Genomic DNA, 53,620 nt, shown 5'->3' with positions numbered 1-53,620 from the left:
GGCGCCGACCTGCACTTCGGCGCCGGCGGGCGCCGGCTGTGGTGCTCGGAGCGGACGGAGAGCACGCTCGGTGCGGTGTCGGTCGCGGACGATGGCTCGGTGTCGGCGCCCGAGCGCTTCGTGGAGACCGAGCCGCAGCCGCGCGGCTTCGCCCTCAGTCCGGACGGCGGACACCTGATCGCTGCGGGCGAGGGGTCGACGACGATCTCCCTCTACGCCGTAGACGGTGGCCGCCTCGAGCTGCTCCGGCGAGCCGAGACCGGTCGCGGTGCGAACTGGGTGCGCTTCGTGTGACGTTGACCGCCGAAGAGCGGGTGGGAAGTCGACCCGCCTCGGGCGGCCCGCGGCTGAGACGCCGCCGGCCGTGCGCGACGGCCGGCCTGCGACGTGAGGCGCCGCCGGCCGTGCGCGACGGCCGGCCTGCGACGTGAGGCGCCGCCGGCCGTGCGCGACGGCCGGCCTGCGCGGGATCACACCGTCAGGAGCACCTTCGTCGCGCGCCGTTCGTCCATCGCCCGATAGCCCTCGACCGCGTCCTCGAGGGGCAGGGTGAGATCGAAGACCTTGCCCGGGTCGATCCGGCGGTCCCAGATCAGCTGGATGAGCTCGGGAAGGAAGCGGCGCACCGGCGCCGGCCCGCCGTGCAGGTGCACGCCCGAGAAGAACAGCTCGAGTCCGTCGAGCGACACGTCGTGCGAGACCCCGACGTAGCCGATGTGACCGCCGGGCCGCGTCGCGCGGATCGCCTGCATCATGGACTCCTGCGTGCCGACGGCCTCGATCACGCTGTGCGCGCCGTAGCCGCCGGTGCGCTCCTTGATCCTCGCGACGCCGGCGTCGCCGCGCTCCTCGACGATATCGGTGGCGCCGAACTCACGGGCGATGGCCTGGCGGTCGGCGTGACGGCTCATCGCGATGATCCGCTCGGCTCCGAGCTGCCGGGCGGCGAGGATGCCGAGCAGTCCGACGACGAAGTCGCCCACCCGGAGCGTCTTCACCTCGTCGCCGATCTCGGTGACCGCGCCGACGTACTCGTGCCCCATCGGGGTGTGATCGACGTCGTCGTCACCCCGGTAGGGCCACAGGTCCGACCCGCAGATGCAGCTGGCCGCGAGGCGGATGATCGCGTCGGTGGGCTCGACGATGGCCCGGTCCTCCCGCTACTCGACGCGGATGTCACCGGGTGCGTACATGACGACGGCGCGCATGTGGTTCTCCTTCGTGTGGGTCGCACCCAGTGAACCCCGTCGGCAGCGCCTCAGCCAGGTGCGGCTCTGACCGGTACCGGCAGAACCCCCTTCCCGCCGCCGCAGGCCGTTCTTCTCCTCACGAACAAGGCTTGCTTTGTTCGAAACTATATTCTAAACTCGACTCATGCTTGAACCGCCCCCTCCCCCCGACATCGAGGGTGGGGCGTGGCCGATCGGGAGCGGCGATGAGTTCATCCCGCCGGTTCCGGATGCCGTGGACCTGGTCGTCGAGACCGCGGTGATGATGTCGGTGTTCGCGGCAGAGCGGCTGACTCGTATCGACTCCATGCGTCGCGAGCTGCTGCAGGAGGCGATCGGTCGCGGCGAGGGCGTGCGCGACATCGTCGAACGGTCCATCCGGCTCGAGCTGGCGGCGGCGATGCGGGTCACCGAGTATGCCGCCGGCCGCCTGCTCGCACGTGCCGAAGCGCTCGCGCGACGCTACCCTTCCGCTCTCGATGCCCTGAGTGCGGCCCGCATCACCGAGACGCACGCCGAGATCATCGCGGATCTGCTCGACGAGGCGCCGGCCGAGCTGCGGGAACAGCTCCTGCGGCGCGCGGTGCCGCTGGCCGAGTCCGAGCCGGTGGGCACATTCCGGCGAGCGCTGCGCACCCTGATCGAGGCCGCACAGGCGACGACCCTGGAAGAGCGACACCATCGAGCGGTCGCGCAGCGCCGGATCATGGTCGAGCGCGCGCCGGACGCCATGGCGGGCCTCTGGATCTTCGGCCCCGAAGTCGAGATCCATGCGATCCATAACCGCATGACCCAGATCGCGAAGGCGATCGGACGAGTCGACGGCGAGACCCGCACTCTCGATCAGCTGCGCGCCGACGTCGCCGCCGACCTTCTGATCGACGGCACCACCGACCACCTCCCGTCCGAGGCGTCGGGCATTCGCGCACAGGTCGTCGTCACCGTGCCGGTGCTCGCCCTTCTCGACGACGAGTACGCAGATGCCGGCGAATCGCCGGTCGTCGAGGGCATCGGCCCGATCCCGCTGTCGAAGGCACGCGAACTGTGCGGCGGCGACGCTCGGTGGATGCGGGTGCTCACTCACCCCGAGACCGGAATGGTGCTCTCCGTCGGTCGCGACAGCTATCGCCCTCCCGCCGCCCTGCAGCGGCTCGTCAGATGGCGCGCCGACCGGTGCATGGGCCCCGGCTGTGCGATGCCGGCATCTCGCTGCGAGATAGATCATCAGATCCGGTGGGCCGACGACGGCGAGACAGGCCTCGACAACAATCTGCCGTTCTGCAAGGGCCATCACCTCGTGAAGGACAACACCGACTGGAGCGTCCGCCAACTCGAAGGCTCGGGGGGAGCTGTGGCGTGGACCTCCCCCACCGGACGCCGGTATGTCGTGCGTCCGGAACGCAAGGTCCCCGTGTTCACCGCTTCGGGCTCCGCCTCCTCCCGCCTCGCCAGCGGTGGCGCGGACGCGCCCTTCTGAGGGCGAGCGACCCACGCCCGGAAGGTCACCGGTCGCTGAGCTCACCGGTCGCTGAGGTCGACGGCCCGCATCGCCTCCGCGAGTGCGGTGTTATGCGCGTCGAGGTGGGCGGCGATGCCGTCGCGCACTTCGGCGGGCTTGTTCTGGCTCAACTTCGCCCGGGCATCGAACCGCGTGACGCGCAGGCGCAGGCCGACGGTCCCCTTCGCGATGCGGCGGGTGCCGGCCTCGTCCTCGGCGAGGCTGCGACCGTGCGGATGCCCCTGCTCGAAGCTCCTTCACCTGCTCGGGGTCGGTCATGAGGTAGCGCGGCGTGTGACGCATCAGGGGGTGCCCTTTCGGGTGAGTCGGGTGCGGACGGCGAGGCCCGATCGCCAGACGCGCCCACTGCCTCGGGGACGGCACGGGTACGGAGCCCGGCCGCCGTCGGCGGGCGATCGAGAGGGCGATCACGGCGAGCGCCGCGGCGACCACGGCGCGACCGGATCCGATGAACAGCGGTGACAGCCCGCCCACCGCGACGCGCGTGAACGGAAGTGTGAACGAGAAGGCGACGATGCCGAGCAGTCCCCACCCCAGGCCAGCAAGTCGGGGTAGCACTGTCGCTTCGCGGAGAGTAGCGCTACTCTGTTCTGTCATGGGTCAGGATAGCACCGCACGGATGATCGCGGAACTGCGCGCCTGGATCGCAGCGGCGCCGGCGGGAGCCCAGCTGCCCTCGAACCGTGCGCTGGTCGCCCGGTACGGCGCGAGCCCCGTCACCGTGCAGAAGGCGATGCGGCACCTCATCGGCGCCGGTCTCGTCGAGAGCCGCCCCGGGGTCGGGACGTTCGTGCGCGCGGCGCGGACCGCACGTCCGGCGGAGTACGGGTGGCAGACCGCAGCCCTCGGCTCTCCCCCGGCGCGCGTGTCGATGCTGTCGTCGACGCAGCGATCGGTGGCACCCGACGCCATCGGGCTGCACTCCGGGTATCCGGCATCCGATCTGCTTCCGGAGCGCGCGGTACGGGCTGCGATCGCCCGCGCGGCACGCACCCACGCCGCCATCGCCCGCTCGCCGGTCGCCGGGATGCCGGAACTTCAGGAGTGGTTCGCCCACGAGCTCGCCGGGGCCGCCCCGGCGGGCGTCACGCCGCCCACCGCCCGGGACGTGCTCATCATCTCGGGCAGTCAGAGCGGACTGTCGTCGATCTTCCGCGCCGTGGTGGGTCCCGGGCAGCCGCTCGTCATCGAGTCGCCCACGTACTGGGGCGCGATGCTCGCCGCCGAGCAGGCCGGCGTCACCCTGGTGCCCGTCCCATCCGGCGCCTTCGGCCCCGACCCCGACGAGGTCGATCGCGCTCTGGAGCGCAGCGGTGCGCGCGCGTTCTACGCCCAGCCCACGTTCGCCAACCCGACGGGCGGGCAGTGGCCGGCCTCGACCTCCGACGCCGTGCTCGAGATCTGCCGCCGGCGCGGCGCGTTCCTCATCGAGGACGACTGGGCGCACGATCTCGCGATCGACGCAGACCCGCGTCCGATCGCGGCGCACGACGACGACGGGCACGTGATCTACGTGCGCTCCCTCACCAAGAGCGTCTCTCCCGCACTGCGCGTGGCAGCCGTGATCGCCCGCGGACCGGCACGCGAGCGCGTCCTCACCGACCGCGCCGCAGAGTCCATGTACGTCAGCGGGCTGCTGCAGGCGGCAGCGCTCGACGTAGTGACCCAGCCGTCGTGGCGCAGTCACCTGCGCACCCTGCGCCCGCAGCTGCGCAGCCGCCGCGACCTTCTGCTCGACGGCCTTCGCGAGCACGCGCCGACGGCTCACATCGACACCGTCCCCGCCGGCGGCCTCAACCTATGGGCGCGCCTGCCTGACGGCACGGATGCCGCAGTCGTCGTGCGCGAGGCCGAGGCGCGGGGGCTCATCATCGCGGCGGGCGACGAGTGGTTCCCCGCGGAGCCGTCAGGACCCTACGTGCGCCTGAACTACTCGAGCGAAGCCCCGGCCCGCTTCGGAGAGGCCGCGCAGATCCTCGGCGAGGTGCTCGACATCATCACCGGCTGACGCTGTCCCCGGGTCGTCGCGCGCGTTTCGTCTCGCTTGGCTCGCTCAACGACTAGTAGTCGCGCGCTCAGGCCCCGAAGCGGCGCTGCATCTCGGCATAGCCGAGCGCGCCGTCGAGGAAGCCCAGCGTGCCGGACTCCTTGAGCTCCCGTCCGGCGCGCTCGACGAGACTGAGCGCGGCACGGGCGAGGCTGCCGCCCACGCTCACCCGTGACACGCCGAGCCCGAACAGGGTGTCTGCCGGGATGACGTTCGCGGCGAGCCCGGCGACGATGTTGATGGGTGCGGGGATGGCGTCCGCGAGGCGCCGGATGGTCTCCTCATCGTTGACTCCCGGCACGAAGATGCAATCGGCACCAGCACTGACGTAGCGGCGGGCGCGCTCGACGGTCTCGTCGAACGGGTCGCCGGCGACACCGCCGAGGTAGGTGTCGGTGCGGGCGTTCAGCACGAAGGTGCCGGACGGCGCCGCGGCCCGAGCCGCGACCAGCCGTTCCACCGCCTCCTCGATGCCGAAGAGCCGGCCTTCCTGAGCATCCTCGATGTTCGCCCCCGCGATGCCCAGCGCCACGGCCCGCGCCACGGTGCGGCCGACCTCGGCCGGCGAGTCGCCGTATCCCGCTTCGAGATCGGCGCTGACCGGCACACCCACCGCCGCCACGATCTCGGCCAGGCGCTGGAACATCGTGTCGGGATCCAGCGCGTTCCCGTCGGGCACGCCGCACGCCCACGCGATCCCCGCGCTCGTGGTCGCGACCGCGGGGAACCCCACCTGCTCGAGGATGCGGGCGGATCCGGCGTCCCACGCGTTCGGGATGATGAACCCGGGGCCGGCGTGCAGCACGAGCAGCGCCCTCGCCCGGCTCGTGAACCTGAGGTCGTCGGCCATGGCATCCCCTGTCCTCGGGTCTGCGCCTCAGCCGGCGGCGGCCCGTCCGTGTCTACGCAACGTATCAGCGGGCCGGTGCGGCGGCGGGCCGGTGCGCGTCGAGGTGGCGGCGCGCGGCGGCGATCGCGAGGCGGGTGTGCTCCTTCCCGCCGACCTGCGCGACGAGCGTCGCTCGCGGAATCTCGAGCGCGAACGGGAGACCCGCAGGGAGGGCGTCGAGGATGCCGAGCATGTCGATGCCCCCTTCGCCCGGGAAGAGCCGCTCGAAGCGTGCGGTGTGGATCAGGCCGGCGGTGGTCGCCGGGATCTCGGCGGGGGCGTCGCACACGTGCGCGAAGTGGAACCACTCGGGCGGAAGCTCTCGCAGATCCCCCACACTCGACCGTGAGCGGGCGAAGTGCAGCAGGTCGATGAGTAGACCCGCATTCGGCTGATCCGCCGCTCGCAGGACCCGCGTCGCTTCCCGGAGGTCGGGCGTCTCCGTCCATGACGGGAACTCGAGGTCGATCGTGAGGCCGAGGAGAAGCGCCAGCTCGCAGAACTCCGAGAAGCGGTCCGTCTTGCGGGCGAAGTCCGAGTCGGGCAGCTGCGCGATGACGTGGAGCGCTCCGAGTTCAACACCCGCCTCCAGGAAGCGCAGGTTGTCGCCGGGGCTGTCGCCCGAGGTGAGGCGCGCCAGTTCGATGTCGAGCACCTCGACCCCGGTCGCCGCGAGATGCGTCTTCGTCCTGCGCATCAGCGCCGGGTCGTACGCCAGCGGGTAGTGGGGTTCCTGCGGGGTGACCTTGGTCATGCGCAGGCCGACGTAGCGGTACCCGGTGGCGGCCGCGGCATCCACCAGTTCCGGCGGCGACAGACTCAGCGCCGTGAGATGGGCCCCCACCGCGGGTGTACTGCATCAGCGTGGTCTGCGCGGTGTCATCGAGGGTGTCGCGGTTCGAGCCGAGGAACACGACGGCCTGGTAGTTGTCCAGTCGGCTGAAGCTCGCCAGGTCCCTCGGTGTAGTCCACCGTGATCCCCCGTTCGGCCGCCCACGCGATCATCGCCTTCTGGGCGACGTTGTTGTCGTTCAGCGGTGGGTTGAGCCCAGGACCGAGCGCCGTGCCGAGATGGGCGTGACGCGGACCGGCGGTGCGGCTCCACACGAAGATGCGCTTCTCCTCGCCCTCCGTCCAGCCGTTGCCCCACTCGTGGTAGCACTCCGGATCGGTTCCGCGGCACACGCCGTAGTCCTTGATCTCGTCGAGGTAGATCTGACTGGCGGTGGCCGGCTGGCCGCCGAGGCCGTTGCCGTTGCCCTTGTCGGCTCCGGCCGCCGTCCCGGCGAGGACGATGCCGGCGCCCAGCGCCGCCGCAGCGACGAGCACGACGCCGGAGCGTAGCAGCGATCTCATGTGATCTCCTTCGATCATTCGAGGTGGTCCTCGGGGAGTCGAAGCGCGATCGCCGCACTCGGCCGATGACGGCCTTCAGGTCCCGCCTGGGGAGCGGGGAACCCCCGGATCGACCCTCGGGTTGCTGCGAATGTAGGCGGCGCGCCACGGCGTCGGCAACGCGCGTTCCACCCAGTAAGCCAGCCGTCGATGACCTGCTGCGCAGGGCGGCGACTGAACAGGCGGTCGATCGCCGCGCCCCCAGGCCGCGGGCGTGGCTCGCGGATGCCGCCCTCGAGGACGTCCCCCCCGATCGTTCGCCGCGTGCGGCGCAAGGACGAGTTCATCTGGCTGCGTCTGCTCGACCCCGAAGAAGACATCGTGCGACGCGCGCGTGACGTGCTCGGCATCCATCCCACCGCCGTCGCCGACGTCGTCTCACGCCGGCAGCAGCCGAAGGTGCAGAAGTTCGACGAGCACCTCTTCGTCATGCTCTGGAACGCGCTCCACATGCCCGACGAAGCGCTCGTGCTGGGTGAGACGTTCCGCTACATCGGCGAAGGCTGGCTGCTCACGGTGCAGCGCGGCAACGGCGGCGAGCCGCCCGATCTGCCGGAGCTGCTTGCAGAGGCGCCCGAGCATGCGCGGGCCGACACGATGCCGGCGGCGTACACGATCATGGCTGAGATCGTCGACGGTTATGCCAGCGCTGCGGCAGCCGTCGAGTCCGCCCTCGAAGAGCTCGAGGAGCAGGTCTTCAGCGAGAGCGAGCGCGAGGACCACCACCGCATCTACCGGATCCGCAAGGACATCGGCCGCTGGACCGGGCGGTGTCGAGCATCGCCGGCGCGCTGCACGAGAGCACCCGGCATCTCGAGACGCTCACCGTCGGCAGCGAGCGCATCCTGCCCTACCTCCATGACATCCTCGACGACACGGCCGGCACGGCCGCCCTGATCAACAACCAGAGCAAGGGCTGGATGCGATCCTCTCCAGTTACGAGAACAACGTGGCGGCACGGCAGAACCAGGACATGCGCACCATCTCGATGCCGTCGCGGTAGTTGAAGTTCGTGAAGGCGATCCAGATGCCGGACAGCGGCGCGCTTGAAGACCAGGAAGAACGCGATCGCAGGAACGCACATCAGCAGGAGCATCCTGCTCCCGGTGAGCTTCCGCCACCGCGAACGCGGTCGCTGCGGCACGACTTCAGAGACATCCGTCCGCGTCTTCGCGTTCGTGTACTCGCCTCGTCGCGACGCGCATGCCAGTTAACCTGAGCATCGACAAAACTCAGCGCGCCTCACGGAACAGCGCGCGTCGGGCCGACGCAAGCACGAGTTCGCGGGCTGTGGAGAACCTCTCGCGGACCCCGCGGAGGCGTCAGACGGTGCGGAGAAGCCCGCTGCTGCCCATCAGCCGCACGGGCATGAGATGAATCGCGACGCGGGACGGATTGACGCGCGGTTGGCGGTAGCGCTGTGCATAGAGCTCGACGGCGAGGGCGACCTCGTCCGGGTCGTCGTGCACGGTCGCGGTGGCGGGGAACGCGAGCCAGCGAGCGCCGTCGACCTGGCTGACAGTGGCGGTGGCGTCGCGCAGGACATTGCGCATCTTCTGGGAGTCGCGCGACGTGATGATGCGCAGCACGCCCTCGTGCAGGGTGAAGCCCACGGGCACCGCATGGATGCCGCCCCACGGCGCCATCGTGGAGAGCGTGGCGATGTGCCTCTCGCGGACGAACGCCTCGCCCGCCTCCGACAGTTCTCGCACGCTCTCACGTTAGCCGCATGCGGCCGGCCCGGCGATCAGTACGGTGCGATCGGCGCCCAGCCTTCGCCGCATGCACCCCCGTCGGTCACCTCTGCGATCACGACCTCGCTGCCGTCAAGGCTGAGCAGGGGGTTGTAGAACCGCGAGATCTCCACGCTGTCGACCGGCACGTAGTGTCCACGCTGTCGACCGGCACGTAGTGGAAGATGAGCGACCATCGGAAGCGGTCGGCCGACCGGTTCGGTCCTGAGCCATGGAGCATGCTGCCGTCGAAGAAGAGCACGTCGCCGGCGGCGAGCTCCGTCTGCACCGCCTCGAAGCCCTCGGGCAGCGTGATCTCGGTGCTTGTGAACGACTCCTCAGGGTCGGCCTCGTCGGGGCAGACGATCTCATATCGGTGCGAACCGGACACCATCTTCAGCCCGCCGTTCTCGCCGTCGCAGTCGTCGATCGCGACCCAGGCTGCGATGCAGGTCTCGGGGTGCGCCTGCAGGAAGATGTTGTCCTGGTGCAGCGCCTGCCCGCGCGCGGTCGGCGGCTAGAAGTAGAACACGGATGGCCGGCGCAGGCGGGAGGCGTCGTCCTCGTGCACACCCAGGGCGAGGTGCGGCCACGGATCCTGGCGTCTCTTCGCGCGTGTGCGCGGTCGTCGGCGCGGTCGCTCCCCGAGTCGGAGCTGTTCGCGATGAACGCCCTCGAGACGGCGCTGCTGTGGCTCGACACGGGCATCGACCGATCGAGCGGTCGGTGAGATCGCGCGGGACGTCGGCTGGGACGATCCGCTGTACTTCTCGCGGCGCTTCTCGGGGCTGCACGGCCTCAGCCCGACGGCCTACCGCCGGGAGCGGTCGGCGTCGACCGGCCGCGCAGATCGGCGTGACGTCTGAGGTGCGGGCGGTGCCCGCGAATGCCGGTCTGACGGGAACGGATGCCGCGGGTCTATCGTTCTCGCATGACGACGACTCCCCCCGGGTGGTACGACGACGGCCACGGTGCGATGCGGTGGTGGGACGGCACCCGGTGGACGGAGCACGTCGCCGCGGAGGATGCTCCCCCGGCGCCTGCGGCTGACCCGGCGCCTGCGGCTGACCCGGCGCCGGCGAAGTCGAAGCTGTGGATCGTGTGGGTGATCCTCGGCGTCGTCGTGCTCGGCATCCTGATCCTCGGGGCCGTTCTCCTCTCCCGGATCCTGAGCGCCGGTGCCGGGCAGGTCGGACTGTCCGGCGACGGCTGGCCGGCCGACGCCGACCAGCAGGCCGCCGTCGCGGCGGTCGAACTGTACGACGACGCGTGGCAGGACGCCGATTGCGAGGCCTACGTGGCGTCGACGACGGAGGGCTTCCGCGCGGAGTCGGGGCTCACGGACTGCTCGGCCTTCGAGAGCGAGGCCGAGGCGTTCGGGTCCGCGGTCGAGGACTACGAGGTCGAGGTCACCGACGTCCGGCAGGAGGAGGACGCGATCGTCGTGACCACCACCGAGACCTATACGGCCCTGGTCGACGACAACGGCGAGCCGCTCGAGGAGCCGGCCGACGACTCGATCGACTGGGTGTACACCGTCGTCGCCGACGGCGACGACTGGGTCATCGACGACATGCAGTAGCTCCGGCGCCCGGGCGACGGTGGGCGGCCCGACCCAGCCGCAGGCATCGGTTCCCTATCCGTTGATGCCCTCGCCGCCGTGAAGGGCTAGGCTCCGGCCATGGGGAGCTCTGGGGGCTCGTCCGGCAGCGGCGGTGGCCGCGCCCGACGGCCAGCCGAAACGGTCGGTGCGGCGGTGCTGACGGTGATCTTCGGCGCAGCCGCCATCACCTCGTTCCCCTCCACAGCGACCGCCGCGCCGTCTCCGTCGCCGTCGCACGCCGGCGGGAACGAGGCCGACGCCATGAGCGTCGTCGCCGCGTACGAAGAGGCCTTCGCCGAAGCGGACTGCGACCTGTTCGTGACGGCGACGACCACCGCGTACCGCGAGCGCATCGGCCTGACGGACTGCGAGGTCTTCGCCCAATCCGCCGCCGGCCGGGCCCAGGTCCTGGACTCGCTCGAGGTGACGCCGATCTCGGCCAGCGGCACCGGCCGGGGAACGATCGCCGCACGGGTGCACACCGAGGCTCGGAGCTACATCGACGAGAACGGTCAGCCGGTCGCCACCCCGGTGTCGCTGGAGGCCGACTATCGGTATCACCTCGTCCGCGCCGACGGCGCGTGGAAGCTCGATGCCGTCCACGACGTCACGGGCGGCCGCACCGAAGGCCAGCTGACCGCCGACGAGAAGCAGGCGGTCGCCCGGACGATGGCCGACTGGAGGGCGGCGTATTCGTCCGGCGACTGCGCTGCTCTCGAGGCGTCGACGACAGCGGGCTATCGCGAGCTCATGGCCTGGACGGACTGCCCCGCGTTCGAGCAGTACATCAGCGACCAGAACGCCTACTGCCCGATGGACGTCCATCCCGAAGACATCCGGTTCCGCACCAACGTCGATCCGCACGTGGGCGAGATCATCGTCGACGTCGTCGAGGTGTGCACGCTCGAGGTCGACGAGTTCGGCGCGCCGCTCGATCCGCCGTACGAGGCGGGTGCGCCCTACCGGTACCACCTCGTCGACGAGGACGGCACGTGGAGGATCGCCGAGGGCGAGAACGGGGCGGCGGCAGAGGACGAGCCGTCGAACGCGAACGAACGAGCGGCGATCGAGACCATACGCGCGTACAACGACGCCTGGCTCGGGGTCGACTGCGACGCGTACCTGGCGGCGACCACCGCTTCGTTCCGCACGGCGCTGAACACCAGCGGCTGTGCGGCCTTCGGCCCCGCGTCGCGCTCGTACAGCGAGTCCGTCGCCAACTTCGCCCTGACCCCCACCGACATCGAGCGGCCGTCCGCGAAGACGTTCGAGATCAAGTCCCACGAGACATACGACTCGCTGACGGATGCCGACGGCCAGGTGATGGACGCACCCATCCCGGTCGACGAGTACTGGGTCTACACCCTCGTGCTGGTGGACGGCACCTGGGTGATCACCGACGTCGTGATGCTGCTGTGATCCCGCGCCGGCGGCGTCACAGCATGTCGTCGTACCCCTGCGTGTGACCGACCTCGTCGCGTGACATGGGCGTGTCGCCGTGAGGGACGAGGCGATGCGCCTGAGCGACGATGGCCTGTACGGCACGGTGATCGACGAGTTCATCGCCCGCGGTCGACTGCGTCTCGGCGTTCACGCGTGTCTGCCAGCCGATCGTGAGCATCGCCTGCTCGACTCCTCCGTGAGGCGCGCGATAGGGGATCTCGACGACGTCGACACACTGCTCGTTCGAGAGTGCGATCCCGAGCCGCACCACCGCGTCGGCGATCCGGTCGCCGGTCAGGTAGGTTCCTGTCCCGTTCGTCAAGAGCTTCATGAGTACACCCGGCCTTCTGTGAGAACGCCGGGGTCCGGGGCGCGCGGTCAGTATACGCTTCGCGCTTCGGAGTGTCAGCGCGGTGTGCCGTCGCCGGTCGCGTCGATGATGTGGAGCTCGCGATTGACCAGGCGGGCCGCGACGCTGCTCAGCGGCAGCTGATTGCGGCGGGCGTAGGAGCGGATGATCTGGAAGGCGTCATCAATCGGCACGCCGTTCGTGAACGACACGACGCCCTTGGCCTGTTCGATGACGATCCGCGACTGCAGCGCCTGCTGCAGCTGCCGTGCGAGCAGCTCCGACTCCCGCAGCGAGCGCTCGTGGAGGATCCCGATCGTCGCGACGTCGGCGAAGGCGCGCGCCGCGACCACGTCGAAGTCGTCGGGCGGCCCCTCCTCCTCACGAAGCAGGTTGAGCGCGCCGATGGTGGTGTCTCGAAGGCGCAGCGGCACGGCATCCGTCGCGCCGAAGCCGTGCGCGGTCGCGCTGTCGCGGAACGCACCCCACTTCTCCGGGACGGACGAGATCGAGGCGACCGACACGGCCGCCCCCGTGCGATAGCACTCGATGCAGGGGCCCGCCTGGGCGCCCAGCTGCATGAGCTCCACCAGGCGGCTCGCCTCGCTCGTCGAGGCGACCACCTGCAGGTCGCCCTCATCGTCGGCCAGCAGGATGCCGGCGGCCGAGATCCCGAGCACGTCATGGCAGGCATCGACCAGAAGCTGAAGCAGATCGACCACGTCGTAGTCGTCGACCATCGTGTCGGCCAGCATGGCGAAGGTCTGGAGAATCCGGCTGTCGCGCGATGTCTTCGTCATGACTCGACCTCGATCCTGTCGTCGCGCCGCGTGAACCGCAGGCGTCCTGCGACGACGTCTTCCGCGACGTCGGCCATCGACCTGCCGGTCGCGAACGCCTGCCCTTGGATCACGAGGCGCGCGTCGTCGGGCGACAGGTCGAGCTGTGCCAGGACGACGCCGGTCGCCTGGTGCACCACGCGGCGCGAGAGCGGCTGCTGCAGGCTCTCCTCGCGGGCCTGCTCGTCGAGCGCGAGCCGCAGCACGTGCCGGCTGATCACGTACGCCAGCGCGGCGGCTCGATGCTCGTGGTCGGGATTGAGGGCCATCGGCTCCCGCGAGTACAAGTCGATCGCACCGATGCGCAGCGCGCCGACGAGCAGCGGGAACGCGAACAGGGAGCTGACCTCCTCCCCCTCGAGAGCGCCGACGAAGGCCGGCCACCGCTTGCGGCCCTCGACACGAAGGAATGTCGTGCCCACAGGACGCGCACTGCGCAGGGCATCCCAGCAGGGGCCTTCGCCGAGATCGAACTGCAGCTCATCGAGGCGGGCGGCACGGTCGTCGGTCGCCGACAGGGTCTCGTTTCCGAAGACGTCCCCGAGCGTCGACACGGCCGCGCCCGTGATGGGGAGGAACTCCACGAAGGGGACGCTGAACTCCTCCGGCCGACCGCCGGACTGCTCGAGGTGCGCCAGCGCTGCGGCGAAGTTGCTGTTCATCATCTGTCCTTCCTTCACGCTACCCGCACGAGGGGAGGCTGCCCAGCGCCCAGCGTCGAGGGGGCGCGAAGAAGCACTGATCGGGTGCATCCTGGCTTCAGGCGCATCGTGGGCCCGGTGGGGACTCGCTTCCGGCCCGTCGCCCTGACCCCAGCACCCGGAGGCGTCATGGGCAAGTTCATCTACGAGGGGACGGTCAAGGCCGACTTCGACGACCGCGTCCTGGCACATCTGATGGTGGTCATCAGCGCGAAGCTGCGCCGCGGCGAGTCCTTCTCGTTCAGCTGGAAGGACGATCCCAGCATCGGCAACGGTCGCATGACCGTCTGGATCCACCCCCACGCCGCGCTCGTCTACAAGTTCTACGGCAGCAGACAGCCGCCGATCAACCGGGCGTGGGTGGAGGCTCTCATCTACACCGCCAACTCGACGACCGGTCTGCACATCGTGCCCGAACCGCCCGACCACCATGAGGACGGGCCCGCCTGGCACCACGAGCACTGAGCAGGAACCGTCGTTAGCACGTGCCCCCACGGGGTGCAACGGCGTGGCCAGGACCGCGTTCCCCCGGCACGCTGGAGAACATGGTGTTCCTCGGATATCACGCCTCCCACGAGCAACTGCCCCCGTCGACCCTGCTCGCCGCCGTCCAGGAGGCGGAGCGGGCCGGCTTCGACGGCGCGATGTGCTCGGACCACCTCGCACCGTGGGGACTCGCGCAGGGCGAGTCCGGCTTCGCCTGGAGCTGGCTCGGCGCGGCTCTCGCCACGACGTCGTTCCCGATGGGCATGGTGTCCGCCCCCGGACAGCGGTACCACCCGGTCATCGCCGCCCAGGCGCTGGCGACGCTCGCGGAGATGTTCGAGGGGCGCTTCTGGTGCGCGCTCGGCTCGGGCGAGGCCCTCAACGAGCACGTCACCGGCGACGCCTGGCCCGCCAAGCCCGAGCGACAGGACCGCCTGATGCAGGCCGCCGACGTCATGCGCCGGCTCATCGCCGGTGAACGGGTGACGCACGACGGGGCGTTCCAGGTGCACGACGCCCGCGTCTGGTCTCGGCCGCAGAACCCGGCGCCGCTGCGCGCCGCCGCCGCCTCGGCGGAGACGGCGGCATGGGCCGCCTCATGGGCCGACGGCGTCGTGACGGTCGGTCACGAGGTCGAGACGGTGGGGAAGATCCTGTCGGCATACCGGGATGCCGGGGGCACAGGTCCCTGCGCCGTGCAGGTGCATGTGAGCCTCGCCGACTCCCGCCCCGAAGCGCTGCGGACGGCGGCCGACCAGTGGCGCCAGGCGACCGTCGACCCCGCCCTGATGTGGGACCTCATGCAGCCGGAGGACTTCGACCGGCTCGCCGACCCCGGCGACACCGCGGCGCTCGAGCGCGGCATCCTCATCTCCGCCGATGAGCGGGATGTCGCCGAACGCCTCGGCGCGCTGGTCGACGCCGGCGCCGACGAGCTCTTCCTCCACCCCGTCGGCAAGGACCAGAGTTCCTTCTTGGAGCGTGCGCGAGAGGGGCTCCTCGACGCGATCAGGGAGCGCGCGTAGAGCGAGCTCCGGCTCGAGCGGAGCATCGGGAATCAGGAAGGAGTGCGCGATGGATGACTTCATCCCGGAGGAGGCCGGCCCCCGCCGCGGCGAAGCCGTGGTGTTCTGGTCGTGGATCACGGTCCTCGCCGTCGGCCTCGCCTACATGATCACGATTCCCCTGGTCGGACGGTGAGCCATGCGACAGCTTCGCGACAACGCCCTCAGCCTCGTGTTCGGCGCCCTGTTCGTGCTCGCGCTCGCGGGGCAATCCATCACCGGCTGGTTCGAGACCAACGAGCGGCTGGCGCAGCACGGGATGCCGCCCGACGCGTTCGGAGCCTTCGTGACCTCGTCGGAGTTCGTCGTCGACGTCGCCGAGAACTGGCAGTCCGAGTTCCTGCAGTTCTTCCTCTTCATCGCGGCGACGATCTGGTTCGTGCAGCGCGGTTCGCCCGAGTCGAAGCAGCCCGGTGATGAGGGCCCCGGCACCGACGAAGAGCAGATGGTCGGTGAGCACGCGCAACCCGACTCCCCCTCGTGGGCCCGCTCTCGCGGCATCCGTCAGACGATCTTCTCCAACTCGCTGCTGCTCGTGATGGGTGCGGTCTTCGTGCTGTCATGGCTGGCGCAGTCCCTGGCAGGCACCGTCGTGCTGAACGCGGAGAACGCCGAGCACGGACAGCCGCCCATACCGTGGGTGGAGTACCTGGGCTCGCCCGATTTCTGGAACCGGACGCTGCAGAACTGGCAGTCCGAGTTCCTGGCCGTCGGCGCCATGATCGCGCTGTCGATCTTCCTGCGCCAGCGCGGCTCGAGCGAGTCCAAGCCGGTCGGCCTTGCGCACCACGCCACCGCGACGGAGAGCGAGTAGACCGGCATGGCGGTGGACGAACTATGGCTCGTGCGGCACGGCGAGAGCGTCGGCAATGTCGCCGCCACGCAGGCCGAGATCGACGGCGTGGACCGGATCCCGCTCGACATCCGCGACGCCGACGTGCCGCTCTCCCCTACCGGTGAAGAGCAGGCGCGGGCGCTCGGCCGATGGCTCGACGGGCATCGCGACGACGTCGACCTCTTCTGGGTCTCGCCGTATGCGCGAGCACGGCAGACCCTCGCGATCGCGCTCGGCGATGCCGAGCCCGCCGTTCCCGTGACGGCCGACGAACGGCTGCGCGACCGCGAGCTCGGAGTGCTCGACCTGCTGACGCGCAGCGGCGTCGCGCGCATGCATCCCGAGGAGACGGAGCGCAGGCTCCACCTCGGCAAGTTCTACCACCGCCCGCCCGGCGGCGAGTCGTGGGCGGACGTGGCACTGCGCCTGCGGTCGTTCCTGCGCGACGGCCTCGAGCAGCCGGGGCGGCGCGCGCTGCTCGTCGCGCACGACGCGGTCGTGATGCTGCTGCTCTATATCCTGCTGCCGGTGCGCGAGGAGGAGCTCCTCGACTTCGCGGCCGGGCACACGGTGCTCAACGCGTCGGTCACGCACCTCGTGCGAACCTCGGACGGATGGCGCCTGGAGACCTTCGCCGATGTGACGCACCTGCAGCGCGAGGGCGCCGAGGTCACCGTCCACCCCGGGAACCCCGATGTCGAACCCGAGTGAGCTCGTCACCGCGGCCGTGCTGCGGGAGTGGGGCCTCCCGGCGCCAGGCGACTCGAAGAAGAGCCGCGGCGAGATCGTGATCGTCGGAGGCGCGCGCAGTTCCCCCGGTGCCGTGATCCTGGCCGGCGAGGCCGCGCTCCGCGTCGGCGCCGGCCGTGTCGCCCTCGCGGTGCCGGGATCGATCGACGCCCACGTGGGCATCGCGCTGCCCGAGGCAGGCATCTACGCGCTCCCCGACGACGCCGACGCACCGCTGGAGGGACGCCTGGGGGAGCACCTCGGCTCGGCGGACGCGGTTCTCATCGGTCCGGGCTTCGACGATCCCGCGGAGACGCGGGCGACGGTGCTTGCCGTCGCCGAAACGGCACCCGCCTGCCTCGTGCTGGACGCGTTCGCGGTGGGAGTGCTGCCCGACATCGACCGAAGTGCACTGCCCGACACGCTGATCCTCACTGCGAACAAGGAGGAGGCGGCGATCCTCCTCGGCCGTCCCCTTGCCGACGCCGACGACCCCGCAGACCTCCTCGAGATCGCACGGCGATTCGACGCCGTCGTCAGCTGCTACGGGCTCACCGCCCACCCCGACGGCCGTTCCTGGCGGATCGATGAGGGTGGTCCCGGGCTCGGAACCTCCGGGAGCGGCGATGTGCGCGCCGGTGCGATCGCCGGCTTCGCCGCTCGCGGCGTCGAGCCCGAACGGGCCGCGGTCTGGGGCGCGTGGTCCCACGCCCGCGCGGGCACGCGGCTCACCGAGCGCATCGGCCTCGGCTTCCTCGCGCGGGAGCTCGCGGCGGAGCTCACGCCGACGATGAAAGACGTCCTGGCCGCGGGCGATTGAGCGGGCCCACAGGCATCAGAGCCCGTCCCGATCGATCATCGCGGAGCCCGTACGCGCAGCGCCCGGAAGTAGCGCCGCCGCGCCACGCGCTGCGCCACCAGCAGCGCTGGGTAGGCCGCCCGCCATCCCCCGCGCGGACTGGCGCGGGTGAGGGAGCGGACCGTCAGGATCACCGCGTCGCCGTTGCGGTGGACGATGAACGCCTCCTCGCCGCTCACGGGATGCCCGGGCAGTGTGCGGTAGGCGAAACCGACCCGATCGCTCTCCTGCACCACCTCGACCACCTCGACGGGTTCACGCACCGCGAAGCCGAAAGGATGCGCAGTGATGACCGGCCGGTCCCCCGCGGTCACCGCGTCGCCCGGCGTCACGGTGAATCCGCTCCGGGTCTTGATCCCCCACCGCAGCACCTCGCGGCTCGCCCAGCGCCAGACCTCGTCGCCGCGGCCCAGCTCGGCCGACCTCTCCCACCGGCGGAACCCACCAGCCGGCCCCCGCCACTGCGGATCCGCGGGCCGGGTCAGCGACATCCCCTCGTCTGGGAGCATTCTCCGATGATCTCACCGTCCGGCGCGTGGTTCCGGCTCTCAGGGCGGCTCCGCGAGGGGTGGAGCCCGCAGCACACCGAGATCGTGTGCGACCTCGGCTTCACGGCCGACCGCCCGGGCTTCCAGGTCGAGGGTCTGGCGTACCGCCCGGACGGCAGCATCCTCAAGGCGGTCTCACCGCGCGGCCACCACCTGCCGCTCGACGCGGACGCCGTCGCCGAGGGGTACCGGCTCAACCGGCCCGCACGGCCCGTGGTCGGAGACCACGCCGCGGCAGCCCTGTTCGCCGTGCGGAGCGAGACCGTCGTCACCGAGACCGTGAAGCTGGCCGACGACGCGTCGGGCGACGTCATCCTCCGGCTGTACGAATCGGCCGGCGGTCGGGGATCCGTCTCGGTGACGGCGCTCTTCGACGCCGCGAGGTGCGGGCGCACCGACCTGCTCGAGCGCGCGACCGGCGCTCCGTGGGTTGGGCCCTCCACGACGCTCGAGCTGCGGCCCTTCGAGATCGTCACCCTCCGCTATCGCCCTGCAGCGGGGAGGGTCTCCACCTCATCCGGCCGATGAGAGCCCGTGCAGCATCTTGGCGAGCTGCTCCTGCACCTGGGCGTCCTCGACCTCGAACATTGCGTAGCTGATCCCCGCGGTTTGGATCAGCCGGTTGGGGTACTTCTGGTAGGTGGGGATCACGCTCAGCAGTCGTGCGGCCATCTGGGGGGCCTGCCAGGTCTTCTCGGCATAGCTCGTCATGAAGATGTCGTAGCGCTCCTGCGGGTCCTGCCAGAGGTCGAACAATTCCGGCACGATCGCGGTGTACGAGGCGGGCCCGCGCCAGCCGTCGCGGATGTTCCACACGGCCTTCCATTTGCCGATCCGGATCGCGCCCGGGATCATCTCCGTCTCGGTCATGTAGAGCCAGTGGTCACGCGTGGAGGGTCCTTCGCCGTTGAGTAGTGCGGTCTGGTCGTAGCTGTCGAAGATGGTGGGCTGACCCTCGCGATCCTCGGTGGGAAGCTCGACCCCGGCGACGCTCGCGAAGGTGGCCATGAGGTCGAGCGCGCCGACGATCTCGGAGTTGCGGCGACCGGCCTCGATCGTCCCGGGCCACCAGGCGATCGCCGGCACCCGGCTGCCGCCTTCGTAGTCTGTGCCCTTCGTGCCGCGGTATGGCGTGTAGCCGCAGTCGGGGTAGACGTCCTGCCAGGCGCCGTTGTCGGTGGTCCAGATGATCAGTGTGTTCTCGGCGATGCCGAGCTCACGCACCTTGTCGACGACCTGGCCGACGCGGTGGTCGAGCTCGACGAGGGAGTCGAGGTACTTCGACTTGGCCAGCGAGGCGCCCTCGAAGTCCGGGTGCGGCAGATTCGGCTGGTGCAGCTTGGCGGTGTTCAGGTAGCGTCCACTCGGCTGCCGGGAGACCCCCGCCCTGGCCTGGGAACGCCACCGTCGTCATCCCGCTGCGGATCGGAAGGCGCCCGGTCAGCGCGGCGGCGCGTCCCGGCGTGCAGCTCGGCTGGCCGTAGAACGACATGAACTGCAGACCTTCGACCGCGAGACGATCGAGGTTCGGCGTCGGCGCACCGCGGTTCTCACCGCCGCCGTAGCAGCCGAGGTCACCCCACCTCACATCGTCCGACATGAACAGGATGATGTACGGCTTATCAGCCATTCTCTGCGTCTCCTCAGGTGACCCTGCGTACCTCTCGGAAGCTAGCTAGCAGAGGGGTCGAGACGGAAGGAAGCCTCCGTCCGGCGTGGCTCCGCAGCTCGAGGACGGCACGGGCACGGCGCTGGGCCTGGCCGGCCTGGGTACTGGCCGGCGAAAGCCCGGGACGCAGCTGCGGACGACCGCTGCACTCTCGCGCTCGAAGAGGAGGACTGGGTACATCGTTACCTTAATTCACGAGTCGCTGTATTGTGGGCGCCATGCTCGCTCCCACGGTTACCGTCACGCATACCGCAGCGCTCGCCCGGTTCGGCCACGCTTTGTCGGATCCGACACGAGTGGGCATCCTGCTGGCGTTGCGGGAGGCGCCGGCCTATCCGTCGGACCTCGCGGACACGTTGGGCGTCTCCCGGCAGGTGATGTCCAACCAACTGGCGTGTCTCCGCGGCTGTGGTCTCGTTAAGGCGACCCCTGACGGCCGTCGCAGTCAGTATCGGCTCGGTGACTCTCACCTCGCGCCGGCGCTCAATGAACTGCTGCAGGTCGTTCTCGTTGTCGAACCGGAATGCTGTGACGGGGAAGGCTGCAGCTGCGCATGAGCATCACCCTCGCGGCCGCCCGCCGCGCCGTCCTGCAGCGACGGATCCGCTGGATCGTCACCGCCACGATCGCCTACAACCTGATCGAAGCGATCGTCGCGATCACCGCCGGCAGCATCGCCTCCTCCGGCGCGCTGATCGCCTTCGGCCTGGACTCCACCATCGAGGTCCTCTCCGCTGCCGCGGTGGCCTGGCAATTCACCCGCCGGGACCCGGAACGCTGGGAGAAGCCCACTCTGCGTGTCATCGCCGTCGCGTTCTTCTCCCTCGCGATCTACGTCGTCATCACATCGCTGCTGACGCTGCTGGGACGAGTCGAGGCGGAGCACACTGCGCTCGGCATCATCATCACCGCGCTCAGCGTGATCATCATGCCGTTCCTCTCCCTGGCCGAACGACGCACGGGCCGCGAACTCGGTTCCGCCACCGCCGTCGCCGACTCCAAGCAGACGCTGTTCTGCACCTACCTGGCTGCCGCGGTCCTCGCGGGTCTCCTCCTCAACAGCCTCCTCGGCTGGTGGTGGGCTGACGCCATCGCCGGCCTCGTCATTGCCGGCTTCGCCATCCGAGAAGGCGTCGAAGCCTGGCGCGGCGACGCCTGCGCCACCTCCGTCGGCATGCTCCTCGAGGACGAACACAACGACCACGACCACGACCACGGCTGATATCGCCGATCTCCTGACGGCACCCCAGAGAAGGGTCGCCGGCGAGTGCGCACGTCAGCGCGGGTCGTCGCCGGTCGCGTCCCGTTCGTAGACATCCGGGATGCCGTCCCCGTCGGCGTCGACGGCGTCCTCGGCGGCGATGCGCTTGTAGCGACGGTTGCGCGCCAGGAGGATCACGGATGCCGCGAGCGAAGCGACCACGGACGCGACCATGATGGCGATCTTGGCGTCGTCGTTGTGCGGACTGTCCGCGCCGAAACTGAGCTCGGCGACCAACAATGAGACCGTGAAGCCGATCCCCGCAAGGATGCCCACGCCGATGAGGTCGATCCAGCGCAGCGCGGGGTCGAGGCGTGCCCGCGTCGCAGCGGTGAGCACACGGGTCGTGAGCACGATCCCGATCGGCTTGCCCAGCACCAGCCCCGCCACGACGCCGATCGTGACGGGGTCCGTGATCGCCCGCGTGATGCCCTCGACGCCGCCGAGTGCGACGCCCGCCGCGAAGAAGGCGAAGACCGGCACCGCGAAGCCCGTCGAGAGCGGCCGGAACCGATGCTCGAACTCCTCGGCGAGTCCGCCGTCGCGTGACGTCACCGCACCGCCCTTCGGCGGCCTGACCGGGATCGTGAACGCGAGAGCGACGCCCGCGATCGTGGCGTGAACACCCGAGGCGTGCATGAAGGCCCACGCGGCGAAGCCGATCGGGAGCAGGATCATCCATGCGGCGGCGGGCTTGAGGTGGAACACCGCCTGGTACCGCAGGGCGAGGAAGCCGTAGACGGCGATCACGGCCAGCGAGATGACGAGCGCAACCACGTCGATCTCGCTGGTGTAGAAGATGGCGATGATGAGGATCGCGATGAGGTCGTCGACGACCGCGAGCGTGAGCAGGAAGATCCGGAGCGGGCTCGGCAGATGGGAGCCGACCAGCGCCAGAACCGCCACCGCGAACGCGATGTCGGTGGCCGTCGGGATCGCCCAGCCGACCGCCAGGCTGGGGTGGTTCCACACGACGGCCGTGTAGATCACGGCCGGGACGACCACTCCGCCGACCGCCGCGGCGACGGGGACGATCGCGGTGCGGAAATCGCGAAGGTCGCCGACGACGACCTCGCGCTTGAGCTCGAGTCCCACGAGGAAGAAGAAGATCGCGAGGAGTCCGTCCGCCGCCCAGGTGCCCAGCGAGAGGTCAAGGTGCCACGGAGCGTAGCCGACGGTGAAGTCCCGCAGCGCGAAGTACGAATCCGCCGCGGGGCTGTTGGCCCAGATGAGGGCGACGACCGCAGCGGCCACGAGGAGCGCGCCGCCGACGGCTTCCTTCCGCAGCAGCGCGCCGATCCGGCTCGCCTCGGCGTAGCTTCCCCGGCGGGGGAACGAGGAGGAAGTGGGGCGTGGGTTCTGATGAGTCACGGGGATGCCATCCGGCTGATCGATCGACAGAGACAGTGTCGACCAGACTTCCCGACGCGCCTCCGCCAGCTTACCGAGCCCCGCGGGCGTGCCCTCCCGATGTGACGCAGTCAACCAACCGGCCGCCGCCGTTCCTTTGCTGTTCGGTACTCGTTCGCCATACTGACGTCCATGGATGACGTGAACGAGTGGCTGTTGACGTGGGGCGACCATCTCTGGACCTGGGTGGTGCTTCCCGTCGTCGTCTTCCTCGGGCTGTACTTCACGATCCGTTCGGGGGTGGTGCAGTTCCGACTCATCCCGGAGATGTTCCGCACGCTCACCGACAAGACTCCGCGCACGGCATCCGGGGAGCCTCAGTCGGTGTCGGCCTTCCAGGCATTCACGATCTCCGCGGCGTCGCGCGTCGGTGTCGGCAACATCGCGGGCGTGGGAACAGCGATCGCGGTGGGCGGTCCCGGAGCCGTGTTCTGGATGTGGGTCATGGCGTTCATCGGCGGCGCCTCCAGCTTCATCGAGTCCTCCCTCGCGCAGCTGTTCAAGGTGCGCGACAGTGACAGCTTCCGAGGCGGGCCGGCGTACTACATGCAGCGCGGGCTCAAGGCGCGCTGGCTCGGCGTGTGGTTCGCGATCATCCTCATCGTCTGCTTCCCCTTCGCGTTCAGCTCGTTGCAGGCGAACACGATCTCGGCGACCGTGACCTCCAGCATCGGCGGCGGCCCGGCATGGCTCCCGTGGGGCATCGGGATCGGGATCGCGGCGCTGACCGGCCTGGTCGTCTTCGGCGGCGTGCGTCGCATCGCGTCGGTCACGCAACTGCTGGTGCCGATCATGGCGCTCGCCTACCTCCTGCTGGGCCTCATCGTGGTCGGGCTTCACGTCGACCGGATCGGCCCGGTCTTCGCGGAGATCTTCACCCAGGCGTGGGGGTTCAACGAAGTCGTCGGCGCGACGTTCGGCTACATCGTCCTCACCGGCGTGAAGCGCGGCATGTTCTCGAACGAGGCCGGCCTCGGCTCGGCACCCAACGCGGGGGCGAGCGCCGCCGTGACGCACCCGGTCAAGCAGGGACTCGTCCAGACTCTCGGGGTCTACTTCGACACCTTCCTGGTGTGCTCGATCACCGCATTCATCATCCTCGTCTCGGTGCCCGATCTCGCCGGGGCGGAGCGAGGGATCGGACTGACGCAGGGTGCCCTCGTCGGCACGCTCGGCGAGTGGTCCAACATCGCGTTGAGCGTCATCATCTTCCTGCTCGCGTTCTCATCCATTCTCGGCAACTACTACTACGGCGAGTCGAACATCGAGTTCATCACCACCCGTCGCTCGGTGCTCACCGGCTACCGCATCCTCGTCATCGTCGCCGTGCTCGCCGGATCGGTCGTGGGAGCGGACCTCGTCTGGAACTTCGCCGACGGCGTGATGGGGCTCATGGCGCTCACCAACCTGATCGCCATCGGGCTGTTGTCGGGCATCTCCTTCCGATTGCTGAAGGACTACACCGCGCAGCGCCGGGCCGGCCGGGACCCGGTCTTCACCCGTGCACTCCTTCCCGACATCACCGGCATCGAGTGCTGGGAGGACGAGCTCAGCGTCACCGGTCCGATCGACGTCCAGACCAAGCGCCACCAGGCCGAGAAGCACCGCGACCACCTGCACCATCAGAACTGAGGGCGGGCATTGGCGGCGCCGTTGCCGAAGGAGCGACGGTTGCTGTTCACCCCGGTCGGGTCGAGTCCCGCTGTCGCGTGAGGTACGCGACCTCCGCCGTGTTGCTCGCCAGGGCAAGGGCCGCGTCGTAGGCTGCGGCCGCTTCCGCGGGCCGCCCCAGTCGTCGCAGCAGCTCCGCACGGGCAGCGTGATACGGGTGGTAGGACTCCAGCTCCGGCCTGAGAGCGTCGACGAGGGCGAGCCCCGGCTCCCGCCCGTCGCGCTCGCTCACCGCGATCGCGCGGTTCAACCGCACGATCGGCGAGCGGTCGAGCCGCAGAAGGTGATCGTAGAGCGCGACCACCTGCGTCCAATCGGTCGCGTCGCCGTCGGTGTGGACGGCGTTGATCGCGGCGAGCAGCTGGTAGCGGCCCGGCGGCATGCCGGATGCCAGTCGCGCACGGACCAGCGCGTGCCCCTCCGCAATCGACTCGGCATCCCACTGCCCGCGGTCCTGCTCGCCGAGAGGCATGAGCTCGCCTGCCGACGACACGCGCGCCGGGCGGCGCGCGTCGGTCAGCAGCATCAGCGCCAGCATCCCGGTCGCCTCGCCGTCGTCGGGCAGCAGCTGGTGCAGGAGCCGGGCGAGACGGATCGCCTCGCCGGTCAGGTCCTCGCGCACCGGTGCGCTGTCGGGGCCGCTGGCGAGATATCCCTCATTGAAGATCAGGAACAGCACGGTCAGCACACCCGCCAGCCGGCCCGGCAGGTCCTCGACCCCCGGCACTCGGTACGGAATGCCGGCGGCGGCGATCTTCGACTTCGCCCGCGTGATGCGGTCGTCGTCGATCGCGCCGAGCGGCTCGGGATCTGCGTCGTACACGAGCTGCGCCTCCCTGTGTCTCGCGTCACGGCTGCTCTCGCGCCGGATGCGGTCGATCGCCTTGCGGGTGGCCGTGGCTGTGAGCCACGCGCCGGGCCTCGGCGGGATGCCCTCCGCCGGCCAGTGCTCAGCGGCGGAGGCGAACGCGTCCGCGGCGGCATCCTCGGCGATGTCGAGGTTGCCGAACCGCTTGGCGAGGGTCGCCACCACCCGCGCCCACTCGTCGCGGTGAGCGCGGGTCAGGGCATCATGCGCGTCGATCACCCGGCGAGCAGCGGCCGCACCTCGAGCCGACGATTGCAGGCTGTGGAGCCCTCGACCATCAGCTTCAGAGCGACGTCCAGGTCGGCGGCTTCGATGATCCAGAACCCGGCGGCCCATTCCTTCGCCTCGACGAACGGGCCGTCGGTGAATACCGGCTCGTCGCCACGGCCGTCGATGACGGTGGAGACGGTCGGATCGGCGAGTCCGGCGGCGAAGACCCAGTGGCCGCCTGCGCGGAGCCTGTCGTTGAACGCATCGATCGCGACGCCCTCCTCGGCCGTCCCCGAGTTGCTGCGGCTGTCGATGACGTTGACCAGGTACTGCATGCTCATATCCTCTCCCTCGCGTGACGCATCAGACCAGGGCTGGCCTGATGGTGGGCGGGATCGCGGTCACCGCGAGCGGTCAAGCGCTCGTCTGTGGTCGCGGATCCTCGCCTCACTACCGCTACGAATGGGACCGACGGGATTCGACAGGGCGTCGGAATTCAGCGCGGTGCAGAACGCGTGCGGCGGAGCACGATCACGTCGGCCGGATGCAGGACGATGACGTCGCCGGCGCTCAGGTCACGACCCGTGAGCAGGTCCGTGCCACTCGCATGGAGGCGGATCGTCGCATCCTCGGAAGGTATCGGAGGTTGCGGTTCGGGCCACCGGCCATCTCCACCGCCCACCACGAGTCCCAGTCGACCAGCAAAGCGCAGCGTGCGGGAGTCCGGGCACCGAGGAGGATGCGACCGACGGCCTCGTCCTCCTTGCCGAGGCCGGCAACCTCGCGGAAGGTGCGGGTGTCGAGTCGCCCCGAGTGGTCGAGAACGGCTCCGTGGGTCATCTCGCACGCGCCACGCGACGCCCGCATCTGGAAGTACAGAACCGAGTCCGCGCCGTGGGCGACCGCCTGCGCCTCGAAATCGACTCGTGTGATGTCGGGATATTCCGGGCCACCCAAGGAGGAAGCGCGCCCGTGCCCGTGCCGAGGCAGATCGACCGTCCTTCGTCCGCTGCCCGTTGGACGATCTTGTCGAGCATAGGGAAGTCGGGCACATCCTCGTCGGGCTGCGTCAGCGCCCAGGTGAAGACCCCGACGGTCACCGTCGTGATGCGCGCGGCGTCGAAAGCCTCGTAATCGCGGTCCCAGATCTCATCCGGCCACTGCTCGGGTGAGTAGTCCCCGCCGTAGGCGAGGTGATCGAGCTCGGGCAGGCGTGCGGCAACCGGCCGGCAGGCCGGGTGGCCCAGGATCGTGACTTCGGTCAGCGGCCGCGGTCGCTGGTCAGGCATCGTCGGTGAACCTCTTCGTGACGTGGTGGAAGACAGGGCGCGCCATCAGCGTGAGAAGACCGACGAACGCCCACAGGAAGAGCATCAGGACCACTTCGGATGCGACGAGCACGATGAAAGCGGCGACGAGGACGAGCGAAAGGACGCCCAGCGAGTAACCCCACCGCGGAACGATCTGCGTGAGCGCGACGCGCGCGGCATCGCGGGTGCGAAAGCGGAAGCCGGCCGTGAGGACGAGCATGTGGCCGCTCCACACGATGACGAGCGCGGCGAGACACAGGAGGAGCGGGCGCACTGCCGCTCCGCTGTCGACCGCATCGAGGTGGATGAGGTTGAAGGTCAGCAGCGCGAGGACGAGGCTCACGGGAGCCGCCCAGGCGAGTGTCGCACCGATGTCTCGACGATAGGCGCGGAAGAAGTACCTCCCCGGCACCAGGTCGTTGGAGCGGGTCGCCGCGCGGACAGCCGCGACACCGGCGACGAGTGCGGGCGCCAACGGCAGCAGAGCGAGGACGAACAGGGGAAGGTTGGACGGGTCGCGATCGAGCAGCAGCACGGTGCCGATCGTAGGAAGCGTCGCGAGCACGAGCTGCGCCTCGAGGACCAGCATCCGATAGACCACGGCGGCGGCGCGGGAGAGCGGTCCGCGCCCGATCTCATCCGCCGTGCCTGCCCGGCGCTGGCGGTGGTCGATGCTCATGTCTCTTCTCCTTCGGGCCGGCGGGCCGACGGAATGGCGGGGACGGCGGACCGGCGGCGTGAGGCAGCCGGCCCGCCGGGCCTCACTCGGTGGATTCGCTCCGGCCGCGCTCGAGCGCGGTGTTGATCGTGTCGATGAGCTGGCTCGCGCCGAGGCTCTCCATCTCGCTGACGTACGCGTCCCAGTCGTCGATGGATCGCTGACCCGTGATGAACGACGCGGTCGCCGACTGCACAGCGTCAGTCAGCTGCGTCTGGAGGAGCGAGGTCTGCTCGAGTTCGATCTCGTTCAGAAGCGGAGCGGGTGCGGTCGGCAGCTGTTCCTTCGCGTCGAGCTGATCCTCGGTCCAGGCCGCGATCTCGTCGGTCATCATCGAGATCACGAGGTCGCGAGAAGACCCGTTGGCGAGCAGGAAGACGCCGTTGCTGTAACCGAAGTCGGCATTGAGCAGCTTCGGTGCGCCCGCGTTGATCGAGCTCCAGGCGATGTCCTCGTTGAGCGTGCGTGTGCCATCCGCCTCACGGGCGAATGTCTCGCCCTCGACGCCCCACTGGGCGAACTCGAGGCCCTCGTCGGAGTAGTAGAGCCAGTCGATGAACTGCAGCAGCGCCTTGAAGTACGGCTTCTCGGCCGCGTCGCTGCCGATGAGGAGACCCGAGGTGAAGCGCCCGCTCGCCATGTTGGAACCAGCGGGTCCCCCGGGAATCGAGATCAGGCGGATCGGCACATCACCATTGCCCGCGTCCGCGAGCTTCGTCCGGTATTCGGCGAGGGCCTGCGTGTTCCCCGAGATGGCGGCCGACCGTCCGGAGACGAACTTCTGAACCGCCTGGTCGTCGCTCTGCGTGATCTCGGGGTCGAGCACCCCGGCCGCCACCAGATCCGCGGCGTAGGAGACGACCTCCTTGTACTCGTCGGTCGCCCCCGTGAAGAGGTACTCCCCTGCCTCCTCGTCGTACCAGGTGTTCGCATACCCCCATCCGGCAGCGGTGCCGTAGTTCGGGGCCATGACGTTGAGCAGTGAGCCCAGGGGCTGCGAGTCGGTCCAGCGGTCCGACATCGCGTAGTCGATCTCGGGATTGGCCTCCTTGACCTGCTCGAGCTGCTCGAGATACTCGTCCCACGTCGCCGGGTCCTCGGTGATCCCGGCCTTCTCCCACAGGTCCTCGCGGATCACGACGGAGTACTGCACATCCGGCGCCTCGCGCAGGCCCGGGAGGTGGTAGATCTTCCCGTCCGCCTGTCGGCGGTTGTCGAGATCTTCCTCGAGCCCCCAGTCCTCGATCTTCTGCGAGAAGTTCGGGAGGTATTCGAAGTAGTCCGAGACGGGCAGAAGCGCGCCGCCCGACACGAACTGGGTCTCGCTGCCCGCATAGCTCGACGAGATGATGTCGGTCGCCTCGCCGCTGCCGATGAGCAGGGCCTTCTTCTGGTCGTAGTCGGCCATCGGGATGTCGGTGCGCGAGAAGGTGACGTTCTGGTCCTCCGCGAGGTGCTGGAAGACCGACCAGTCGTCCTTGACCGGATAGTTCGGATGGTCGCGGTACATGAGCGAGAAGTCCACCGGCTCGGTCGCCTGGAAGGTGACGTCGACGCCGAAGTCCTCCATGGCTCCGACAGAGTGGGCCTCGTCGATGGTTGCTCCGCCGTCATTCTCGGCGGCCGCGTCGGTCGGGCTGTTCGAGCACGCGGCGAGCGCGATCGCGCAGACGGCGAGGCCTGCGAAGGCCGCGAGTGCCTTGCGGGTGATGGTCATGATTGTCTCCTGTTCTTGAACGTCTTCGTTCGGCGGGGATGGGATACGAGAGCGGCGCATCATCAGCCCTTGACGGACCCGAGCATCACGCCCGAGACGAAGTAGCGCTGGATGAAGGGGTAGAGGCAGATGATCGGGAGCACCGTGAGCAGCATCGTCACGGCCTGGATGTTGGACGCGATCTGGACGGCTTCGCCGCCGGTCGCCTCCTGCGTTCCCGTCGCCGCGGCGATGAGGTTGCGCAGGTAGACCGTCACGGGGAACTGCGTCTTGTCGTCCATGAAGAGGAACGCGCTGAACCACGAGTTCCAGAGACTCACCGCATAGAAGAGGGTCATCGTCGCGATGACCGCCTTGGACAGCGGCAGCACGATGCGGAAGAAGATGCCGTACGTCGACAGCCCGTCGATCGCTGCCGCCTCTTCGAGATCCGTCGGGAAGTTCTCGAAGAACGACTTCATGACGAGCAGGTTGAAGACGCTCAGGGCACCCGGCACGACGATGGCCCAGATGCTGTTGCGCCAGCCGAGGTAGTTGGCGATGAGGATGTAATTCGGGATGAGCCCGCCGCCGAAGAACATCGTGAAGACGGCGATGCCGATGAAGAATGCGCGCCCCTTGAGATACGGCTTGCTGAGCGCGTACGCATACGTCGTCGTCATCGCCATGGCGATGATCGTCCCGACGATCGTGTAGAGGAACGTGTTCGCGTAGTTCGTCCAGAACAGCTGATCGCTCAGCACGACGCGGAAGGTGTCGAGGTTGAACCCGCGCGGGATGAGGTTGACCTCACCGGCGGCGATGTAGCCCTCGGAAGAGAACGCCTTCGCGATCAGGTTGACGAACGGGTACAGCGTGACGGCGCAGACCAGCAGCAGGCAGATCATGTTGACGGCACGGAACACCTGGGTCCCGCGCGAGTCCCGGATGACTCCGGTCTCCTTTCGGACATGGGCGATGTCCGGCTTCTGGGGCAGGGATTCGGTCACCATAGCGAGGTTCCAACCATTCGACGGGAGAGGGCGTTCGCGCCGAGCACGAGCACCAGGCCGATGAGAGCCTCGAAGAGCCCGATGGCGGTGCCGTAGGAGAACTGGGCCGACTGGATGCCGACGCGGTACAGGTAGGTGGCGATGACGTCTGCCGTGGAGTAGATGAGCGGGTTCTGCAGCAACAGCACCTTCTCGAATCCGACGGACATGAACGTGCCGATGTTCAGGATGAGGAGCACCATCATCGTCGGCTGGATGCCGGGCAGCGTGATGTGCCAGGTCTGCTGCCACCGGTTGGCGCCGTCGATCCGCGCCGCCTCGTAGAGCTGGTCGTCGATCGTCGTGAGCGCCGCGAGGTAGAGGATCGTGCCCCAGCCGACGGTCTGCCAGACCTCGGAGGACACGTAGATCGCACGGAACCACTCGGGCCTCTGCATGAACGGCACGGGGTCGGCGCCGAGGGCCTCGACCACTTGGTTCACGGTTCCGTTGAGTGCCGTCAGCTGGAGCACGAGCCCCGCGACGATGACGACCGACATGAAGTGCGGCAGGTAGGAGATCGTCTGCGCGATGCGCTTGAAGCGCCGCGACCGCAGCTCGTTGAGCATGAGAGCCAGGATGATCGGCAGCGGGAACGTGATCAGCAGCGTGAGCGCTCCGAGGATCACGGTGTTCCAGAACACCGTCCAGAACTGCTGGTTCGAGATGAACGTCTCGAAGTAATAGAACCCCACCCATTCGTCTCCGAAGATCGACCCTCCGGGCCGGAATCGACGGAAGGCGATGATGTTGCCCAGCATCGGGACGTATTTGAAGACCAGCAGGAAGATCAGCGGTGCGATGAGGAAGGTGTAGAGCCGCCAGTCGCGGGCGAGAGCACGACGCCAGGACTGCTTCGCGCGAGGCGTGGGGTCCCCTCGGAAGCGCCGTCGCTTCGCCGGTGCGGTCGTGATCACCCGTGTCTCGTTGGCCGGCGGCGGATCGCCCACCAGCGACAGGGGTCGGTCAAGGGACTGTGTCATGAGAACTCCACATCGTCGTGGTTCAAATGGACTGTTACGGGGCGAGCACGAGCGCTTCGCCCTGCGCCTGGAGGCTGAGCTCTGCGGCCTTGAGTGCGTGGGCCTGGGTCATGGCGGTCTCGGTCCGGTCGATGCAGTCGCGGATGAGCTGCCCGAAGTACGGGAATCCGGTCATGCCGTTCGCATTGAAGCGGTACTGGCCTTCCTGGTTGACGAGGATGACCTGGCCGCCGCCGTTGTCGGTCGTGATGTCGATGTACTTGCGCAGCTCGATGTAGCCGTCGGTCCCCAGCAGCAGCGTGCGCCCGTCGCCGAACACGCCCAGACCGTCGGGGGTGAACCAGTCGACGCGGACGTAGCCGGTCGTGCCGTTGTCGAGCACGACGTGCGCATCGCCGAAGTCCTGCAGCCCCGGGGTGTCGGAATGGGCGTAGTTCGCGACCGTCGAGGTCGACACGCGTCCGTCGGTCGCGCCGGTGTAGAAGAGCATCTGCTCGAAATTGTGGCTGCCGATGTCGCAGAGGATGCCGCCGTACTGCTCGGGATCGTAGAACCAGTCCGGCCGACCACCGCCGATGCGGTGCGGGCCGAAGCACACGACCTGCAGGACCGTGCCGATCGCGCCCCGCTCGACGAGCTGGCCGGCGAGGATCGCAGCCTCGGAGTGCACGCGCTCGCCGTAGTAGACCGCGTACTTGCGACCGGTGCGCGCCGTGGCCTCACGGACGGCCTCGAGCTGAGCGAACGTGGTCAGCGGCGCCTTGTCGACGAAGGCGTCCTTGCCTGCCTCGATCGCGCGAAGTCCGATCGGCGCACGCTCCGAGGCGATGGCCGCTGTCGCGATGAGGCGAACCTCGGGATCATCGAGGACCTCTTGCTCCGACGATGCGACGCGGGCAGTCGGGTACCGCTCGGTGAACCTCGCGACCCGGTCTGCGTCCTCATCGAACACCCACTTCACCACCGCCCCGGCGGCGATAAGGCCGTCGGTCATGCCGAAGATATGCCCATGGTCGAGGCCGACGGCCGCGAAGACGAACTCACTGGGCGCGACGACCGGCTGCGGGAGGGGATCGAACGTGTACGGGTGGTTCATCGGGGAATCTCCTGAAGATCGGTGACGTCGTAGGCGCGGATACGGCCGCACATGCCGTAGCCGCGGTCGGCGGCGGGGGCAGGCGCCTCGTGAACCCGCGCGTCGCGCAGGTGTGCGACATCGCCGCGCGCGATCGCCTCCGTGAGCGCGAACGACCGCTCGGCCTGGGCGAGCGGGCGCTCACGCACGAGCCGCCCCCACGCGGAGGCGCGGCGCGCGACGAGTGCGCCGGCCGCCGCGTAGAAGTCCTCGAGTGGCCCGCGATCGCCGGCGGTGACAGCGTCGCGCAGGGCCCCGAACCCCGCCACCGCGAGATCGCGACGTCGTGGTGCGCGCTCCGCGCGACTCTCCGCCTCCCCGAGCGACGCGGCCGCCGCGTACGCGTCGGGATCGGCCACGACGTCGGCGGGGAAGGTCATCACCGCGTCGCCGGCCTCCGGCAGGCCCGCGTTGCTCATCAGCACGATGACCTTGAGCCCTCCGCGGTTCACGGCTCGGTGGATCGTGCCGGGCGTGAACCACACGACCGATCCCGCTTCGAGCTCGGTCTCGTGGAAGCCCTCGCCGTCGATCGTCTGCAGTGCGCCGCGCCCCTCGACGACGACGTAGGCCTCGGTCGAGACGAGGTGCATGTGCGGACTTCCACCGCACACGCCGTCGGTGGCGGCATGTGCGTAGATGTCGAGGTGTGACAGCGATGTGCCGCCCGGAAACGACGAGGCGCTCATGACGCGCCCGCCTCGACAAGGGAGGTCTGCTTCTCGGAGAAGTGCGGCGCATGCGCGACGAGCTGACCCGCTCGGTAGTAGTGGTCGTCCGCCTTGAGAGGCAGCGACACGAACGTGCGCTCGATGCCCGCCTTGTAGATCGCCGTGACGACCTCGATCGCGTTGCGGCCATCCCTGCCGTCCGCGATCGGCGCACGGCCGTAGCGGATGGCGGCGAGCATGTCGCCGATCTGGCCCTCGTGTCCGCGGTGGCGCAGCGGCTCGCGCTCCGCGACGACGGCCTCGATGGCCGCGACGAGCTCGGGATCACCGCCCTTCGCCGGGAATCCTCCGCCGTCGGCTCGCTCGGCGACGACCTTCCACGGCTGCGAGACGCGGGCGTTCTCGCCGAGCGGCGTGAAGCCGAAGGCCGCGACGACAACATCCCCGAGCGGCTCCGCCGATCCCGTGAACTGCTGGCACGCGCGGCCGGCCTGACCACCGGCGACCTGCCCTTCGTCGGCGAACTCATCGAGGTCCGCACGGAGTTCGAGCCCTGGCGGGAGGCCTTCAACCTCGCACTCGGCGGCTTCGCCACGACGCTGCTGATCGACGTCGCGCTGCTGCCGGCGTTCCGAGCCGCCATCGATTCCGTCCGCACTGCCGATCGCCTTCGCTACGAGGGCGTGCACACCGGCCTCCCCGAGGCCGGTGCACGGGACCCTCACACCCTTGCCGGCCGGCTCGACTACAAGAGCACGCCCTTCACGGGCTGGCTGCAGGAGGAGCTGGACCGACGGTTCGGCTACGTGTGCGTCGACGCGGCCACTCAGCCGGCAGGCCACCGGATGACGCTGACGATCACCGGGCAGACCTCGCACGGATCGCGGGGGGCGCACGGCGGGCACGGTCGCGGCAACGTCCTCGGATTCTCCACCCACCGTCGCCTCGGCGAACTCGATGCGCAGCTGGGGGCCGTCCGCGCCGAGCTCGCAGCCGCCCGGACGGCGGCCGCCGAGGCCGGCGTCGAACTCGACGCCTTCGACGCGCGGCTCGCCGCTTACGCGAAGATCCAGGGCCTCACGTGGGAAGAGGTCGACATCGCCTCCCTCGAACGGGAGCGCGAACGCTGGCGGGCGATCGTCGCAGACGTCACCGCCACGAACCCCGCGATCGCCGGCATCCAGTCCCAGATCGAGCAGAAGAGAAGGGAGGCCGCCGAACTGCGCGAGGACATCGGCGGCGCCAAGGCGGAGCGGAAGCGCCTCGCCGATGCGTGGGCGGCGACGACCGACGAGGTCGACGCCGCCCAGTCCGTGATCGACGCGGCGGAGGCTGCAGGGCGTGCGCTGACCGACGACCAGGCGTCCTACCTCGACACGCAGTTCCTTGCGCCCGACCAGACCGGATCCTCGACACGCACGCAGGATCTCGCGCGGTTCGATGCGGCGCTCGATTCCGCAGCGCGCCGGTTCGGCGACGATCAGCGCGCCGCGCAGGACGCCGTCACGGAGCAGCGGGAGAGCCTGCGGCGGACCCTGAGCGGATTCCTCGATCGCTGGCCCAACCCGAACCTTCTCGCCGACCCGGACCATTCGCTCGGCGACTTCGAGCGCATCCTCGCCGACCTCGAGACCAGCGGCCTGCACGAACTGGAGACGGAGTGGCGCGACAGCCTGCTCAAGCTCTCGGGGAACGACCTCACCAACCTCGATTCGACGCTCGGCCGTTCGCTGCGGGAGATCCGCGATCGTATCGAGCCCATCAACGTGATCATGCAGGATCTCCCCTTCTACGACGACGACCACCGGCTGCAGATCACGCCGCGCGAGAACCAGTCCGAGGTGCGCCGGCGCTTCCGCAAAGAGCTCCGCGAGGTGCGCGCGCTGATCGAATCCGTCGCCACCGACGAGGAACGCGAACGCGCCTACCACCGGATGTCGCGGCTGATCGGCCGCCTGCGCCGCAATGCTCCGGACTTCGCCGAACTCGTCGACGTGCGCAACCACGTGCGAGTGAGCGCGGAGCGCATCCACGCGACCACAGGGCGGCATGTCGCGCTCTACGATCACATCGGCGAGAAGTCCGGCGGCGAGTCCCAGGAACTCATCGCGTTCATCGTCGGAGCGGCTCTGCGATACCAGCTCGGTGACGCCGGCGCCGAGCGCCCACGGTATGCGCCGGTCTTCCTCGACGAGGCCCTCATCAAGGCCGACGCGCACTTCACCAAGCGCGCGATCGGCGCATGGCGCGGTCTCGGGTTCCAGCTCATCATCGGCGCTCCGAACGACAAGTACAGCGCGATCGAGCCGCACGTGGATGTCGAGTACGACATCCTCAAAGACACCCACGGCCGCTCGTGGGCCAAGCCGAAAGTCGCCCTGTCGGGGGCTCGCGGGTGAGCGGACGGCTCCTCGAGCCTGCCGACGCAGCGAACGCGGTCGCGCGCCACCTCGAGCAGTCGTGGGCGGAGCGGATCTGCGCGGAGCTCGTCGCCGAGGCCGAGCAGCCGTTCGCGGTGTCGTTGCGACCCGGAGTCTCGGGCTCGGCGAGCGTCGAGCGTGTCGGATTCCCGGTGTGGCACGAGTGGCGCACGGCATGGCGGAGCGTGGGTCTCGCCGACCTCGAGGGCGTCCGCGTCGAAGAGAGTAGGATCACCGTCGCCGTTCGGACCACGGTCGAACCGCGCCGCCTCCACATCGACTCCCTTGCCGCAGGCGTCCGCGCACTGGTCCGCTTCGCGACATCCCCCTCAGGGAGGATGTCGACCGCTCCCGCAAGATCGGTGCTCGCCTCCAGGAGGCAGGAGCGTTCGTCCCCCCGGAACGCTGCGGGCTGTATGCCGGCTCAGCTCCTCGTCGACGTCGCCGAGGCGCGCCTTTCAGCGCTGGTTCAGTCCGGTCGCGAAGCCCTCCACCGAGACAGCGAGGTCACCGAGAAAAATGCCATCAGGCACCGGCCCCGGGAGGTGCGTCCAGGACGGTGGGAATGTACTCCAGCAGTTGGATCTGGCCGTCGAAGGTACGGCTCTGCACGAGTTCGAGGGACAGGTCCGGATAGCCGTCGAAGATGCGCTCCTTCCCGGTCTTCCCGGTGATCACGGGGAACACGACGACGCGGAAGCGGTCTACGAGCCCGGCAGCGATCAGCGACCGGCTCAGGCTGAGACTGCCGAGCGTATGCAGCCCGGCGGACTCGACGTCCTTCATCTCTCTGACGGCGGCGATCGCGTCGCCACGGACCAGTTCGGAGTTGGGCCACGACAGTGGCTCGATGAGCGTGGAGGAGAACACCACCTTGCGCGCATTGTTCAGCGCCACGGAACCGGGATCGTCGTTCTGACCCGCGAACTCCGCCATCAGCCGGTAGGTCGTCGCGCCCATGAGGTGAATGATCTCCTGCTGACCGTCCTCCCCCAGCCAGTCAAGGTACTCGGGTCCTTCCATACCCCAGAAGCCGGGCCAGCCCTCGGCGGCACCATAGCCGTCGAGCGAAATGATGTAGTCCACCATCAACGTTGACATCGCACTGCCCTCACTTTCGGAACCGATTCATCGCTCGTCTCACGTCGATACTAAACCGAACATGAGTGTTCGGGATAGTGCACATGTGACGCTCCCCGAGCTCGTCCGATGCGGTCACGAGGCTCCTCCAGACGACCGAGCCCGCTCTGACGGCTCGCTGTGTCCCGCGGCCACTCCCGCGTCCCTTATTCTTGGATGCAGTCCATTAATCGCGTCGAATGGGACGGACGTCAGTGCTTCGAACGATGCTCAAATCCAAGCTGCACCGGGCGACCGTGACCGGCAGCGACCTCAACTACGTCGGTTCCATCACCATCGACGCCGATCTCCTCGCACTCGCCGACATCCTCGAGAACGAACAGGTCCACGTGGTGGACGTGAACAACGGAGCCCGCTTCGAGACCTACACGATCGCGGGCGAGCGAGGCTCGGGGGTGGTGCAGATCAACGGCGCGGCGGCACGCCTCGTGCACACCGGGGACATCGTCATCGTGATGTCGTACGGCCAGTACGAGCGTGAAGAGCTGACGCGCCATCGCCCGATCGTCGTAGACCTCGGCGAGGAGCGGGATGGCGCCGCCGCCAATACGGCTGTCCGCGTGCTGACGACCGCGGGGTAGCGAACCGGACGATGACGTCCGAGTTGACACCCTCACCAGGATCGTACAAGTTAGGTAAGCCAAACCTAACCGAAGGAGTGCTGGTGCACGAGTTGCTGACACGCCCCACTGCCGACCTCTATCGTTCGCTCGTCGCTCAGACCTCGTCCCGAGTGGCGACGCGCTTCGAGACGGTGACCCAGCCGTTCTCCGGCGCGGCGCGCTCGGATCTGCAGGAACTCGTCGACGGCGTCGCGCTCGACGCCGACGGCATCGGGACGGCCGGCGCCATCCGCGAGATCGATCAGCTGTTCCTCGAGCACGCCGTCTGGTTCCATCACCCGTCCTATGCGGCGCACCTCAACTGCCCGGTCGCGCTGCCTGCGGTGGCCGCCGAGACCGTCCTCGCGGCTGTGAACACCTCGGTCGACACCTACGACCAGTCCACCGTCGGCACCCTCATGGAACGCCGCCTGCTGACATGGACCTCAGACCGCATCGGGTTCCCGCACGGCAGCGGGGTGTTCACCTCGGGTGGCACGCAGTCGAACCTCCATGCCCTCCTCCTCGCTCGCGAAGCCGCGCTCGCGCGGACGGAGCTCGCGCGTCCGCGGGCGCTTGCGCGTCTGGTCGTTTTCGCGACGGCGTCGAGCCACTTCAGCGTGGGCAAGTCGGCCCTGCTTCTCGGCTTGAGCGAAGACGCGGTGATCGCCGTGGCCGACGACGGCGAGGGACGCATGGATGCCGCGGCCCTGGCTATCGCGCTGCGCGAGGCCGAGGCATCCGGTCGCCTTCCGATGGCGGTCGTCGCGACCGCCGGTACCACCGACCGCGGTGTCATCGACCCGCTCGCACCGATCGCGGACGTGTGCGACGCCGGCGGCACATGGCTGCACGTCGATGCGGCGTACGGATGCGGGCTCCTCGTCTCACCGCGCCGCCGGCACCTCCTCGCCGGGATCGAGCGGGCCCGATCGGTCACCGTCGACTTCCACAAGAGCTTCTTCCAGCCGGTGTCGTCGAGCGCGCTGCTGGTGCGCGAACCGCGAGACCTCTCGGCGGGCGCGTGGCATGCCGACTATCTCAATCCGCTCGAGAACGAGGAGCCGAACCAGGTCGATGTGTCACTGCAGACGACGCGCCGCTTCGACGCGCTGAAGCTGTGGGTGACGCTGCGCGCCGTCGGCGCGGAGCGTCTGGGCGAGATGTTCGACACCGTCATCGACCTCGCGCGGCAGGTGAGCGACGAGGTCGCGGCCGATCCCGAGCTGGAACTCGTCGGCCGGACGCAGCTGAGCACGGTGCTGTTCCGTGTCCGGCCGGCCGGAGCGGATGCCGCGAGGCAGGACGCCCTGGTGGCGGGTGTCCGGCGGGTCCTGTTCGAGTCGGGGCGCGCGCTCGTCGCCAAGACGGTGATCGACGGCCGCCCCTGCCTGAAGCTCACCCTGCTGAACCCCGAGACCACGGTCGACGACATCCGCGGGGTCCTCGAGATGGTGAAGGATGCCGCGACCACGCTCGCGGGGATCGCCCCGGAGTTCGACGAGCTTCTCGCCGATGCGGAGGCGAACGCATGACCGGGCACGTGCACGACGTCGTCGGGGTCGGGATCGGGCCCTTCAACCTCGGGCTGGCCTGCCTCGCCCGGCCCACGGAGCTCGACGCGGTGTTCCTCGACCGCAGCGATGGGTTCCGGTGGCACCACGGCATGATGATCGAAGGCGCGACCATCCAGGTGCCGTTCCTCGCGGACCTCGTCACGATGGCCGACCCGACGTCGGAGTTCTCCTTCGTCAACTGGCTCAAGCACACCGGCCGGCTGTACCCGTTCTACATCCGCGAGAGCTTCTATGCGCTGCGCGCCGAGTACGACGCATACTGCCGATGGGCCGCGGATCGGCTGCCGAACCTGCGCTGGAATCACGAGGTCGTCGCCATCGAGCATGACCTCGACGACGACGACGTCTACGTCGTCCGCGCCATGCGCACCGACACCGGCGAGCAGAGCGAGCTGCGGGCGCGCCACGTGGTGCTCGGTGTCGGCACCCGGCCGACCATCCCGCCGCCGCTGCGCGGCATCGACGGCCCCGCGATCCACAGTTCGGAGTACGTCGACCGCCGCGACGAGCTGCGCGCGTCGGACTCGATCACGGTGGTCGGCAGCGGGCAGTCGGCCGCGGAGATCTACCGCGACCTGCTGGACGGCGTGCGCGAGGGCGGGTACCGGCTGGACTGGATCACCCGTTCGCCGCGGTTCTTCCCGATGGAGTACACCAAGCTGACGCTGGAGATGACCTCGCCGGAGTACACCGATCATTTCCACGCCCTCCCGCTCGACATCCGTCAGCACCTCGGCCGTGAGCAGCGCAGCCTCTACAAGGGCATCTCGGGCGAGCTCATCGACGACATCTACGACACCCTCTACCGCCTCAGCGCCGACGGCCCAGTGCCGACCACGCTCCTGACCGACACGGAGGTGACGTCGGCCGAGTGGGACGGCGATCGCTACCGTCTGCGCCTACGCCACGGACAGCTCGACCGCGAGCACGAACGCGAGACGGCCTCCCTCGTGCTCGCCACCGGCTATGCCGCAGAGACGCCGCCGTTCCTCTCCCCCGTGGCCGAGCGCCTCGACCACGACGCTCTCGGGCGTCTCGCGGTCGCCCGCGACTACAGCGTCGACGGCGGCCGCGGCCGGGTGTTCGTGCAGAACGGCGAGGAGCACACCCACGGCCTCACGGCACCCGACCTCGGTTTCGGGGCGTGGCGCAATTCGTCGATCCTCGCGTCGATCATCGGCCGCGAGGTCTATCCGATCGAACGCCGCATCGCCTTCCAGGACTTCGGTGTCCCCGCCGACGCGTTCGAGACGGCGAGCGCGGGATCCGGGGTGACACGATGATGGCGTCCGTGTCGCTCGTCGCCGCCGACCCGCGCCGGGACGCATCCGTGCTGCATCGGTGGCTCGCCGACCCGCACGCCGCGTTCTGGGAGATGGGCGGTCACGACGTCGACGCCGTCTGCGACTATCTCGCGAGCGTGGTGACCGACCCGTACCAGGATGCCTGGCTTGGGCTGGTGGACGGCGCGCCGACGTTCTTCGCCGAGACGTACGACCCGGCGCACGTGCTGCTGAGCGGCATCCATGACACGGTCCCCGGCGATCTGGGGATGCATGTGCTCATCGCGCCGCCCGGCGACCACCCCCGGCACGGCTTGACCGACGCGGTGTTCGCCGCCGTCATGGCATGGTGCTTCGACGAACTCGGCGCAGAGCGCGTCGTCGTCGAACCGGACTCCCGCAACCACCTGATCCGCCGCAAGAACGTGCGTGCCGGATTCACCGAACTGCGCCACGTGACGATCGAGGACGGCGCCTACCGCAAGGCGGCCGTGCTGTCGGTGTGCACGCGCGACGACTACCGCCGTTCAGAACTGGCCGCCACCGGAAAGGCACTCCCATGATCTCCCCCGCCCTGCACCTCTCCCCCGTGGCGCTCGCCCGGGCCCAGCGCCACCTCGTCGCGAAGGCGATCGTCGAGTTCAGCCACGAACGCCTGCTCAGCCCCGACTCGATCGTCGGGGGCTGGCGACTCGTCGTGCCGCACGCCGACGTCGAGTACCGGTTCCAGGCCGTCCGCACCGAGCTCGAGCATTGGATCGTCGACGAGGCGAGCCTGCGCCGTCTCGTCGACGGCGAACCGGCCGAACTCGACGCCCAGGCGCTCATCCTCGAGCTGCAGCCGCTGCTCGGCCTCTCCGACCAACTGCTGCCGATCTACCTCGAGGAGATCGCATCGACGCTCGCCGGCGCCGCGTTCAAGATCGCGCGGGGCGGGCCGTCCGCCGACGAGCTCACCACGGCGGACTTCCAGACCATCGAGACCGCCATGACGGAGGGCCACCCCGGCTTCGTCGCCAACAACGGGCGCATCGGGTTCGGCGTGTCCGACCACGCCGCGTACGCCCCCGAGTCCGGCCGCCCGTTCCGGCTGGTGTGGCTCGCCGCCCGCCGGTCGCTCTCGCACCTCGCGCTCGGCGCCGGCCTCGACGAGACATCCCTCTTCTGCCAGGAGCTCTCGCCCGCAGAGCGCGCCCGGTTCGCAGCACGCCTCGCGGAGATCGGCGAAGATCCCGACGGGTACCACCTGCTCCCCGTGCACCCGTGGCAGTGGGAGAACCGGATCTCGATCACGTTCGCTCCCGACATCGCCCGCCGGGATCTCGTCCTCATCGGCGAGAGTGCCGACGAGTACCGCGCCCAGCAGTCGGTGCGCACCATGTTCAACACCACCCACCCCGACCGCCACTACGTCAAGACGGCCCTCGCGGTGCAGAACATGGGCTTCCTCCGCGGCCTGTCTCCCGCGTACATGCGCGTCACACCCGCCATCAACGACTGGGTCGCCGACCTCGTCGCCGGCGACGCCACGCTCCGGGAGTCCGGCTTCCGCGTGCTGCGGGAGCGCGCGTCGATCGGCTACACCGGCGACGCGTACCACCGCACTCCGACGCCGTCAGCGCACCGCAAGATGCTCGCGGCGCTCTGGCGCGAGAGCCCGATTCCCCTCATCACTCCTGGCGAGCGTCTCGCCACCATGGCATCGCTGCTGCACCGCGACGCGTCCGGTCGCTCCTTCGCCACTTCCCTCGTGCGCGCGTCGGGCATCCCGGCGGCGCAGTGGGTGCGGGCGTACCTGCGCGTGTACCTGCGCCCGCTCGCGCACTCCCTGCTCGCCCACGACCTCGCGTTCATGCCGCACGGTGAGAACCTCATCCTGATCCTCGAGGGTCACGTGCCCACCGGGGTGTTCATGAAGGACATCGGCGAGGAGGTCGCGCTGCTCGCCGATCGCGCCGTACCCGACGACGTCCGCCGCATCGTGGCACCCGTCGACGACGACGAGAAGGCGCTCGCGATCTTCACCGACGTCTTCGACGGGGTCCTGCGCCACCTCGCCGGTATCCTGCACGTCGACGGCACGCTGCCGGAGGCCGAGTTCTGGCGGATCGCCGCCGACATCATCGACGAGCACGCGGGGCAGCATCCCGATCTCGAGTCCCGCGTCGATCTGCGCGCCGACGTGTTCGCGCACTCCTGCCTGAACCGCCTGCAGCTGCGCAACACGCTGCAGATGGTGGACCTCGCCGATCAGTCGGCCTCGCTGATGTACGCCGGAACCCTGACGAACCCGATCGCGCGATCGGGTGCGCCGACCGCGGCCGCGCGTGAGCTTCTGGAAGTCTGACTGCATGGCGGAGGTGTATCGCGACGACCTCGGCATCCCCCACATCCGCGCGACGGATGCCGGGGCACTCGCCGAAGCGCAGGGAGAGGTCACGGCCCGCGACCGCGGCTGGCAGATCGAGGTCGACCGGCTGCGCGCAGCGGGCCGGCTGTCGGAGCTGATCGGCGAGGCAGGACTCGCGTGGGACGTGTTCGCACGCCGCGCGCGGCTCGATGACACCGCGCGCAAAGCGCTGGCGGGGACGGATGCCGAGACCCGCGCCTTCGTGACCCGCTACGCCGCAGGGGTCCGGCGCGGGATGACCGAGGCCGGTCGGGACGCAGCCGAGTTCCGCACGCTCGACGGGATCTTCGGAGACGCGCGACCGCTCGAGCCGTGGGCCGACCATGACCCGCTCGGCGTGCTCCACGTCGCGCATGCCCTGTTCTCCACGTTTCCGCTGCTGCTGTGGCGGCAGCACGTCGCCGACACCCTGGGCGACGCGTGGGTCGACGTGTTCGCGGGCTACGGCGACGGCGGCGACGAGACCCTGCCCTCGTCGGGCAGCAATGCGTGGGCGCTGCACGGCTCGCGCACCGACAGCGGGATGCCGCTGCTCGCCGGCGACCCGCACCGCATCCTTGAACTCCCCGGCGTCTACCAGCAGGTGCGGCTGGCGTGCGACGAGTTCGACGTCGTCGGGCTCGCGTTCCCCGGGGTGCCCGGCATCGCGCACTTCGGCCACACCGGCGACGCGGCGTGGGGCGTGACCAACGCCATCGCGCACTCGGTCGACGTCTTCCGCGAGCGTCTGCGACCCATGGCCGGCGGATACGAGGCGCTCGGCCCCGACGGCTGGCGCCCGGTCGACGTCGAACGCACCGTCGTGCGCGTGCGCGGCGGGCGCGCCGTCGAGGTCGAGGCGCTCGAGACCGAACGCGGCACCGTGGTGACCGACCTGCGACCCGACGGCGAAGAACTGGTCGGGTGGAGCGTCCGCATGCCCGCACGCGCGAACGCCGACCTCGGCGCCGGCGCGCTCCTCGGCCTGCTGCGCGCACGAACCGCCGAAGACGTGGTGGCAGCGTTCTCCGGCTGGGTCGATCCGGTCAACCGGGTGCTCGCCGCGGACCGGCACGGCACCGTGCTGTCGGCCACCCTCGGCACGACGCCCGAACGCACCCGCGATGAGCGCCGGCTTCCGCTCGACGCCGGCACGACGCTCCCGACCGACGACCACGCCGGGGCCTCGCCCCGCGCCGTAGCCGACGTCGCCGTGGACGCGAACGAACGTCCCGCGGACGCAGCGATCGACCTCGGCTGGGCATACCCGTCGTCTCACAGAGCCGACCGCATCCGCCTCCTGCTCGACGATCTCCGGCCGAGCTCCGTCGACGGATTCCTGCCGATCTGGGGCGACACGGCCGGCGGATCCATGGCGGCGCTGCTCGCCATGCTGCCGTCGGGTGCGCTGCCGTCGCGCGCGGCTGCGGCGCGCGATCGGCTCACCGCCTGGGACGGGCGGATGGATGCCGCATCCGCTGCCGCCGGCACGTTCGCCGCCTGGCGGGCCGCCCTCGTGCGGCGAGTGGCTGCGCACCCCGCGCTGCGCGCGCTGCACAGGCCCCACGGATTCGGCGCGGTGTTCGACCCGTGGCTCGGCGTCACCGGTCAGGTCGCCGCCGCGCTCGCACGGCTCCTGGAACATCCTGCCCTGCGCGACGACGCCCCCGCCCTGGTCGCCGCGGCGCTCGACGACGCCGCAGACGCGGCGGGCTGGGGGACGACGCATCGCCTCCTCCCGCTGCACGTCCTCGCGGAGGTGCCCGGCGCCGCGGATCCCGGCGCCGGCCTCGACGTTCCGCTCTCGGGAGACGGCGACACGGTGCGCTGCACGGGTTCGACCCCAGGGGTAACCGACCGGGCCTGGCGGGGATCGGTCGCACGGTGGGCGTGGGATCTCGCCGACCGCGAGAACAGCCGGTGGTCCGTCCCGTTCGGCGCGGCAGGCGACCCCGCTTCCCCGCACTTCGCCGACCAACTGGCGGCCTGGACGGACGTCCGTCCTGTGCGCGTCCTCACCGACTGGACGCGCCTGCGCGCCGATACCCCGACCGGAGCAGCATGACGACGACATCCACCGCACGTCTCGCGACCGGGGTCCCCGGCGCCCTCGTGCACGCCGCCGACGTGCCCGGGCTCGGCCGACTCGAGGTGTCAGTGCTCGACCCCGTCGGCGACCTCGAGGTCATCCACCGCTGGGTGACCGCTCCCTCCGCCCGCTTCTGGGGCCTCGGCGACCTGACTCCCGAAGAGCTCCGCGACCTGTACGCCTACGTCGACGGATTGACGACCCACCACGCGTTCCTGATCCGACGCGACGGCCTCCCGATCGTGCTTCTGCAGACCTACGAGCCTGAGAACGACCCGGTCGGCGAGGTCTACGAGGTGCAACCCGGCGATGTCGGCATCCACTTCCTCCTCGGCGACCGCGGCGCGCCCGCGACTCGGTTCACCACTCGCGTCGCGCACGCGATCGCAGGCTTCCTGTTCTCGCAGCCGGGTGCGGAGCGGATCGTGATCGAGCCGGACGTCGACAACGACCGCGCGCTCGCGCGCGCCGGCCTCTTCGGATTCACCCTCGGACCGCGCGTCGAGCTGCCGGGGAAGTCTGGGCGACTCGCGTTCCTCACACGTGAGGAGTGGAGAGAATCGGCGCACCCCATGTGAGGTCTGCGTCCCTGGACACCACAGCCGACGCGCGCTCGAACAGTTCGAGCCCGTCGTGCGGCGGGCCGAGTTCCTGCGCTTCGTGTCGATCGACCGATTCACCTCGCGCGAACGCCACGCCGCATTGATCGCGATGGGCCAAGCCGCGGATGCCGAGGGCGCGGCCGAGCTCGCGTTCCAGACGTGGCACAGTCTTCCCGTCGCCGAACCACACCGGTGGGCACCCGGACTGCCCGGGACCCGCTGGATACGGGCACGCGCGTCGACCCTTGGGTACGCGTGCTTTCTTGTCTAGCCTGAGGCGTATCGACCGGCGCGACGACCGTCGTACCGGGCCGGATGTCGAGGAGATCCCATGTCCGCAGCACCCGCACCGCAGGCCGCAGCACCGCCCCGGGAGCAGTGGACAGGGCAGGTCGGGTTCATTCTCGCCGCCATCGGCTCCGCGGTCGGTCTGGGCAATATCTGGCGCTTCCCGGGTGTCGCGTACGAGAACGGCGGGGGCGCGTTCCTCATCCCTTACCTTGTGGCCCTGATCACAGCCGGCATCCCGATCCTGTTCCTCGACTATGCGATCGGCCATCGCTTCCGCGGATCCGCACCCACCGCGTTCCGCCGTCTGGGCGGGCCCAGGTCAGGCCGATGGCTCGAGGGACTCGGATGGTTCCAGGTGGCGATCGCGTTCGTGATCGGCCTGTACTACACGGTCGTCATCGCCTGGGCGCTGAGCTACTTCGTCTTCTCATTCGACCTGCGCTGGGGCGAGGACCCCGCCGCGTTCCTCACCGGCGAGTACCTGCAGGTCGGCGATCCCGGGCTCTCCCTCGAATTCGTGCCCGGCGTGCTGATCCCGCTCGCGATCGTCTGGATCGTGATCATCGCAGTCCTCGCCGCCGGTGTGGCCAAGGGAGTTCAGCGGGCGAATGTGATCTTCCTTCCGCTTCTGGTGGTTGCGTTCGCGGTGCTGGTCGTCCGTGCGCTCTTCCTCGACGGCGCAGCCGAGGGACTCAACGCACTGTTCACGCCGAACTGGGAAGCGCTGGGCGATCCGAACGTCTGGATCGCCGCCTACAGTCAGATCTTCTTCTCGCTGTCGATCGCCTTCGGGATCATGATCACCTACGCGTCGTACCGTAAGCGCAAGGCCAATCTGACGGCGCCGGGGCTCGTGGTGGCGTTCGCGAACTCATCGTTCGAGATCCTCGCGGGAATCGGAGTCTTCGCGACCCTCGGCTTCTTCGCGTTCCAGCAGGGCGTGGCGGTGAGCGAGCTGGATGGGCTCACGGGCGTCGGGCTGTCGTTCATCACCTTCCCCGCGATCGTCTCGCAGATGCCCGGCGGACCGATCTTCGGGGTGCTGTTCTTCGGCTCCCTCACGATGGCCGGCTTCACGTCTCTGCTGTCGGTGCTGCAGGTCGTCTCCGCGGCGTTCCAGGAGAAGTTCGGCCTGTCACCCCGCCAGGCGGCCGTGCGCGTCGGCGGAGTGTCCGCCATCCTGTCGATCCTCATCTTCTCGACGACGACCGGCCTGCTGGCCCTCGATACCGCGGATCAGTGGGCGAACAACATCGGCATCGTCGCCTCAGCTGTTCTGTCGACCGTGTTGGTGGTCTGGGTGTTGCGAAAGGGCGGCGAGCTGCGGTTCCATCTCAATGCCGTCTCGACCTTCCGCGTGGGCAAGGTGTGGATCTTCCTCGTCGGCATCCTCGCACCCGTGGTGCTCGGCTACATGCTCATCTCCCGGACCATCACACTGATCGTCGACGGCTATGCCGACCTCCCAGCGTGGTACCTCGGGCTCGTGGGCTGGGGAACGATCGCCTTCATCATCGTCGCAGCGGTCGCCTTCACGATGCTGCGGTGGAAACGCGACCCGGACGACTTCACCGCATGGCCCGAGTACGCTGTGCTCACCAAGGAGGGGCGCTCATGACCGGCATCGCGATCGCCTTCCTGCTGCTCGCCCTCGTTCTGGTCTGGGGTGGGCTGATCGCCAGCATCCTGTTCCTGCGATCGCGCCCGGAATTGGGCGCCTACCCCGCCGGCGGAGACGACGATCACCGAGAAGACGACGCACCGAGCATCCGCGACACCTGATTCGAGTCTGCGGCCCTGTCCCTCCCGAGGAGCGCAACGAGCTCGCCATGCGGAGCCCGGACGGAGCGCGGGAACCTTCATGCACAGCGAGCGCGCGAAGGACTGCTACAGCCTGATGATGACGACGCAGCTCGTCGCACCATGTCCGAATCGGTTGCGCAGGCGCGACCCGCGTACACAGGTCAAGCCCCCAACGATGGCAGGCGCGGGGCTAACGGCCCGTCGAGGTTCCGCCGTATCTCGCGATATCGTTCGGTCGCCAAAGCGCTGGGTTCCCCCACCCTGCAGAAGGAAAGCGCTGCCAGCCTGGGATGACGCCGCTGCACGACGACTTCGCCGCCTGCCATGGTGGACTCAAGTGCCTCCAGCGCTTCGAGAAATCTCGGGTCTCCCCTGGCCCTCTCGTAGAACGAGAGGGCGTAGACGTAAAAGAAGAGGTTGTAGCTGGCGAAGGGGTACGTGACCTGCATGAAGAGGGTGCCGATGCCGAAGTGGCAGGGGCCGAGCGGTACGCGCGTGACCCAGTGCTCCAGGAGGAATTCGACCGCATGGCCGAGGGGCTCGGAGTCCCGACGGAGGCCCGTCAGCCGGAAGGCATCCAGAGCGGCCAGCGTGGGGCCGGGATTGGAGAACTGCGTCTCCGGGCCTCTCCCGTAGCTGAACTTCTGGCACCGCCAGCCGCCGTCGCCGTGTTCTATCTGCATCAGTTGGTCGAGGGTCTTTGCAAGCCTCGTATCTGCGGCGAACCCCAGATGGCAGAGTGCCCGCAGGGCGTTGATGGTGTGGCAGGGATAGATCGCGCCTTGTGGCGAGACTCGGATCCGCCCGTCCGGCCGCACCGTGCTCAAGATGAGGTCGGCGGTTCCCTGCAGCACCGGTTCAGCCGGGTCCATGCCCAGGTCGGCGAGCATCAACGCGCAATCGAGGGTCGTGAAGGGACTTCCTTTGCTGATCCGGCCGTCAGGAGTGGCCCAATAGTCCGCGCCGTTGTCGTGGCGCCGTGCCAGGATCACGTCGATGTCAGACCCGTATCGCTGCGTCTCCGCCATAGCCATCTCCGTGGACAAGCCGGCGGTCGCTGATCAGTCGATCGGCCAGCAGATCTGTGTGTGCCACTTCGCGGGGTCCGGTTCGGCCTCGGGATCAGTGAGGTAGCTTTCCCACATCACGGCGCCGGGGGTGAGCTTCGCATCGGCGAAATAGCGCTCGACCGCGGAGTACGTGCTCTCCATCGTGTCGTACGGTCCGATGTGCATCGCTTCCACGACTCTTCCGCCTGGCAGACTGCCTGGCAGCACGCTGCCAGCGGGGGTGATGGCCGTCCCGACGGGGAAGCCGGCTTCGACGTCCACCATCGCATTCGGACGACCGTAGTACTTGCCGAATGGCGCTCCCGTCGGGTGCAGGCCCTGATCTTCGAGCGCTGTCATGGTGTCCTGGAACGCCCGAGAGAAGAACTCGGTCAATTCAGCCATCGGCACCTTCTCCCGCACGGCTGCCGTCGCTTGCTGGGGGTGCTCAGTGATCCTGATGTTCATCATGCTGCACACGATCGTCGCAAGACTGTGCGACGCGTAGGCCGAACGTCCCGCCACGCACAGTGGTGCGCGATGACCCCGCCGATTGCCGGGGAGGAGTTCTTCCCCGCCGGCCGTGTGAGTGTCTGCGAGGTGGCGCAGCAGGCGCCGGCGGCCATGCTGCGCCGTCCCACTCATTCGTTCGGCGGAATGGCGGGTGTCGTCGGAGACTCGCGCCCGAGGAGCCGGCAGAACCCCTCGGAGTCGATGACTCCGCTGCGGCACCCGGGTGCTGCCCCGACACGGCCGTGGACCAGGACGAGGACTTCACCGCTGCGATTCGACTGCCAGGGCGACATCCAGGAAGCCGATGATCACGTGCTCCCGCCAGCGGGCGGGATCCGTGCGAAGTCCTGCCACGTGGCCGGCGCCCGAAACGACCCAGACCTTCACACGCGCGGGGGCGAGTGAAGCGAGCCGCACCGCGACCGACTCCTCGTCGGGGCGGTCTCCGGCCGCGACAAGCAGCATCGCCGTCGGCGCGGAATCGCGGACCGACTCCTCGAGCGTCGCCGGCGGATCGGCAGGCGTGAGCAGGTCCACGAAACCGTACGTCCCCGAGTCGAGAACGCCTTGCACGAGCCCGAGCGCACCGTATTCGTCGGCGAGCCATGCCTTGTCCGCCGCCGTGCGACCCGTCGCACCCTCGGCCACCACCGCTCGGATCCGTCGGTCGACTCCGGCGGCACCGATGGCCTCCTCACCGCCCATCGAGAGCCCGACTACCCCGATTCGCCCCGGGTCGACATCCGTGCGACCCGCCAGAACATCGACGGCCGCCTGGATGTCGAGCTCGCCGTACCAGCCGAGATCCATGCCCAGTCCGCCGCTCTTCCCATGACCGCGGGCGTCCGTGGCCAGCACGCCATACCCGGCGTCGTTGAGCAGACGCGCGTGCTGCCTGACATCTGCGGTCGTGGATCCGGCTCCGTGGCGCAGCACGACGGCGGCGCCGTTGCGTGATGGGAGGTACCAGCCCGCCAAGCGTTCGCCGTCGGCGGAGGTCATCTCGACCCGTGTCGCATCGGCTGGCAGCGGGCCGTCGGACGATGCGTGGGGCGGGTAGACCGCGGCCAGCGCAATCGACAGACTGTAGAGCCCGGCGAGGATCGCCAGGCTCCAGGGAACGAAGATCAGGCGCGCCCAGCCGCGAGCCGCGTGGAACAGCAGCGTTCCGGCGATGGCGACGAGGGTCACCCCGACGACCAGAGCGACGACCGCCAGCGTCGTGCCCGCCACGCCGCTACCCGCACGTGGTAGACCGATGCCGAGTCCTACCGACAGCACGATCCAACCCAGCAGCGTGGCGACGATTGCGAAAAGCAGGCGAGGTCGAGAGCAGGAGGCGAACGAACGTGTCGGCGGTCGACCCGGCCTGCCGAGTACAGGTCGCGGCGTGATCTCCGACGACGCCGTCATGGTGTTGGCACACGACGACCGGCCGGTCGTGTCGTCACCTTTTGACCAGCGCGATGGTCTGCGGTGTAGTCGATGGTGTCGATCGTGAACTCGAGGTACGCGAATTCTCCCTCCGGCTCGGGGGCATGCCAACGCGCTTCGCCATGGCTCGCGAGCATGTAGCCGTGCTGCTCAGCCGTGCGCGAGATCGGGGTCGACCAGCGTTGACGTGCGAACGACGTGCCGCGGTCATCTGCACGACGGCGATCGTCGGACACGAAATCGACCAGGGCGCCGTCCTCGCCGAACGTCAGCTCGACGTGTACGTCTTGCCCATCGATACGGAAGACGGCGCGGGCGCGGCGGGCATCCACCTCCTCCCAGACGGCGTCCGCGAACGGCAGCACACCCGGGGCCAGCACGCAGATGTCGTTCACCACGGTGACACGCTCAGCTCGGCTCATGTCGGGGCCGGAGGCATCGACCACCGGGATGAGCGAACAGACTCTCGCCCGCATTGTCGCGTGGCCGCCGTCGTAGACGTGGAGTACGTCGACCGGCAGTCCTCTCATGGTCGCATCCATGAAGAACAGTCGTCGCCGGGTACTCGCCGCGCAAACCCAGGGGCCGCGAGAAACGAGGCCGTACGCAGCAGCACTCAGCAGCAGCACCGCGGTGGCGGCCACCATCACTCGGCGACGCATCCCGGGCCCCTCTCCCCGACCGTCAATCGGTGAGGGCTGCATCCGCGCGGACGTGCGCGATCGCCAAGAACCCGGTCGCAATGGCGGCGAACGGCGGCACGATGAGCGCGGCGAGCGGGATGCGGGTGGGGTCCGTACCCGTCACCATGGCGGGCAGAGCGATGGCCAGGACCGCGGCTGCCGCCCACACGAAGATGACCCCGAGGACAAGCTCGCGTGCCCGGCTTCGCCGACCCGCCATCAGGACGTACCCGATCGCAGCGGCGGCCCAGGGCCAGATGGTGAGGGCCACGAGCGGGAGGTGTTCGTGCTCCCGGCCGGTGACCAAGTCGGGGGCGAACCGCGACGCGAGCACGGCGGCGATGACGATCGCCGCGACGGCGGTCATCGGGCGATCCCAGACGTCGTGCCGGCGCCGCGTTCCGGATGAACCGGTCGAAGTCGCAGTGTCGTTCATCTTGTCACCTCCTTCGACGAGTCCACCGCATCCGCGATTCCAGCGTGAGGGTCGAAGGTCCCGCCGGGCTCCGCCTCCGCAGGGGCCAGCGTCAGTAGTCCGTCAGGTCAACCTGCACGAACCCGGCCGCACGCTCACCCGCCGGTGACGGCGATGGTCATCCCGCTCACCGGCCACCCCCGATGTTGCGGTGACGCTGTGCGATGCCCGGCGCACCGTACGGGTAGTCGTCGGCACGCGGCGCGCTGGCCGCGGTCAGGCTCTCGAGCTCCGCGGCATCCAATTCGAGCGTGACCGCACCCATGTTGTCGCGAAGCTGCTCGACCGACCGCGCGCCGAGGATCACGGATGTCACCGCGGGCTGCGCGGCGAGCCAGGCCAGCGCGACCTGCGACGGCGACGCGGCGCGCTCCTCCGCGATGCCGGTGAGGGTGTCGATGATCTGCCAGGTGCGGGGATCGGCGTTGCGCTGCTGCCACGCCTCCATGCCACGCTCCGGGTTCTCGCCGAGCCGCGTCGTGCCGGTCGGGGACACGTCACGTCGATACTTGCCGCTGAGCCAGCCGCCGCCCAGCGGCGACCACGGCAGCAGGCCGATGCCGGCATCGAGAGCCGCGGGGACGATCTCGTGCTCGATGCCTCGCACGAGAAGGCTGTACTGGGGCTGCAGTGTCACCGGCAGGTTCCAGCCGTGCCGCTCCGCGAGCTGGGACGCTTTGGTGAGCTGCCAGCCCGTGAAGTTCGAGAAGCCGTAGTACCCGATCTTCCCCTGCGTGATCGCATCGTCGAGGAAACGCAGAGTCTCGTCGAGGGGGGTGATCGCATCCCAGGCGTGCAGCTGGTAGAGGTCGATGTGCTCGACCCCCAGGCGACGCAGCGAAGCTTCGAGCGCAGTCCGAAGGTGCCGTCGGGAGGTCCCGTGATCGTTCGGTCCGGCACCCATCGGGAACCGGCCCTTGGTGGCGATGACAAGCTGCGCTGCCTCGGCGGGGTGCGCGGCGAGCCATCGGCCGATGATCTCCTCGCTGCGACCGGCGCTGTAGACGTCGGCGGTGTCGATGAAGTTGCCGCCGCCGTCCACGTACGCGTCGATGATGGCGTGAGACGTCGTCTCGTCCGCCTCGGCACCGAAGGTCATCGTCCCGAGGGCCTGCTCGAAGACTGCGACTCCGCTGCGGCCGAGTGTGCGATAGCCGGCTGACTGCTGCGGTGCGCTCACGCGTTGAGCTCCTTGATCTGATCGTCGGTGAGGGTGATGTCGACGGCCCGTGCGGAGTCCTGGATGCTCGCGGGCCGCGAGGCGCCGGGGATCGGAATGACGACCGGCGCGAGCGCGAGCTCCCAGGCGAGGCAGACCTGCTGCCCGCTGACTCCGAGCTCCGCGCCGATCCGTTCGAACGCGGCGCCCTTCCCACCCAGGGTGCTGGCGCGGGCTATTCCTCCCAGTGGACTCCATGGCAGGAACGCGATGCCCAGTTCCGCGCAGAGCTCGAGTTCTGCCTGGCTGGATCTGAACGCCGGTGAGAACTGGTTCTGAACCGAGGCGAGGCGCCCGCCGAGGATCTCCTGCGCGAGCCGGATCTGGTCGGCGTTCGCGTTGGAGATCCCGGCCATCCGGATGACGCCTTCGTCGAGCAGGTCGCGCAGCGCACCGACCGAGTCGGCGTAGTCGACGTGGGGGTCGGGTCGGTGGAACTGGTAGAGGCCGATCGCTTCGACGCCGAGCCGCGTCGCGGAGGCTTTCGCCGCGCCCTTGATGTATTCGGGTCGACCGTCCAACGTCCAGCTGCCGTCTCCGGGGCGCAGGTGCCCGCCCTTCGTCGCCACCAGCACATCGCTGGTGTCGCCCCCGTAGGTCCCAAGCGCCTTCGCGATGAGGACCTCGTTGTGGCCGACCTCGTCGGCGTCGCGGTGGTACGCATCCGCGGTGTCGATGAGCGTCACGCCGACCTCGAGCGCGGCGTGGATCGTCGCGATCGAGCGGGCTTCATCAGGCCGGCCCTCGATCGACATCGGCATGCCGCCGAGACCGATCGCGCCGACCGCTACGTCTCCGATGAAGCGATGATTCATCTACATATCTCCTTGATCATGAGCTATTCAGTTGATCTGCTTTCAAGCTAGGTGCAGCCTTGCCATCTGTCCAACAGAAGAATATTGTCGATTTCACAACTGCCAATCATGAATGGATGGCCGACATATGGATCTCAGGCAGATGGAGTACTTCGTTGCGCTGGCCGAAGAGAATCAGTTCACGCGAGCAGCGGAGATCACCCGGGTGTCGCAATCCGGGCTGTCGGCAGCCATCAAGAGCCTGGAAGACGACCTCAACGCGAAGCTGTTCATCCGAACGACGCGGCGGGTAGAACTGACACCCGCGGGGCATG

At 69.1% G+C, this 53,620-nt stretch carries 59 protein-coding genes and 3 pseudogenes (2 of these 62 running past the window's edge); 29 read left to right on the top strand and 33 right to left on the bottom strand.

What is annotated here, in order from left to right; all coding sequences use genetic code 11:
* A protein-coding gene (locus tag MRBLWS13_RS15140) for a beta-propeller fold lactonase family protein (RefSeq protein WP_349426160.1) crosses the window boundary here: on the top strand, window positions 1-294 show its end. 747 nt of this gene lie to the left of the window's left edge; 294 of the gene's 1,041 nt are visible here — the last part of the coding sequence; the start codon falls outside the window, past its left edge; its stop codon occupies window positions 292-294.
* Window positions 295-470: 176 nt separating this feature from the next.
* On the opposite strand, the gene MRBLWS13_RS15135 is transcribed toward MRBLWS13_RS15140, so the two are convergent.
* On the bottom strand, window positions 471-1,145 hold the full coding sequence (locus tag MRBLWS13_RS15135; RefSeq protein WP_349429079.1) for a zinc-binding dehydrogenase: 675 nt from the start codon (window positions 1,143-1,145) through the stop codon (window positions 471-473).
* On the opposite strand from MRBLWS13_RS15135, the gene MRBLWS13_RS15130 reads away from it, so the two are divergent.
* Together MRBLWS13_RS15130 and MRBLWS13_RS15125 are read left to right on the top strand one after the other, a co-directional pair.
* A complete protein-coding gene (locus MRBLWS13_RS15130) occupies window positions 1,144-1,278 on the top strand; it encodes a hypothetical protein (protein ID WP_349426159.1) in 135 nt (44 codons plus the stop codon). The two genes, MRBLWS13_RS15135 and MRBLWS13_RS15130, sit on opposite strands and share 2 nt — an antisense overlap.
* A 96-nt stretch (window positions 1,279-1,374) precedes the next feature.
* Window positions 1,375-2,706: a DUF222 domain-containing protein gene (locus MRBLWS13_RS15125; RefSeq protein ID WP_349426158.1), complete on the top strand. Its 1,332-nt coding sequence runs from the start codon at window positions 1,375-1,377 to the stop codon at window positions 2,704-2,706.
* Window positions 2,707-2,747: 41 nt separating this feature from the next.
* Here the strand turns inward: MRBLWS13_RS15125 and MRBLWS13_RS15120 are convergent.
* Window positions 2,748-2,924 (bottom strand): annotated as a pseudogene (locus tag MRBLWS13_RS15120) (FMN-binding negative transcriptional regulator); the annotation flags it as partial.
* 199 nt (window positions 2,925-3,123) lie between these two features.
* Window positions 3,124-3,345: pseudogene (locus tag MRBLWS13_RS15115) on the bottom strand (EamA family transporter); the annotation flags it as partial.
* Between MRBLWS13_RS15115 and MRBLWS13_RS15110 the strand changes: the two are divergent.
* Window positions 3,344-4,756, top strand: a complete 1,413-nt coding sequence (locus MRBLWS13_RS15110) for a PLP-dependent aminotransferase family protein (protein ID WP_349426157.1) — start codon at window positions 3,344-3,346, stop codon at window positions 4,754-4,756. The pseudogene MRBLWS13_RS15115 and the gene MRBLWS13_RS15110 overlap by 2 nt on opposite strands.
* A gap of 67 nt (window positions 4,757-4,823) precedes the next feature.
* On the opposite strand, the gene MRBLWS13_RS15105 is transcribed toward MRBLWS13_RS15110, so the two are convergent.
* From MRBLWS13_RS15105 to MRBLWS13_RS15095, 3 genes are all read right to left on the bottom strand, one after another.
* Window positions 4,824-5,645, bottom strand: coding sequence for an isocitrate lyase/phosphoenolpyruvate mutase family protein (locus MRBLWS13_RS15105; protein ID WP_349426156.1), 822 nt, complete (start codon window positions 5,643-5,645; stop codon window positions 4,824-4,826).
* 64 nt (window positions 5,646-5,709) lie between these two features.
* Window positions 5,710-6,528, bottom strand: coding sequence for a TIM barrel protein (locus tag MRBLWS13_RS15100; RefSeq protein ID WP_349426155.1), 819 nt, complete (start codon window positions 6,526-6,528; stop codon window positions 5,710-5,712).
* 35 nt (window positions 6,529-6,563) lie between these two features.
* Window positions 6,564-7,040, bottom strand: coding sequence for a hypothetical protein (locus tag MRBLWS13_RS15095; RefSeq protein WP_349426154.1), 477 nt, complete (start codon window positions 7,038-7,040; stop codon window positions 6,564-6,566).
* 303 nt (window positions 7,041-7,343) lie between these two features.
* Here MRBLWS13_RS15095 and MRBLWS13_RS15090 point away from each other — a divergent pair, with 303 nt between their 5' ends.
* On the top strand, window positions 7,344-7,976 hold the full coding sequence (locus tag MRBLWS13_RS15090) for a CorA family divalent cation transporter (RefSeq protein ID WP_349426153.1): 633 nt from the start codon (window positions 7,344-7,346) through the stop codon (window positions 7,974-7,976).
* A gap of 425 nt (window positions 7,977-8,401) precedes the next feature.
* Here the strand turns inward: MRBLWS13_RS15090 and MRBLWS13_RS15085 are convergent, their stop codons facing one another.
* From MRBLWS13_RS15085 to MRBLWS13_RS15075, 3 genes and pseudogenes are all read right to left on the bottom strand, one after another.
* Window positions 8,402-8,791 carry a pyridoxamine 5'-phosphate oxidase family protein gene (locus MRBLWS13_RS15085; RefSeq protein WP_349426152.1) on the bottom strand — a complete coding sequence of 130 codons (390 nt, stop codon included), beginning with the start codon at window positions 8,789-8,791 and terminating at the stop codon, window positions 8,402-8,404.
* 35 nt (window positions 8,792-8,826) lie between these two features.
* Window positions 8,827-8,961, bottom strand: coding sequence for a hypothetical protein (locus tag MRBLWS13_RS15080; RefSeq protein ID WP_349426151.1), 135 nt, complete (start codon window positions 8,959-8,961; stop codon window positions 8,827-8,829).
* A 116-nt stretch (window positions 8,962-9,077) separates the two neighbouring features.
* Window positions 9,078-9,260: pseudogene (locus MRBLWS13_RS15075) on the bottom strand (phytanoyl-CoA dioxygenase family protein); the annotation flags it as partial.
* 283 nt (window positions 9,261-9,543) lie between these two features.
* Between MRBLWS13_RS15075 and MRBLWS13_RS15070 the strand changes: the two are divergent.
* The 3 genes from MRBLWS13_RS15070 (at window position 9,544) to MRBLWS13_RS15060 (ending at window position 11,834) form a co-directional block, all read left to right on the top strand.
* A complete protein-coding gene (locus MRBLWS13_RS15070; RefSeq protein ID WP_349429078.1) occupies window positions 9,544-9,678 on the top strand; it encodes a hypothetical protein in 135 nt (44 codons plus the stop codon).
* Window positions 9,679-9,743: 65 nt separating this feature from the next.
* Window positions 9,744-10,394: a DUF2510 domain-containing protein gene (locus tag MRBLWS13_RS15065; protein ID WP_349426150.1), complete on the top strand. Its 651-nt coding sequence runs from the start codon at window positions 9,744-9,746 to the stop codon at window positions 10,392-10,394.
* Between the two features lie 99 nt (window positions 10,395-10,493).
* Complete coding sequence (locus MRBLWS13_RS15060) at window positions 10,494-11,834, top strand: hypothetical protein (RefSeq protein ID WP_349426149.1); 1,341 nt, start codon at window positions 10,494-10,496, stop codon at window positions 11,832-11,834.
* A 16-nt stretch (window positions 11,835-11,850) separates the two neighbouring features.
* Here MRBLWS13_RS15060 and MRBLWS13_RS15055 read toward each other — a convergent pair whose 3' ends face one another.
* From MRBLWS13_RS15055 to MRBLWS13_RS15045, 3 genes are all read right to left on the bottom strand, one after another.
* Complete coding sequence (locus MRBLWS13_RS15055; RefSeq protein WP_349426148.1) at window positions 11,851-12,189, bottom strand: hypothetical protein; 339 nt, start codon at window positions 12,187-12,189, stop codon at window positions 11,851-11,853.
* A 74-nt stretch (window positions 12,190-12,263) separates the two neighbouring features.
* Entirely contained in the window at window positions 12,264-13,007 is a 744-nt protein-coding gene (locus tag MRBLWS13_RS15050; RefSeq protein WP_349426147.1) for a GAF and ANTAR domain-containing protein, read from the bottom strand.
* Entirely contained in the window at window positions 13,004-13,711 is a 708-nt protein-coding gene (locus MRBLWS13_RS15045; protein ID WP_349426146.1) for a GAF and ANTAR domain-containing protein, read from the bottom strand. The genes MRBLWS13_RS15050 and MRBLWS13_RS15045 overlap by 4 nt, the downstream gene beginning before the upstream one ends.
* A gap of 165 nt (window positions 13,712-13,876) precedes the next feature.
* Here MRBLWS13_RS15045 and MRBLWS13_RS15040 point away from each other — a divergent pair, with 165 nt between their 5' ends.
* From MRBLWS13_RS15040 to MRBLWS13_RS15015, 6 genes are all read left to right on the top strand, one after another.
* A complete protein-coding gene (locus MRBLWS13_RS15040; protein ID WP_349426145.1) occupies window positions 13,877-14,212 on the top strand; it encodes an ATP-dependent DNA ligase in 336 nt (111 codons plus the stop codon).
* Window positions 14,213-14,292: 80 nt separating this feature from the next.
* On the top strand, window positions 14,293-15,258 hold the full coding sequence (locus MRBLWS13_RS15035; RefSeq protein WP_349426144.1) for a TIGR03885 family FMN-dependent LLM class oxidoreductase: 966 nt from the start codon (window positions 14,293-14,295) through the stop codon (window positions 15,256-15,258).
* A gap of 49 nt (window positions 15,259-15,307) precedes the next feature.
* Window positions 15,308-15,433, top strand: coding sequence for a hypothetical protein (locus tag MRBLWS13_RS15030; protein ID WP_349426143.1), 126 nt, complete (start codon window positions 15,308-15,310; stop codon window positions 15,431-15,433).
* A 3-nt stretch (window positions 15,434-15,436) separates the two neighbouring features.
* A complete protein-coding gene (locus MRBLWS13_RS15025) occupies window positions 15,437-16,111 on the top strand; it encodes a DUF6766 family protein (protein WP_349426142.1) in 675 nt (224 codons plus the stop codon).
* Between the two features lie 6 nt (window positions 16,112-16,117).
* Complete coding sequence (locus MRBLWS13_RS15020; protein ID WP_349426141.1) at window positions 16,118-16,843, top strand: histidine phosphatase family protein; 726 nt, start codon at window positions 16,118-16,120, stop codon at window positions 16,841-16,843.
* A complete protein-coding gene (locus MRBLWS13_RS15015; protein ID WP_349426140.1) occupies window positions 16,827-17,681 on the top strand; it encodes an ADP/ATP-dependent (S)-NAD(P)H-hydrate dehydratase in 855 nt (284 codons plus the stop codon). Before MRBLWS13_RS15020 ends, MRBLWS13_RS15015 begins: the two co-directional genes overlap by 17 nt.
* 35 nt (window positions 17,682-17,716) lie before the next feature.
* Here MRBLWS13_RS15015 and MRBLWS13_RS15010 read toward each other — a convergent pair whose 3' ends face one another.
* Complete coding sequence (locus tag MRBLWS13_RS15010) at window positions 17,717-18,229, bottom strand: DUF1990 family protein (protein ID WP_349426139.1); 513 nt, start codon at window positions 18,227-18,229, stop codon at window positions 17,717-17,719.
* 6 nt (window positions 18,230-18,235) lie between these two features.
* Here MRBLWS13_RS15010 and MRBLWS13_RS15005 point away from each other — a divergent pair, with 6 nt between their 5' ends.
* Window positions 18,236-18,796 (top strand): glycosyl hydrolase-related protein, encoded by a 561-nt coding sequence (locus MRBLWS13_RS15005; RefSeq protein WP_349426138.1) that lies wholly within the window; start codon window positions 18,236-18,238, stop codon window positions 18,794-18,796.
* Here MRBLWS13_RS15005 and MRBLWS13_RS15000 read toward each other — a convergent pair.
* Window positions 18,782-19,561: a sulfatase-like hydrolase/transferase gene (locus MRBLWS13_RS15000; RefSeq protein WP_349429077.1), complete on the bottom strand. Its 780-nt coding sequence runs from the start codon at window positions 19,559-19,561 to the stop codon at window positions 18,782-18,784. The two genes, MRBLWS13_RS15005 and MRBLWS13_RS15000, sit on opposite strands and share 15 nt — an antisense overlap.
* A gap of 594 nt (window positions 19,562-20,155) precedes the next feature.
* Between MRBLWS13_RS15000 and MRBLWS13_RS14995 the strand changes: the two genes are divergently transcribed.
* Together MRBLWS13_RS14995 and MRBLWS13_RS14990 are read left to right on the top strand one after the other, a co-directional pair.
* Entirely contained in the window at window positions 20,156-20,494 is a 339-nt protein-coding gene (locus tag MRBLWS13_RS14995) for a metalloregulator ArsR/SmtB family transcription factor (protein ID WP_349426137.1), read from the top strand.
* Window positions 20,491-21,159 (top strand): cation transporter, encoded by a 669-nt coding sequence (locus tag MRBLWS13_RS14990; protein ID WP_349426136.1) that lies wholly within the window; start codon window positions 20,491-20,493, stop codon window positions 21,157-21,159. Before MRBLWS13_RS14995 ends, MRBLWS13_RS14990 begins: the two co-directional genes overlap by 4 nt.
* Before the next feature lie 54 nt (window positions 21,160-21,213).
* On the opposite strand, the gene nhaA is transcribed toward MRBLWS13_RS14990, so the two are convergent.
* Window positions 21,214-22,569 (bottom strand): Na+/H+ antiporter NhaA, encoded by a 1,356-nt coding sequence (gene nhaA / locus MRBLWS13_RS14985; RefSeq protein ID WP_349426135.1) that lies wholly within the window; start codon window positions 22,567-22,569, stop codon window positions 21,214-21,216.
* 171 nt (window positions 22,570-22,740) lie between these two features.
* Here nhaA and MRBLWS13_RS14980 point away from each other — a divergent pair, with 171 nt between their 5' ends.
* Window positions 22,741-24,240, top strand: a complete 1,500-nt coding sequence (locus tag MRBLWS13_RS14980; protein WP_349426134.1) for an alanine/glycine:cation symporter family protein — start codon at window positions 22,741-22,743, stop codon at window positions 24,238-24,240.
* A 46-nt stretch (window positions 24,241-24,286) separates the two neighbouring features.
* On the opposite strand, the gene MRBLWS13_RS14975 is transcribed toward MRBLWS13_RS14980, so the two are convergent.
* The 10 genes from MRBLWS13_RS14975 to MRBLWS13_RS14930 all read right to left on the bottom strand — a co-directional run bounded on the left by MRBLWS13_RS14975 (window position 24,287) and on the right by MRBLWS13_RS14930 (window position 32,940).
* Window positions 24,287-25,366, bottom strand: coding sequence for a DUF6596 domain-containing protein (locus MRBLWS13_RS14975; protein ID WP_349426133.1), 1,080 nt, complete (start codon window positions 25,364-25,366; stop codon window positions 24,287-24,289).
* Window positions 25,363-25,692 (bottom strand): YciI family protein, encoded by a 330-nt coding sequence (locus MRBLWS13_RS14970; protein ID WP_349426131.1) that lies wholly within the window; start codon window positions 25,690-25,692, stop codon window positions 25,363-25,365. Before MRBLWS13_RS14970 ends, MRBLWS13_RS14975 begins: the two co-directional genes overlap by 4 nt.
* A 235-nt stretch (window positions 25,693-25,927) precedes the next feature.
* Window positions 25,928-26,224, bottom strand: a complete 297-nt coding sequence (locus tag MRBLWS13_RS14965; RefSeq protein ID WP_349426130.1) for a hypothetical protein — start codon at window positions 26,222-26,224, stop codon at window positions 25,928-25,930.
* A complete protein-coding gene (locus MRBLWS13_RS14960) occupies window positions 26,194-26,646 on the bottom strand; it encodes a beta-galactosidase (protein ID WP_349426129.1) in 453 nt (150 codons plus the stop codon). The genes MRBLWS13_RS14965 and MRBLWS13_RS14960 overlap by 31 nt, the downstream gene beginning before the upstream one ends.
* Window positions 26,639-27,346, bottom strand: a complete 708-nt coding sequence (locus MRBLWS13_RS14955; protein WP_349426128.1) for a hypothetical protein — start codon at window positions 27,344-27,346, stop codon at window positions 26,639-26,641. The genes MRBLWS13_RS14960 and MRBLWS13_RS14955 overlap by 8 nt, the downstream gene beginning before the upstream one ends.
* A gap of 82 nt (window positions 27,347-27,428) precedes the next feature.
* The gene (locus MRBLWS13_RS14950) at window positions 27,429-29,102 is read right to left on the bottom strand and encodes an extracellular solute-binding protein (protein ID WP_349426127.1); all 1,674 of its coding nucleotides are present in this window, start codon (window positions 29,100-29,102) and stop codon (window positions 27,429-27,431) included.
* A 62-nt stretch (window positions 29,103-29,164) separates the two neighbouring features.
* Window positions 29,165-30,094 carry a carbohydrate ABC transporter permease gene (locus MRBLWS13_RS14945; RefSeq protein WP_349426126.1) on the bottom strand — a complete coding sequence of 310 codons (930 nt, stop codon included), beginning with the start codon at window positions 30,092-30,094 and terminating at the stop codon, window positions 29,165-29,167.
* Window positions 30,088-31,116 carry an ABC transporter permease subunit gene (locus tag MRBLWS13_RS14940; RefSeq protein WP_349426125.1) on the bottom strand — a complete coding sequence of 343 codons (1,029 nt, stop codon included), beginning with the start codon at window positions 31,114-31,116 and terminating at the stop codon, window positions 30,088-30,090. Before MRBLWS13_RS14940 ends, MRBLWS13_RS14945 begins: the two co-directional genes overlap by 7 nt.
* A gap of 34 nt (window positions 31,117-31,150) precedes the next feature.
* Window positions 31,151-32,212, bottom strand: a complete 1,062-nt coding sequence (locus MRBLWS13_RS14935) for a Gfo/Idh/MocA family oxidoreductase (RefSeq protein ID WP_349426124.1) — start codon at window positions 32,210-32,212, stop codon at window positions 31,151-31,153.
* Window positions 32,209-32,940: a cupin domain-containing protein gene (locus tag MRBLWS13_RS14930; protein ID WP_349426123.1), complete on the bottom strand. Its 732-nt coding sequence runs from the start codon at window positions 32,938-32,940 to the stop codon at window positions 32,209-32,211. Before MRBLWS13_RS14930 ends, MRBLWS13_RS14935 begins: the two co-directional genes overlap by 4 nt.
* A 50-nt stretch (window positions 32,941-32,990) precedes the next feature.
* On the opposite strand from MRBLWS13_RS14930, the gene MRBLWS13_RS14925 reads away from it, so the two are divergent.
* The gene (locus MRBLWS13_RS14925; protein WP_349426122.1) at window positions 32,991-35,321 is read left to right on the top strand and encodes an SbcC/MukB-like Walker B domain-containing protein; all 2,331 of its coding nucleotides are present in this window, start codon (window positions 32,991-32,993) and stop codon (window positions 35,319-35,321) included.
* Between the two features lie 546 nt (window positions 35,322-35,867).
* On the opposite strand, the gene MRBLWS13_RS14920 is transcribed toward MRBLWS13_RS14925, so the two are convergent.
* A complete protein-coding gene (locus MRBLWS13_RS14920) occupies window positions 35,868-36,443 on the bottom strand; it encodes a dihydrofolate reductase family protein (RefSeq protein ID WP_349426120.1) in 576 nt (191 codons plus the stop codon).
* A gap of 233 nt (window positions 36,444-36,676) precedes the next feature.
* Between MRBLWS13_RS14920 and panD the strand changes: the two genes are divergently transcribed.
* From panD to MRBLWS13_RS14875, 9 genes are all read left to right on the top strand, one after another.
* Complete coding sequence (gene panD, locus MRBLWS13_RS14915; protein ID WP_349426119.1) at window positions 36,677-37,063, top strand: aspartate 1-decarboxylase; 387 nt, start codon at window positions 36,677-36,679, stop codon at window positions 37,061-37,063.
* A gap of 11 nt (window positions 37,064-37,074) precedes the next feature.
* Window positions 37,075-38,619, top strand: a complete 1,545-nt coding sequence (locus MRBLWS13_RS14910; protein ID WP_349426117.1) for a pyridoxal-dependent decarboxylase — start codon at window positions 37,075-37,077, stop codon at window positions 38,617-38,619.
* Window positions 38,616-39,944, top strand: coding sequence for a SidA/IucD/PvdA family monooxygenase (locus MRBLWS13_RS14905; protein WP_349426116.1), 1,329 nt, complete (start codon window positions 38,616-38,618; stop codon window positions 39,942-39,944). The genes MRBLWS13_RS14910 and MRBLWS13_RS14905 overlap by 4 nt, the downstream gene beginning before the upstream one ends.
* A gap of 8 nt (window positions 39,945-39,952) precedes the next feature.
* Window positions 39,953-40,507, top strand: coding sequence for a GNAT family N-acetyltransferase (locus tag MRBLWS13_RS14900; protein WP_349426115.1), 555 nt, complete (start codon window positions 39,953-39,955; stop codon window positions 40,505-40,507).
* Window positions 40,504-42,291, top strand: a complete 1,788-nt coding sequence (locus MRBLWS13_RS14895; protein WP_349426114.1) for an IucA/IucC family siderophore biosynthesis protein — start codon at window positions 40,504-40,506, stop codon at window positions 42,289-42,291. The genes MRBLWS13_RS14900 and MRBLWS13_RS14895 overlap by 4 nt, the downstream gene beginning before the upstream one ends.
* A gap of 4 nt (window positions 42,292-42,295) precedes the next feature.
* The gene (locus MRBLWS13_RS14890; protein ID WP_349426113.1) at window positions 42,296-44,398 is read left to right on the top strand and encodes a penicillin acylase family protein; all 2,103 of its coding nucleotides are present in this window, start codon (window positions 42,296-42,298) and stop codon (window positions 44,396-44,398) included.
* Window positions 44,395-45,000, top strand: coding sequence for a GNAT family N-acetyltransferase (locus tag MRBLWS13_RS14885; RefSeq protein ID WP_349426112.1), 606 nt, complete (start codon window positions 44,395-44,397; stop codon window positions 44,998-45,000). Before MRBLWS13_RS14890 ends, MRBLWS13_RS14885 begins: the two co-directional genes overlap by 4 nt.
* A gap of 355 nt (window positions 45,001-45,355) precedes the next feature.
* On the top strand, window positions 45,356-46,933 hold the full coding sequence (locus MRBLWS13_RS14880) for a sodium-dependent transporter (RefSeq protein ID WP_349426111.1): 1,578 nt from the start codon (window positions 45,356-45,358) through the stop codon (window positions 46,931-46,933).
* The gene (locus tag MRBLWS13_RS14875) at window positions 46,930-47,097 is read left to right on the top strand and encodes a MetS family NSS transporter small subunit (RefSeq protein WP_349426110.1); all 168 of its coding nucleotides are present in this window, start codon (window positions 46,930-46,932) and stop codon (window positions 47,095-47,097) included. The genes MRBLWS13_RS14880 and MRBLWS13_RS14875 overlap by 4 nt, the downstream gene beginning before the upstream one ends.
* A gap of 182 nt (window positions 47,098-47,279) precedes the next feature.
* Here MRBLWS13_RS14875 and MRBLWS13_RS14870 read toward each other — a convergent pair whose 3' ends face one another.
* The 7 genes from MRBLWS13_RS14870 to MRBLWS13_RS14840 form a co-directional block, all read right to left on the bottom strand.
* Window positions 47,280-48,146: a hypothetical protein gene (locus tag MRBLWS13_RS14870; protein WP_349426109.1), complete on the bottom strand. Its 867-nt coding sequence runs from the start codon at window positions 48,144-48,146 to the stop codon at window positions 47,280-47,282.
* Between the two features lie 33 nt (window positions 48,147-48,179).
* Window positions 48,180-48,638 (bottom strand): GyrI-like domain-containing protein, encoded by a 459-nt coding sequence (locus tag MRBLWS13_RS14865; RefSeq protein WP_349426108.1) that lies wholly within the window; start codon window positions 48,636-48,638, stop codon window positions 48,180-48,182.
* 303 nt (window positions 48,639-48,941) lie between these two features.
* A complete protein-coding gene (locus tag MRBLWS13_RS14860; protein ID WP_349426107.1) occupies window positions 48,942-49,913 on the bottom strand; it encodes an alpha/beta fold hydrolase in 972 nt (323 codons plus the stop codon).
* 176 nt (window positions 49,914-50,089) lie between these two features.
* Window positions 50,090-50,761 (bottom strand): DUF6544 family protein, encoded by a 672-nt coding sequence (locus tag MRBLWS13_RS14855; protein ID WP_349426106.1) that lies wholly within the window; start codon window positions 50,759-50,761, stop codon window positions 50,090-50,092.
* Between the two features lie 37 nt (window positions 50,762-50,798).
* The gene (locus MRBLWS13_RS14850) at window positions 50,799-51,164 is read right to left on the bottom strand and encodes a hypothetical protein (RefSeq protein ID WP_349426105.1); all 366 of its coding nucleotides are present in this window, start codon (window positions 51,162-51,164) and stop codon (window positions 50,799-50,801) included.
* A 235-nt stretch (window positions 51,165-51,399) separates the two neighbouring features.
* The gene (locus MRBLWS13_RS14845; RefSeq protein ID WP_349429076.1) at window positions 51,400-52,371 is read right to left on the bottom strand and encodes an aldo/keto reductase; all 972 of its coding nucleotides are present in this window, start codon (window positions 52,369-52,371) and stop codon (window positions 51,400-51,402) included.
* 77 nt (window positions 52,372-52,448) lie between these two features.
* Window positions 52,449-53,306: an aldo/keto reductase gene (locus tag MRBLWS13_RS14840; RefSeq protein ID WP_349426104.1), complete on the bottom strand. Its 858-nt coding sequence runs from the start codon at window positions 53,304-53,306 to the stop codon at window positions 52,449-52,451.
* Between the two features lie 127 nt (window positions 53,307-53,433).
* Between MRBLWS13_RS14840 and MRBLWS13_RS14835 the strand changes: the two genes are divergently transcribed.
* Window positions 53,434-53,620, top strand: partial view of a LysR family transcriptional regulator gene (locus MRBLWS13_RS14835; protein WP_349426103.1) — the beginning only. It continues 710 nt past the right edge of the window; only the first 187 of its 897 coding nucleotides appear in the window; the start codon lies at window positions 53,434-53,436; the stop codon falls past the right edge of the window.

This window comes from Microbacterium sp. LWS13-1.2 (assembly GCF_040144835.1).
In the GTDB taxonomy this organism is placed as follows: Bacteria; Actinomycetota; Actinomycetes; order Actinomycetales; family Microbacteriaceae; genus Microbacterium.
This window is presented reverse-complemented; position numbering and strand designations above follow the sequence as displayed.

Bases quoted from the DNA above. Each gene is read 5' to 3' on its own strand.
- MRBLWS13_RS15130 (WP_349426159.1), top strand. From the start codon at position 1,144: ATGGCCCGGTCCTCCCGCTACTCGACGCGGATGTCACCGGGTGCGTAC.
- MRBLWS13_RS15125 (WP_349426158.1), top strand. From the start codon at position 1,375: ATGCTTGAACCGCCCCCTCCCCCCGACATCGAGGGTGGGGCGTGGCCG.
- MRBLWS13_RS15110 (WP_349426157.1), top strand. From the start codon at position 3,344: ATGGGTCAGGATAGCACCGCACGGATGATCGCGGAACTGCGCGCCTGG.
- MRBLWS13_RS15105 (WP_349426156.1), bottom strand. From the start codon at position 5,645: ATGGCCGACGACCTCAGGTTCACGAGCCGGGCGAGGGCGCTGCTCGTG.
- MRBLWS13_RS15095 (WP_349426154.1), bottom strand. From the start codon at position 7,040: ATGAGATCGCTGCTACGCTCCGGCGTCGTGCTCGTCGCTGCGGCGGCG.
- MRBLWS13_RS15065 (WP_349426150.1), top strand. From the start codon at position 9,744: ATGACGACGACTCCCCCCGGGTGGTACGACGACGGCCACGGTGCGATG.
- MRBLWS13_RS15060 (WP_349426149.1), top strand. From the start codon at position 10,494: ATGGGGAGCTCTGGGGGCTCGTCCGGCAGCGGCGGTGGCCGCGCCCGA.
- MRBLWS13_RS15055 (WP_349426148.1), bottom strand. From the start codon at position 12,189: ATGAAGCTCTTGACGAACGGGACAGGAACCTACCTGACCGGCGACCGG.
- MRBLWS13_RS15050 (WP_349426147.1), bottom strand. From the start codon at position 13,007: ATGACGAAGACATCGCGCGACAGCCGGATTCTCCAGACCTTCGCCATG.
- MRBLWS13_RS15045 (WP_349426146.1), bottom strand. From the start codon at position 13,711: ATGATGAACAGCAACTTCGCCGCAGCGCTGGCGCACCTCGAGCAGTCC.
- MRBLWS13_RS15040 (WP_349426145.1), top strand. From the start codon at position 13,877: ATGGGCAAGTTCATCTACGAGGGGACGGTCAAGGCCGACTTCGACGAC.
- MRBLWS13_RS15035 (WP_349426144.1), top strand. From the start codon at position 14,293: ATGGTGTTCCTCGGATATCACGCCTCCCACGAGCAACTGCCCCCGTCG.
- MRBLWS13_RS15030 (WP_349426143.1), top strand. From the start codon at position 15,308: ATGGATGACTTCATCCCGGAGGAGGCCGGCCCCCGCCGCGGCGAAGCC.
- MRBLWS13_RS15025 (WP_349426142.1), top strand. From the start codon at position 15,437: ATGCGACAGCTTCGCGACAACGCCCTCAGCCTCGTGTTCGGCGCCCTG.
- MRBLWS13_RS15020 (WP_349426141.1), top strand. From the start codon at position 16,118: ATGGCGGTGGACGAACTATGGCTCGTGCGGCACGGCGAGAGCGTCGGC.
- MRBLWS13_RS15015 (WP_349426140.1), top strand. From the start codon at position 16,827: ATGTCGAACCCGAGTGAGCTCGTCACCGCGGCCGTGCTGCGGGAGTGG.
- MRBLWS13_RS15010 (WP_349426139.1), bottom strand. From the start codon at position 18,229: ATGCTCCCAGACGAGGGGATGTCGCTGACCCGGCCCGCGGATCCGCAG.
- MRBLWS13_RS15005 (WP_349426138.1), top strand. From the start codon at position 18,236: ATGATCTCACCGTCCGGCGCGTGGTTCCGGCTCTCAGGGCGGCTCCGC.
- MRBLWS13_RS14995 (WP_349426137.1), top strand. From the start codon at position 20,156: ATGCTCGCTCCCACGGTTACCGTCACGCATACCGCAGCGCTCGCCCGG.
- MRBLWS13_RS14990 (WP_349426136.1), top strand. From the start codon at position 20,491: ATGAGCATCACCCTCGCGGCCGCCCGCCGCGCCGTCCTGCAGCGACGG.
- MRBLWS13_RS14980 (WP_349426134.1), top strand. From the start codon at position 22,741: ATGGATGACGTGAACGAGTGGCTGTTGACGTGGGGCGACCATCTCTGG.
- MRBLWS13_RS14970 (WP_349426131.1), bottom strand. From the start codon at position 25,692: ATGCAGTACCTGGTCAACGTCATCGACAGCCGCAGCAACTCGGGGACG.
- MRBLWS13_RS14965 (WP_349426130.1), bottom strand. From the start codon at position 26,224: ATGCGGGCGTCGCGTGGCGCGTGCGAGATGACCCACGGAGCCGTTCTC.
- MRBLWS13_RS14960 (WP_349426129.1), bottom strand. From the start codon at position 26,646: ATGCCTGACCAGCGACCGCGGCCGCTGACCGAAGTCACGATCCTGGGC.
- MRBLWS13_RS14955 (WP_349426128.1), bottom strand. From the start codon at position 27,346: ATGAGCATCGACCACCGCCAGCGCCGGGCAGGCACGGCGGATGAGATC.
- MRBLWS13_RS14950 (WP_349426127.1), bottom strand. From the start codon at position 29,102: ATGACCATCACCCGCAAGGCACTCGCGGCCTTCGCAGGCCTCGCCGTC.
- MRBLWS13_RS14945 (WP_349426126.1), bottom strand. From the start codon at position 30,094: ATGGTGACCGAATCCCTGCCCCAGAAGCCGGACATCGCCCATGTCCGA.
- MRBLWS13_RS14940 (WP_349426125.1), bottom strand. From the start codon at position 31,116: ATGACACAGTCCCTTGACCGACCCCTGTCGCTGGTGGGCGATCCGCCG.
- MRBLWS13_RS14935 (WP_349426124.1), bottom strand. From the start codon at position 32,212: ATGAACCACCCGTACACGTTCGATCCCCTCCCGCAGCCGGTCGTCGCG.
- MRBLWS13_RS14930 (WP_349426123.1), bottom strand. From the start codon at position 32,940: ATGAGCGCCTCGTCGTTTCCGGGCGGCACATCGCTGTCACACCTCGAC.
- MRBLWS13_RS14925 (WP_349426122.1), top strand. From the start codon at position 32,991: ATGCGCGACGAGCTGACCCGCTCGGTAGTAGTGGTCGTCCGCCTTGAG.
- MRBLWS13_RS14920 (WP_349426120.1), bottom strand. From the start codon at position 36,443: ATGTCAACGTTGATGGTGGACTACATCATTTCGCTCGACGGCTATGGT.
- MRBLWS13_RS14910 (WP_349426117.1), top strand. From the start codon at position 37,075: ATGACGTCCGAGTTGACACCCTCACCAGGATCGTACAAGTTAGGTAAG.
- MRBLWS13_RS14905 (WP_349426116.1), top strand. From the start codon at position 38,616: ATGACCGGGCACGTGCACGACGTCGTCGGGGTCGGGATCGGGCCCTTC.
- MRBLWS13_RS14895 (WP_349426114.1), top strand. From the start codon at position 40,504: ATGATCTCCCCCGCCCTGCACCTCTCCCCCGTGGCGCTCGCCCGGGCC.
- MRBLWS13_RS14890 (WP_349426113.1), top strand. From the start codon at position 42,296: ATGGCGGAGGTGTATCGCGACGACCTCGGCATCCCCCACATCCGCGCG.
- MRBLWS13_RS14885 (WP_349426112.1), top strand. From the start codon at position 44,395: ATGACGACGACATCCACCGCACGTCTCGCGACCGGGGTCCCCGGCGCC.
- MRBLWS13_RS14880 (WP_349426111.1), top strand. From the start codon at position 45,356: ATGTCCGCAGCACCCGCACCGCAGGCCGCAGCACCGCCCCGGGAGCAG.
- MRBLWS13_RS14875 (WP_349426110.1), top strand. From the start codon at position 46,930: ATGACCGGCATCGCGATCGCCTTCCTGCTGCTCGCCCTCGTTCTGGTC.
- MRBLWS13_RS14870 (WP_349426109.1), bottom strand. From the start codon at position 48,146: ATGGCGGAGACGCAGCGATACGGGTCTGACATCGACGTGATCCTGGCA.
- MRBLWS13_RS14865 (WP_349426108.1), bottom strand. From the start codon at position 48,638: ATGATGAACATCAGGATCACTGAGCACCCCCAGCAAGCGACGGCAGCC.
- MRBLWS13_RS14855 (WP_349426106.1), bottom strand. From the start codon at position 50,761: ATGGTGGCCGCCACCGCGGTGCTGCTGCTGAGTGCTGCTGCGTACGGC.
- MRBLWS13_RS14850 (WP_349426105.1), bottom strand. From the start codon at position 51,164: ATGACCGCCGTCGCGGCGATCGTCATCGCCGCCGTGCTCGCGTCGCGG.
- MRBLWS13_RS14845 (WP_349429076.1), bottom strand. From the start codon at position 52,371: ATGACCTTCGGTGCCGAGGCGGACGAGACGACGTCTCACGCCATCATC.
- MRBLWS13_RS14840 (WP_349426104.1), bottom strand. From the start codon at position 53,306: ATGAATCATCGCTTCATCGGAGACGTAGCGGTCGGCGCGATCGGTCTC.